This window comes from Paenibacillus sp. 598K (assembly GCF_003851045.1).
Classification (GTDB): Bacteria; Bacillota; Bacilli; order Paenibacillales; family Paenibacillaceae; genus Paenibacillus_D.
Genome location: NZ_BFBX01000088.1, coordinates 63,300 through 120,970, shown reverse-complemented (window position 1 = coordinate 120,970; position 57,671 = coordinate 63,300). Strand labels below are relative to the sequence as shown.

Sequence of the window (57,671 nt, the reverse complement as noted above, 5' to 3'; positions counted from 1 at the left end):
ATGAGTATCGCGAGCGCCAATACGGCGAATTAAATGAATGGATCGAAGCGATGCAGCGGGAGTCGGCAAAGCGGCGGGCGCGTTATTATTCCCCGGATTACACCGATTGCGAGGCCTACGTCGCCAGCACGGAGCGTTATCGGGAAGACTTCGCCGCGATGCTGGGTTTGCCGCTTCCGGTCCCGATTAATGATCCAGAAGCTTACGTCGCCCGGAGAGAGGAAGCTCGGTATGAAAAAATAGCGGAGGACCGGCTAGGCGACATTTATCGAGTGACGGTACCGGTTCATGGGGGCTTGCAGGCCTACGGCTTATTCTTTCGCCCGGTGGGAGACGGTCCTTTCCCCTTGGTTATTTCCCAGCATGGCGGACAGGGGACGCCGGAGATGACGGCCGGTTTTTTTGATTCCACTAACTATAACGACATGACACGCAGAATTTTGAGGCGGGGAGCCGCCGTGTTCGCCCCCCAGCTTCTGTTGTGGGAAGGGGGCCGATTTGGTCCCGTCTTCGATCGCACAATGATCGATGTCAAATTGAAACAGCTTGGAAGCTCGATCACGGCAGTGGAATTGGTCAAAATCCGGCACTGCCTGGACAGCTTGCTGCTGCGTCCCGATATTGACGGCGATCGCATCGGTATGATGGGCTTGTCTTACGGCGGCTTCTACACGCTGTGCGCAGCCGCGCTGGACGCCCGAATCTCCGTCGCCATATCTTCCTGCTACGTCAACGATCGGTTCGCCTACGGATGGTCCGACTGGACCTGGACCGATTCCGCCAATAGGTTCCTTGATGCCGAGATCTGTGGTCTGGTCTGTCCGAGGCCATTGTATCTTGAAGGCGGCTCGCACGACGCAGTCTTCGCGACGGAAGGCTTTATCGCGGAGAGCGAAAGGGCGAAGCGGCACTATGAGCGGTTGGGTATCGCGGAGCGATTCCACAGCGACGTATTCGAAGGCGGCCATGAACTTAATCCGGAAGATGAGCCGCTCGACTTTCTGTTCCGGCATTTGTGATCATACCCAGGGATGAAGCCCGCCCAGGGACAGGGACGTTGCCGTGCTCTAGGGCGTGTCTGCAGACACGCCCTAGAACGGCTTCCACCCGAATACCGGCCGCACCAGCTTGCGCAGATAATAGGCGGCGAGCGTGAGGGGGCCCCATTTGAGCGGATTTTGCAGGTAGGATGTATATTGATCGGTCATGAGATAGGTCCAGGTAGAAGGGGGGCTGTGCAGTCCGAGCGCCTCCCAGCTCGCCGGATCGTCGGAGCCGCCGAGTCTGGCGAGCATGTCCGCCGTCGCTTGCTCGATCTTGGCCGGGATCTGCTCGAACGCCTCGATAATCTGCGCATGATATTCATCGATCGGACTGCGATGGACGAGGCTCGTCAGATGGATCGCTTCGCGTACGTAAGCGGCATAGGCTAGATGGTCCGCCCAGCAAGCGTCGATATAGAATAGTCGCACTCGCTGCTCGGAAGGGCTCATCGGCGTCTCCCCGGTCAAGATGCGCAGCCGCTCCTCGTACAGCATTCGTCTCTGATCCTCGAGCATGTCCGAATAGCTGTTCAACTCCTGGCGCAGCTCGAAGTTCTGCCCCATCAGGATACGCTGGATATGGGCGATCTTGCCGGGGAGCAGCGATTCGTCGAGCGGCTCGTCCTGCCTGAGCTCGCGGATTGCCGGGTCGATGTCGAACTTCAGCAGCAGTTCGTCCTCCAGGCTGATCATAAAGATCGACGATCCCGGGTCGCCCTGGCGGCCGGATCGCCCGCGCAGTTGGTCGTCGATGCGTACGCTCTGGTGCAGATGCGTGCCGATGACGTATAGCCCGCCCAGACTGGCGACCCTCTCCGCTTGCACGGGATCGCCGGCGCCGAGCCGGATGTCGACGCCGCGCCCCGCCATGTTGGTCGACACGGTGACGGCTCCGAGTTCTCCCGCTTTGGCGATAATCTCGGCTTCCTTGGCATCGTTCCTGGCATTGAGGACATGACAAGGTACGCCAGCAGCAGTCAGCGCTTCGGCCAGCGAGTCCGACTCTCCGACGCTCGACGTGCCGATCAGGACAGGGCGACCCTTCGCATGGGCGGCCGAGATTTCTCGCAGCAGCGCCTTCAGCTTGGCTTCCTTATGGGTGTAGACCTGGTGCGGATGGTCGATCCGCAGGTTCGGGCGATTCGGCGGGATCTTCACCACGTCCAGGTTATAGATCGCTTCGAACTCCATCGCCGAAGCTTGAGCGGTAGCGGTCATGCCGCAGAGGCTCGGATAGAGGCTCAGGAAATGCTGCAGGGTGATCGTGCCGAGAATCTTGCCTCCGGCTTTGAAGGGCAGCCCTTCCTTGGCCGCGAGCGCGGCTTGCAGCCCGTCCGGCAGATGGCGGTTGTCCGCCACGCGACCGGTGTACTCGTCGATCAGCTCGATGCTGCCGTCCCGCACAATATAATCGACGTCCCGATGCAGGAGCAGCTCCGCATGGAGCGCGCAGTTCAGAGCCATCAATACATGACTGTGACGGTTTTCGTACAGATTGTCGCATCCGAGCAAGGCCTCCGCCCGGGTTGCGCCAGCTTCGTTCAGATAGACATTGCGCCCAGACTCGTCGAAGTCGTAATGCTCGTCTGCCTGGAGCTGCCTGACAACTGTAGCAAATCGGCTGCCGTCCTCGCCGGAGGCGCCCGGCTCGCTAGCGATGACGAGCGGCACGCGCGCTTCATCGAGCAGCAGCGAGTCGGCTTCGTCGACGATGACATAGTGGAACGGACGGTGCACGACATCGGCTGGGTCGAGTGCGATCGTGTCGCGCAAATAATCGAAGCCCGCCTCCTTGGCGGTCACATACGTAATATCCGAGGCATAGGCTTGTCGTTTGTCAGATAATTTCATGCCTGCTTGCACCGCGCTTGCCGAGAGGCCGAGGAACGTATAGAGCGGTCCCATCCAATGCGCATCGCGATGGGCCAAATAATCGTTAAACGTCAGCACATGGACGCCCTTGCCAGTCAGCGCATGCAGGTAAGCGGGCATGACGGCCGAGAGCGTCTTCCCTTCGCCGGTATGCTGTTCGATCAAGTAGCCCTCGTGCAGCGCAATTGCGGCGATGAGCTGAACATCGTAGGGCGACAGGCCAAGCGTCCGCTTCGCCGCCTCGGAGACGAGCGCATAGGCATCGACGAGCAGCTCGCCCAGCGGGACGCCAGAGCGTGCTTGCTCCTGCAGCCGGAGCGACTCCGCTTGCAGACGTTGATCATCCCAGGCCTGTCTGTCGCGTTGCCGGATGCGCGCTACGGTTGCGCGATAGCGATCGAGACGCTGCCTCGCTTCGCCTTCATTCCAATGCTGCCACAGTTTGACCGCTGCCTTCATCGGTATTACTCCCCCCTAATAGTCTGTGTCGCACTACTCATCCTTCAAGCGACGCTGATACAGCGCCAAAGCTGCAACAGTCAATACAACCGTCCACGCGAATATGAACAACAGGGGCGTGAACAAGTCGGTCCAGGCATAGCCTGTGTGCGGCACATTGAGCAAATGGACGAGCTGGCTGCTCGGCATATAATCAAGCACCCGGAAGATCGGATAATCCTCCGCTACATAGGCGCCCCACGGCGCACCGGAGAAGATAAGCGCGACGGGAAGGATGGTGAGCGACGCATCAAGCAAGGTTTTGGAGTAGAGACCGCATATCGTCCCTGCCGCGATGTATAGGATGATCGATAGCAAATTGGCAACAACAAAGGCCCACCAGCTCGCCGGCTCATAACCAAATATGGCAAGCGAAATCGCCAGCACGACAACGGACATCACCCCAACTAAAGCGCTTTTGCCGATTAAGACGTCGAGCCTCGTAGCGGGTGTCATCATCAAGGAGCGCAACGTGTTGCGTTCCTTCTCCTCCGCGATCAGGCAAGCTTGAACGAAGGAGGTCAGGGTGACAAACGAAATATTAAGCAGAAACCCGATGGCGCCGGGCAACGACGCGCCCGCGGCACGGAAGATAACGGCAAAAACCAAGGGGAAAACCAACAAAATGGAGAGGGCGTAATTCCGTGAAAATTCTTTGTAGTCTTTCACGAAGATCGCCCGCACACGTCTCGCCGAGAGGTTCATAGCAGCTCACTTCCTGTCATCTTAATGAAAATGTCGCCCAGGCTTGGCTCTTTTGTTGCTAGACTGTCAATGCATCCGCGCTTCATCCATTCGGCGATTTGATCGGCCGAGCGTTCATCGATCGGAAGCTCATGCATGTCGCCATTGATGAGGTCGACGCGAATGACTGGATCCCGATGCTGCTTTTTTAGCGCTTTGGGGGTGTCGAGGGCCTGGATCTGTCCTTGATACAGTATGGCTACACGATGGCATAGCAGCTCGGCCTCGGCCATATTATGCGTCGTGAGAAAAATCGTTGTCCCGTTCTCGTTCAAGTAGCGCAAGCCTTTGTAGATATGGGCCGCATTGACCGGATCGAGAGCCGAGGTCGGCTCATCCAGAAACAATAGCTCCGGCTCGTGAATCATCGCGCAGGCTAGCAGGACGCGCTGACGCATCCCTTTCGACAGGAGCTGGACCTTCTTTTTGTGATCTCCATTCAGATTGACGAACTGCAGCGCCCGCTCGATCGTTGACGCAGGCAGATCATAGAGCTGGCGATATAATTCCAGATTCTCACGTATGGTCAGTCTTTCGTACAGACCGCTGTTGTCCGTCAATATCCCGAAGCGCATCTTTTGTTCGGACTGCTGCATCATCGCCGCCGGCTTGCCCAATACGAAGGCTTGCCCGCGGGTCGGATGGAGCTGGGCGGTCAATAGCTTGATCAGCGTTGTTTTGCCTGCGCCGCTCGGCCCGAGGAAGCCGAAGATTTCACCCTTAGGCACCGAAAAGGAGACATCGCTGAGCGCGTCCCTCGCCCCGAAGGTTTTCCGAATCTGTTCGACCTGGATCACGTCCATCACCATCACATCCTTTTGCGTTCATGGCCTCAGTATAGGACGATTCCGGCAGGCGAGCGACAAAAAACGGCTGAAATGTAGCCAATTTCGGCTGAATGGTACCCGCTACAGGCTGAGCAGCGCCTTCAATTCCTGCAGTTTTGAACGGGACAGCGGCACGACAGCCGGTTTGCTGGTACTCAATCGCAGGCTGTAGCTGTTTTTGGTCCACGTAATAATTTCTCTTACTTTTTGCAGATTGACGATATACGAACGATGACATCTGAAAAATCCGAAATTCAAAAGTCGCTGTTCAAGCTCGGTCAGCGTCAGCGCGCATTCGTAGTTTTCGCCATCGACATGGACCAGGATCGAGCCGTCCACGCTTTCGATATAATCGATCTCGGGCGGGTCGAACAAGATGACCTTGCCCTCCTTTTTCGTGTTGATTTTCTGCAAGGTGATGTTGGGCTGTTCTTGCTCCGCGGCTTCCGGCTTCGTATCTTCCGCATCTCGGATATCCAGAGGATGGAAGCCAAGCTTGTCCAAACGATAAATATGGTCGCAGGAGATAAGGGCATCCTCGACATTCGAGGTCAAAATTAAAATACGCTTGCCGATGGCAAGGTCGTCCAATATCCGCTTCAGCTGGCGTCGATCTTGCTCTTCCAGGAAAAAATAAGGCTCCTCCAATACAAGCGTAGGCTGATGGGCAAAATAGACGCGCAGCAGGGTGACATATGTTCGTTTGGAAGGACTGAGTTGCTTGATTTTCACCTTCCGCTCGTCCTGCAAGGCGAAGTAGTCGAGCAGCTGCGCAGCGCGCTCGTCCCGTTCGCTTATATTGATTAAGAAGGTGATCAATTCTTCGACCGTCAATTGCAAATACTCGTTTTGCTGCGCCCGCAGAATGAAAAACTCGGAGCGATCCGCTAGCTGGTCGATCAATAGCTGCGTTCGCTTCAAGTCTGTTATAATGCCGGTCTGGCTGAAGCTCATCTCGAATTCGAGCTTCGGAAGGAATACGTCTCCTTCCTGATACACTGCTTGAAATTGCATGTCATCCTCCTGATTGGCTGATCTATGGGAAGGGCTAGTCTGCTGCGCGCTCGGCGGGCAGGCCGTACCGGCTATTCATCTGTAGCAGCAGCTCGCGCATGTGGTCGAGCAACTCTGGGGGCTCGAGCACCTGGGCTTCAAGGCCTAGTCCGACGAAAAAGGCAGCGAAGTAGGACAGCTCGGATGCCGGCATGAGCTGGCTCAGCCGTCCGCTGCCGTCCTCGCGGAGCTGAATCGCTGGGATCGGATACAGCTCGGTCTCGCAGCGCTGCACGCCTTCGCGGGTCAACTCCGCTACATAGAGCAGCTCGGCATAGTCCGCCTCGGACTCTCGCCAATTGCCGAGATGGACATGAGTCAGGTCGCGCGGCTCCGCCGTCGGCGGATGGTCGGCCAGACGGATCCGGTCGCAGCGGAACAGACGAATGTCGTTGCGAGTGAAGCAATAGGCCGGGCAGTACCATAGCCCGTTGCTGGCGTAGATGCCGATCGGCTGGATATCGCGGCACAGCTTGGCGCTGCGCGACTCGTATTCGATTGCCAGCACCTGCTGGTCGACGGCGGCTTGCAGCAAGGCGCTGAGCTTGGGCTCCCGCATATTGCGCAGCGGCGTGAAAAAGTCGACCCGGTTTTTCATCTGGTCGATCCGATCGCGCACATCCGAGGACATATAGTTGTAGAACTTCGTCAAGGCCGAGGCCGATGCGTCCTCGAAGGGGAGATACCGATAGTGGCGCAAGGCGTGGCTGGCAAAAAACATCGCTGCCGCCTCTTCCTCTGTAAAGGCGATCGGCGGCAGTACCCGCTCGTTCAGCACCTGGTAGCCGCCATGCGGTCCCACCTCGGAGTAGAGAGGCACGCCAAGCGCGCTCAGCTCCTGCAAGTCGCGCAGCATCGTCCGCGGCGATACCTCGAACTGCTCGGCCAGCTCGCGTACCGTGAACTTGCGCATCCGATTCACCGCCATCATCAGCTCGATCAGCCGTCTCGACTTGCTCATCCTTGCGCCCCCTTTTTCCTAATCTGTTGCATGTTCTTCACATTATATAGCATGAAGAGCCATCGTCAAAGCAACTATGACAGGATCTGTCACGATTAACGTGTACACTAAGGATGTAACTGGGCGGGCGACCCGGCCCGTCCATCTATCCCATGAAATGGAGCGTGAGGTTAATGACAACACAGAACCAACAATCGATACAAGGCGGCAATCCCGCGATGGACGGTCAGAGCGGCGTGCAGCGGATGAAGGCGATGCTGTTCGAGGAACTGGAGAATATCGTGCGCACGTCCAGAAAGCTGATGGAGCGCATCCAGGAGGAGGAGTGGAGCTACCGCCCGCAACAGCGGGACAACATGAATACCGTCCAGGAGCTGGTCTGTCATCTGGCCGCCATCCCTTCCACCGATCTGATGATCCTGCAGGAGCATACCGAGGCCGAGGTCGTCCAGCTGGAGGACGAGTTCAGAGCGCTGGGCGCCGATGCAGGCAAGCTGGGCGAGCGGATGAGCGCTGGCCTGGACAGCTTGCGGAGCTACATGGAGGCGTTGCCGGATGAGGAGTTCCTCTCCAGACGGACCACTCCCTTCTACATCGACCATCCGACGGCCCAGGCCAAATGGCTCATCGAGATCACGACCCATCTCCAGCACCACCGGGCCCAGCTCTTCAACTATCTGAAGGAGCTCGGCCATCCGGTTAATATGTTCGATCTTTATTAAAGCGTAACAAGGGAAGCGACTGACACCTCGCTTCCCTTTTGTTGTACGCCCAACATGGGCGTCATCTCTAAGGTGAAGCCCAGAGCGACGCCGGCAAGTCCCAACGAAAAACCAACAAACAGGGATGTCCACCGCGAGGTGAAATCTGAGGGACCTGAAGACACTTACATTGGACTTAGCAAAAGACTTTTGGTAGATGAAGTATTGGCTTTTTTGACGAAATTCAACAAATTACGAAAAAGGAAATTAACTAGGATTGTAGGGATGTGGGTCTTGGGACACTAGTTATATAATGTATTTTATGATAATTTTAGTGTTAATAACATAAGATAGAACCTCCTCTTGGTATGCTATAAGTAATTAGGCAAGTCTATACAAATGACTTTATTTTATATGAAAAGCACCTTTAATCTATGGAGGTGACAAATGATAAAGAAATTTTATTTGTTACTTATGGTATGTATTGTTACATTGTCTACTGCGTGTGATTCAGGGGAGATCCCTTTGCCGCATGGAACCCAAGAGGATAATTCTTTGTGCCCGACTGTAGCTCTTGGAACTGAAGATATTTGTTTTAGAGTCCCCTTGTCTCACTATGAAACGCTTAATTGGTTTCAAAATATTTTGGAGAAGGATGGTTGGTCGATCAATTGGGCAACTGATGACGAACCCATAAAAGTATATCTTAATAAAAAAGGCAAAAAATCAGAGTTGATATTTTATAAACAAAGTAAAGATGATTTAACTGGTTTGTTAAAAAGACCATAGTATTATTGGTTTTATAGTGATGGATTTGTGGATTTGTAATTATTAAATTGTGAGAATTGGAGGTAATTTTATGAAGAAAAGTATAATTGTATTTTCTCCCCTGTTATTGTTAGTTCTTATGGCTTGCATCAGTTCCATAGTTATAGCATCAGAGAGGACTGATTCGTCACACCCTTATTCATTAAATGATCCAAATGAGGAATTGTCGATAGTTTCTGTGGATCAACCCGAAGCTTTTCCCAACACCTTAGATCTAAATAGTTCCTATGAAGATCAACTAAAATGGAAAGAAGAGTTTAAGAATTGGGCAGAAGCAGAGGGTCTTATCCAACATTTGTCCGGAGAATCTACAAAAGGATCTAATATATCAATTCTCGGAAAAATAGTTAGACTGCCTGATCAAGCATTTGTTAAAGCTTATGTAGTGAACGACGATTATTTGGAAATGAAAGAGGAAACAAGAAGTCATTTACCTTATTACGCTATTCAAAATGGAAATTCAACTATTATGATTGCAGAGCACACAGGTGTAGTCGTGAATCTTATTCTTGATGAAATTGATAAAAGGCCATTTGATTTTTTGAATCAATCCATTAAAGGATATTTGGGAGGGGTGCTTAAGTATGAGTAAAAAGTTGTCTTATACCTTAATTGTCTCTATAATCTACCTACTAGTACTAACGCCCGTAGTTTCTGCAAACCATCATATTTGGCTTGTTATGGACTACAACAAACAGTTATCTTTGTTTGCAGGAGATGAATCTAGGGCAAGTTATTGGATGATAAACGGGGCTGTAACCACCTATAGAATTAACTCAACAACAATTAGTACCAACGTAACAAACGCTGTTAATAATTGGAACTCAGAGGTTCCTGAAGTCAGGATTTCTGGTACTGGAAATGATTTAATATTTGATTACTCTGATTCTGTTTGTTCACCCGGTTCAGGTGGTTGTCACTCTATTACCTCAGTTTATAATGATCCGACAAGAAATGCGAATTTCACCTTAAGTTCCAGCATCACCATAACGAGTAACTCTTCTAATAGAACAAGAACAGCGGCTCATGAAATTGGACATTACTTGGGCTTACATGAAAGATATAGGGATGATGGAAGCGCAGGGAGCTTATGTAATTCCGAAAATACAATTATGAATGGTGGTAATTGTGATAGTAATACAGGTCCTACCACGTTAGACGTATCTCGTATGGACAACTTTATGGGCAACGGGTACGCTAGTAATTTCACTTCTTCTGTGAATTCTAGCAGTAGCCAAGTGACTGTCAGTTGGGATGATTATGCGTACGGTGAACTCAATTATCGAGTTAGATATCAAAAGAATGTTTCGGGATCTTGGAATACTGTTTTTACAAGTGAAGTAGTCGCAAATACGGGGCTCGTGAAAAGTGCAGCTTGGAAAACGCCATCTTTACGGCCTCAATCATCTATTTTTTTGGGTAGTTTTGGGAAGGGAACATATAGGGTGGAGGTTACCCCTTATTTTAAAAGCTACGATAAATATGGTGTTGTGACCTACTCGCCTAACTTTATTTACTAATCAATTGCATCCGAGATTCTATAGAACAACGGCAATTGTATTAATCGAAGCGTGCCCACCAACTCGATGGAGCGACCGAAACTGTAATGCTAATACTGGATGGAAGAACGCAATCGAAGTTGAAAAAAGCAAGTGCAGGGTGAGCCCACCGTGCTTGCTTTTTTTGCTATTCTATCCCGCGAGATTTTACGACTATGCGCCATTGGTTGCCGCTGTTATAATGGTTGTGAAAATGTTTACCGTCCAGCTGCTAGCAAATGTGGAGGCGAATTGCATCGTGGGCAAGCCCTGGTTTTATCGACTTTTGTTTTCGTATATTCCGATTTTGTTTGCCTTGTCCTCGGCGCTCATCCTGCTTTCGTATTTTATGCTAAGCGAGATGTCCCGCAAGGAGACGATTCACGCAAACGGCACGTTTGTTCAGCATCTGATTCAGCAGATCGACTATTCCTTGCGGGAAATCGACGCGATGCTGCTGGAGGAGATGGAGACCGACGAGCGCATTCGCCAGTTTTTCCAGCCGCGTCCCGTCGAGCGGGACGGTTCCTATTATCCCGTCTACGAAACGTCCAAAAAGATCAATCAAATGGTATCGTTTAATCCTTTTATCGATTCGGTTTATTTGTATCGCTACGCGGACCATATGGTCATGAGCGCCAACACGCTGATGCCGCTAGAGCAATTCGGCGACCGCACCTTTATTGAGGAGAAAAGGCCGCGAGCTGGCGGAGCTGCGCAATTGTACGAGCTATCAGACAAACGCCATTATCGGGAATTCCGCCATCAAGAGCTGTTTCCTTCGGCTGTCGTATCGATTGTCCGTCAATATCCGATGCTGGAGGGCGGCCAGGGCATGGTCGTCGTCAACATCAGCTTGACGGCGATCGAGCGTATGCTCTCCGAGCTGTCCGAGGGCAGCATCAGCTTTGTTGATGTCCGCGATCGAAGCGATAATCCGATCATCGGCCTGCGCGGGCAGGGCGAGTTGTCTGGCACCGTATTGTCCGAGTACGCCTCGCCTTATACCGGCTGGGTGTACAAGGGCGGCGTACGCGATGTGCAGTTGTTCCGCTTTGCGTCGGTTTTGTCTTACGTCTGGGTGGGCGGCGGCCTGTTGGCTATTTTGGCGGGAGCGATCTGGCTGACCTTTGTCACCAGACGCAACTACCGGCCCATCGAGGCGCTGATACACCGAATCCAGGCTCACTCGCAGCAGAGGCCATATGAGCCGTATTCGCCGACACCGGTGTTGTCGCCAAAGTCTCAGCCTCCGAAAGCCGGAACGGATAACAAGGCAAGCGATAGCGGCGGCCTGCGAAAAATCCGACGGGCGGAGCGGTCCGACACCGATGAGTTCGGATTTATCGGTCAAACGTTCGACAGGCTGCTGGAGCAGTCCAACACCTACAAGCAAATGCAGCGCGAGGATGCTTTGTTTCGCCGCCGACATTTTTTCGCAGAGCTGCTAGAGGGCAGCAAGCCTGTCGACGAGGAAGAGTGGGCCCGCGAGCTGCAACGGTTCGACTTGCCGGAGGGCTTTCAAGAGCTGGGCGTTGTCATCTACGAGCTTGACCATTACAATCGGCTTGCCGCAACCTATTCGTACCGCGACTTTCATCTGCTCAAGTTTGTGCTCAGCAGCGTGATTCAAGAGGTAGCGGAAGGACGGCCGGTCCATATATGGACAGAGTGGATCGAGCAGCATCGACTTGCGGCGTTGGTTCGGACAACCGATGAGGAAGCGGATTGGGAGGAGCAGGCGGCGTTGCAGGCCGAGCAGGTGCGCTCCTGGGTGGAGAGCAATCTCGCCTTCACCGTCACGATAGGCATCGGTCCGGCTGAGCAACGGCTGGCAGGCGTATCCGGCTCGTATGCGAAGGCGCTGGAGGCGCTCGCGTACAAGTCTGGACTCGGTTTGAACCGTGTCATCCGCTACGATGAGCTTGCGTCGGCTGCACCCGGCGTCAGTCGCTCCGATCTCGCCTTCGATCCGTTTACGTTTATCCAACGGCTGGCTATCGCGTTTCGCACCGGCAAGCCGGAATGGCGCGAGCTGTACGAGAGGTTGTTCGACGGGCTTGCGGAGCGGCGATGGACACGGGATGAATACGAGCATCTGCTTACGCTGCTCGTGCAGCATCTGGAGCGCGAATTTACGCTGCTGCCGTCCGAAGTGGCGGAGTTTTGGCAGTCGCAGACGCAACCGGCGTTGCTGGAGGCGAGAGATACGTTCGACCTGATCGGAGACGCCCGCGAGGCGTTTCTCGGCATCTTGACGACGTTCTGGGAACGGCTGGCCGAGCTGCGCAGCGACCATAGCCATCATGCGCTGATCGTCGAGGTCAGGCAGTATATTGCCGAAGAATACGCCAACCCGGACATGTCGCTCAACCATTTATGCGATCGGTTTGGTCTGAACGGCAAATACGTCAGCCGCTTGTTCAAGGAAACCTTCGGCGAAAAGCTGGTCGACTATCTGATGCGTATCCGGATTGAAGCAAGCCAGCGTTTGCTGCTGACGACCGAGCTCTCGATTCAGGACATTGCAGTCTCGGTGGGCTACGCGCATGACATTTCGTTTATCAGGGCGTTCAAAAAGCTGGTCGGGACGACGCCGGGCGATTATCGCAAGCAACATGTACACATCGGTTAAAGCCTTGCGCAGCAAGGCTTTTTCCGTTTGGCTAGCTCGGCGAATTCGGCTAATCGAGGCTGTTTTTCCTTTTGGCTAGACATGCGAATCTTGTACATTGCCACTGCTTCATGTTGCCGGTTATAGTGCAATTAGTTCAGCGGACGATAAGCGCAGAACGATAACATAAGAGGGGGAGTACACACGATGACGAAAACTAAACAGGGGTGGAGACGCCGGCTTGGCGGAGGCGCATTGATCGCCGCAAGCGCGCTTGCGATTGCGCTGACCGGTTGCAGTCAGGGGGAGGAGGCGCCAGCCGGTTCAAATAAAGAAACCAGCGCACCGACGCCGCAAAATGGCAATGCCGGAGCGAACGAGCCCGAAACGCGCGGCAAGCTGACCGCTACCGTGTACGATCGCAACAATATTCCGCCGGAAGAAGGCGACTGGAGCGAAAACCGCTGGACGAAATGGATTAATGAAAACGGTCCGGTCGACGTCGAATATGTACCGGTCCCTCGCTGGGAGTCCTTGCAAAAGCTGAATATGCTCTTCGCCAGCAAAACCGCGCCGGATCTGATCCTCGAATACGATACCAGCTATCGCAATCAGTGGTATGCGCAAAAGCTGCTGCAGCCGATCGACGACATGGTGGAGCAGTACAGCACGACCTACAAGGCACTGATGGAGCAATTCCCGCAGCTGCGCAAGCTCGGCACCAAAGACGACGGCAAGCTGTATGAAATCGGCCGACTGTCGCCGCTTGCTGCCAATCACCAACTGTTTATTCGCCAGGATTGGCTGGACGAACTGAAACTGAGCGCGCCAACGACAGCCGAAGAACTGCTGGAGACGGCCAAGGCGTTTGCGCAGAAGGACCCGGACGGCAACGGCTCGCCCGATACGTTCGGCTTGAATCTGAGCGGCAACGGCTTTTCCATCCTCTCGCATATGTTTGGCTTCGGCGAGGTGATGTGGCGTTTTGAAGGCGATGCGTTTGTTCACGAGTGGGAGCGCATCCATGCGTCCGTCGCCTTCCAGAAGGAGCTGTTCGACGCAGGCGTGGTCGACAAGGATTTTCTGGCGGACAAAAACGGCGAAAAGGCCAAGCAGGACTTTTTGACGGGCAAGCTCGGCATCTATCTGCACCAGCCGCTCAACGCCAACGATTACGACACGTTCAAGCAAAACAATCCGCAAGGCGAGCTGGCGATCCTGCCGCTGCCGTCGTCGTCGTTCGGACAGTTCAGCCCTGTCATCGGAAGCCCGATCCAGATGGTCGCTGCGGTCAACGCTTCGGCCAAGGATACGGCGGCTATTATGAAATATATTGATTTCATGATCGAGCCCGACAATGCCCGCACCATCATGAACGGCTTCGAAAACGAGCATTGGAAGCCCAATGCGCAAGGCTGTCCGGCTCCGATCGACGAAGAAAAACAAAAAATCGAGGTTGGCTATACCGGCGACCTGAACATGCTTTCCTCGCAGCTGCTGCTGGGCAAATGCGCGTTCAACGAAAACAAACCGCAGGATACCGACACATCGAAGGCGCTGCGCGATTTGCTGGTGGCTGCCGATGAAGCCTACGTATCCAGAGAGCGTCCGATTCCGACGCTGAAGCCCGAATACTTGCCCGTCCTGCCGCAAAATCTGTCCGTCATCGTCAAAAATGTCGAGCAGCAAATCAAGGATACTTGGCTAAAGGCGATCGCTGGCGGCGGCACGTATAATGCGGACCAGGCGCTGAAGGATGTCCAAGCGATATGGGAAGGCGCGGGCGGAGCGCCGGTCGATGCCTTTTATGCAGACTGGTATGCGGCCAACGGAGACAGTGCATTTACGTTGGAGGATCTGTACGCATTTGGCGACGAGGCAAGAAAACTGTATGCGGATAAGTAAATAGGCGCGTGGCGGATGGTTGGCCCGGCAGCTGCGCAAGGCGACAGGGGGCTGCTGAGGTCAACCGGCCAAAGGCTGTGTCGCAATTTAGTATAGAGGAGTGAGCGACGATGCTCGGAAGGGGAGTCCGCCTCAGGCGGACGCTGCCACTGTTGGCGATGTTTGCTCCGGTAGCGGTTTTCTTTATCGTATTTCGTTACATCCCGATGCTCGGCAATATCATTGCGTTCAAGCAATACAATTTGTTTGACGGCGTATGGGGGAGCCCCTGGGTCGGATGGGATAATTTTCGGATGATTTTTAATAATCCGCAGACGCTGCAAATTATTCGCAACACGTTTATGCTCAGTCTGTTCAGCATTGTGCTGGGCTTTCCGTTCCCGATCCTGCTGGCGGTTATGCTGAACGAGGTCCGACGCGCCTGGTTCAAAAAAACGATGCAAACGCTTGTGTATTTGCCGCATTTTTTTTCCTGGGTGATCGTCGGAGGTCTTGTCGTGACGTTGTTCGGCACGCAAGCGGGCGTCATCAACAAGTGGATTGCGGCCATGGGAGGCGAGCCTGTCGCCTTCCTCTACACGGTACAAACGTGGCTGCCGATCTTTTTCGGGTCGGCGATCTGGAAGGAAGCCGGATTTTCCGCCATCATTTATTTGGCCGCCATCAGCTCCATCGACCCGCATTTGTACGAATCGGCGAGCATCGACGGAGCGGGCAAGGGCAAGCAGATCTGGCATGTGACGCTGCCGGGCATCTTGCCGGTCATTAGCATCATGTTTATTTTGGCGATGGGCCGGGTGATGGAGGTTGGCTTCGACCAGGTATACAATTTGCAAAATGCGGTCGTCTCCAGCGTCTCCAACGTCATCAGCACGTATATTTTCACCGTCGGCATCCAGGGCGGCTTATACAGCGTGACTGCGGCGATGGGACTTTTCGAAGCGGTGATCGGCTTTGTGCTGGTCGTCGGCGTCAATCGCGTCGCCAAGCGGTTTAATCAGTCTTTATGGTAACTGAAGGAGGGAGACGCTGTGCGGACTACCCGCGGCGAAAAATGGTTTTATCGCATCAACAGCCTGCTGTTGCTAATCGTCGGCCTAAGCTGTCTGCTGCCGCTGGTCAATATAGCGGCGATCTCGCTCAGCGATTACGGAGCGATTGCTTCGGGATTTGTCGGGTTGTGGCCAGTCGGCTTCAACCTCGACTCCTACCGCATGCTGATCGAGGGGACGCCGATCGTCCAAAGCTTCAAAAACAGCGTGGTCATCACGGGATTTGGCACGCTGTTCAGCATGGCGTTTACGATTATGGCGGCGTATCCGCTATCCAAGCGGATATTTCCCGGGCGCACCTTTTTTACGCTGGCGATCGTGTTTACGATGTTGTTTGGCATTCCGACCATACCGGCTTACCTGGTCAATCGCGAGCTGCATATTTTGGATACGTATTGGGCGTTGTGGCTGCCGGGTCTGGTGAGCGCCTATAATATGCTCGTGCTGCGATCGTTTTTTGAGCAGATCCCGGCGGAGATGGAGGAGGCCGCGCAGATCGACGGCTGCGGCGAATGGCGTCTGCTCTTCTCTGTCGTGCTGCCGTTGTCGCTGCCGGTTATCGCCACGTTATCGCTGTTTTACGGCGTAGGCTACTGGAACGGCTTCCAAAGTCTGCTGATCAACATTTCCAGCGCAGACAAATATAATCTGGCGGTGCTGGTGCAGGGAATGATCGCTAACCAGTCGCTGCTGCAAAACATGAACAACTTGCAGCCGCATGAGCTGGAGCAGCTCATTACGCCGGAGTCGATCCGCTCGGCAGGCGTGGTTGTCATGCTGCTGCCGCTGCTGCTTGTGTATCCTTTCGTTCAGAAGTATTTCGTCAAAGGGGTTATGATCGGCGCAATCAAAGGGTAGAAGGGGGACCAGTCGATGTTAACATCAGGCATAATCGGCACGACCCGGGGCGGCGGCATCCGACCGGAGGAGAATACGCGCAGCAGCGGCGCGCGGCAAGGCAAACGCAAAGGCGGAGAGCAAGGCAAGCGGCAAGGCAGGCGACGGCGCCTGGCTTCCGCTGCGCTTGCGGCGCTGCTGACGCTGGCGTTGTTGGCAGGCATGGCTCCGGCGTATCCGGCAAACGCCGCCGAAGTCGAACCGAACGGCCCGGCAAACGCCGACCAAGCCCCGCTGTCAGGTGTTGTGAAAGCGCTATCTATTCCTGTAGCTCCGCTTGGCCTGCGATCCGCATGGCGCACCGCCGACACGGCTACGTTGGTGTGGAACGAGCAGGCCGACCGCTCGAATCTGGCCGGTTATCGCATATATCGGAACGGCGTGTCCATCGGGGAGTCGGACGGGCCGCCGTTTTTTGTCGCGACGGGCCTGTCGCCGGGCACCGCCTATCAGTTTACTGTACGCGCTTATGACGACCAGGGCTCGGAATCTGCGGACAGCGTTGCCCTGCGGATCGATACGGCGGAGCTGGAGCGTTCGCTATGGACCGCAAGCGCGTCGCACGGCTCCGGTACTGCAAGCGCGGCCATCGACGCGTCAGCTACCACTCGCTGGACGAGCGGCGCCGCACAGACGGCGGGCATGTGGTTCCAGCTCGATCTTGGAGCGGTGCCGCTCGTATACGATACGTTGGTGGTCGATGCCAGCGGCTCGTCCGGCGACTATATGCGCAGCTATGAGGTTGTCGTCTCCGACGATGGTGTGGCGTGGAGCTCGCCGATCGCATCGGGGAGCGGCTCGGCGCTGAAGACGATTGCGCTCGGCGAGCCCCGGACCGAGCGTTATGTGCGGCTGCGCCTGGCCTCCGGGGTCGGCAGCTTTTGGTCGATCCATGACGTGCGGTTGCTCGGGTCGCTTGAGGCCGACCTGACGCCGCCGACCGCGCCGACTGCGCTCGCGTCATCCCGTGTCTCTGATTCGGAGATCGGCTTGACGTGGACGGCAAGTCAGGATGATCGCGCATTGCTCGGCTATGCGGTGTACCAGGACGGGGACTACAGCGGATATACCGCCGAGCCGTCCTATGTCGCCAGAGGACTGCTGCCGGATACGGCGTACAGCTATACGGTGGTTGCGGTTGACCGGTCGGGCAAGCTGTCGACGCCTTCGGCAGCGCTGCCAACGTCCACGGCTTACCGGTTGAATCGGACGCTCTGGCAAGCTTCGGCTTCGGCTGGCGACGCGAGCGGTGCGATTGACGGCAACGACGCGACGCGCTGGGCGAGCGGGGCCGCGCAGACGCCGGGAGCCTGGTTCCAGATCGATACCGGTCCTGGCGACAAGGTATACAGCAAGCTGACGATGGATGCGACGGGCTCTGCCGGCGACTACCCGCGCCGTTACGAGCTGCGCGTATCCGACGACGGCGCGAGCTGGAGCGAGCCGATTGCAACGGCGACGGGCAACGGGGCGATCACCGAGCTGTCGTTTCCCGAGCAATCCGCCCGTTTCATCCGAATCGTGTTGGTGCAAGCCTCCGGCAGCTGGTGGTCGATTCACGAGCTTCACCTCTCGGGCAGGCTTGCGCCTGACGATGTGCCGCCCAGCACGCCGGCCAATGTGACCGCCTCGGCTGTGCGGGATACGGAGCTGACGCTATCGTGGGATGCCGCCACCGATAATGTGGCGGTCGTCGGCTACCGGATCTATGTAGATGGCGTGTACAACAGCTCGGTCAAGGGACTCAGCGCCGCAGTAAGCGGCTTGTCGCCGGACAGCGACGCCGTGTTGACGGTACGGGCAGAGGACTTGTCCGGCAATTTGTCGTCGCCGAGCATTCCCTTGCTTGTGCGCACGCTGCCCTTGATCCGCCTGCCGCTGATTGCCGGCTACGACATGGAGCCGGACGCCAGCGATCCGCTCAAGCTGACGGATACGAGCGGACTGGGGAACTCCGGTCGGCTGACGGCCCCTGGCTCGCTCGGACCGGGCCGCAGCGGCGCAGGCTCGGCGTTGCATCTGACAGGACCCGATCAGGCGCGGATCGATCAGCCGGGTCTGTTGAACAAGGTGTCGTCCACGGTTACGGTAACCGCCTGGATCAAGCCCGATCACCTAAGCGGATATTTACCGATTGTCTCCAAGCGCGACGCCAACTGGAAGGGGACGACGTTTTACGTCGGTCTGGACAACGGGCGGCTATATTTCGGCAGCGACTATGGCGAGAACTGGATGAGATGGTGGTACCCGTCGAGTCGCATACGCGCAGGCGAATGGTTCCATATCGCCACGGTATTCGACAAGGACAGCGGCGTTCGTTTTTATGTGGACGGGACATTGATCGGCGAAGCGCCCGCTTCGAGCATCCCGGCTGATATGCTGCCCAACGACCTGCCGCTGCTCCTCGGCACGGAATGGCATTGGGATACGACGACCCGAACGATGAAGCTATACGGCTTCCAGGGCGCAATCGACGATCTCCGCGTCTATGCAGCGCCGCTGACTGCGGGGCAGGTTGCGCTGGACCGCGATGGCGCGCTGGCGACCAGACCGGCCGAGGAGACTGACTTTACCGCCCCGACGAAGCTCTCGACGTTCCGGCTGGTACGGTTCGATACGCCGGTCGGACTTGCGACGAAGGGCAATGCCAGCATTCATCGCCGTGCGGAACGGAAGGGGGGGCCGGATGCGGTCGATTGGCCGGACATTACGCTGACGGTCCCGCAGCCCGACGGTACGACGCAGGAGCTGCTGCCGTTTGCCGACGGCTCGGAGTTCAAGACCGAGCTGTGGCTGCGGGAGCAGCCGGACAATATGAATCTGTTGCAGCGGCAGGACGACAATGTGTTCGAGCCCGGCGGACATTGGGTGCGCGGCGTCAAATGGCGCTGGGGCCAGACTTTCCTGTATACGACCTCGCGAACGGCGCGTTCCTGGGCATGGGACTATGAGCTGTGGACGTTCCCGGTCCGCATCGAAGGGAGCGCTGTCGGCGATGTAAGCGACGTGAGCTTGCGTTACGATGGCCGGGAAATTTACAACAGCGGCAGCGAGAGCTATCGCTCGCTAACGCTGCTGCTTCCGCAAAATGAGCCGGGCAAGCCTTACGAGCTGCGGGTGAACGGCAGAGGTCCGGTCCAATTCGACGCAGGGCTGGAGCCGGTCATCGCCGGAAGTCCGCGAGATGAGCCGATCGTTTTTGAGCAGACGTTGCCGGGGGCGGGTCCTGCCGTGACCATTCGCAGCGTCGACGCGCCGGACGAATTCCCGCATTCGCAGCAATGGGGCGAGGATGTGCAGGCCTTGTCGGACGAGATCCCGGATGCGCCCGTATACGAGGAAGCCGAGGACAGCATCGCCGATTACGTGGGCCTCGACGTGCCGAGGTCGCCGCTTGGCATTAATTTTGTCTACCTGCCGCATGGCATGAGCGCTGGCGGGTACATGCATTCGGAGCATCGCGGGACCGCTGCGCCTTATCGGGATATCGGCACTGCCGCCGATTATGCCGCCTATGTGGCGGATACTGGCTACGATCGGGTCTTTGAATATGGATTGTACGGCCCGGAGGGCGCGCCGCCGGAGCTGCAAGCGGTCGCGTCGGAGCTGGCCAAGCGAGGCGTCTCGCTGGGGCTCGTGCCGATGACCGACTGGGATATCATCAACGCCGCCAGTCCCAATCTGGCCTTCTACAGCACGTATTTGTCCGATTTCCATGCTCCGTTGTACCGCGAGGTGCAGCTCGGACTGCAGCGGCTCGGCGCTTATCCGAATCTGGCGGGTATTAGTCTAGGCGCCGACAATGCAGGATATGTGCCGTATTGGGATTGGGCGCCGCCGCATCCGAATCGGCCGTGGGGAGCGGCTTATGAAGCGTTCCAGCGACTGGCCGGCCAGCCGCTTGCCACGCCGCTTGCGCCGAGCCTGCAAGGCAGCTATACGCCCAAGGCGCACGAATATTTTGCAGCTGATGATGCCTCATTCCTGGATTATGTCCAGCGGTATAACCGTACGTACGACAGCTACGGTTACTTCGCCAGAGCTGCGGGCGAGCTCAATCCCGCTTATATGGCGACGACGGGGTCGTATGGCAGCCAGCCAGGCGTCGGCGGGAGGGGCGGATGGCCATGGGCGACGATTCCCGGCAAGGAGATGCACGAGCGCTTGCCTGTGCAGACGGCTTATGACTGGAACGAGCTGGCCTCCTCCAAGCCGTTGCACCTGGTGTCGCTCATCGATCGGCTGCGGAGCTACGACCCGCTCAAGCCGACCTGGGCGCTGCAGGATGATTTCGGGCTGTTTTTTGGCAAGGCGGATCGCGAAAAAGCCTATGCGCTCACGTTGACGCGCGGCGTGCAAAGCATCGGCACCAATACCTTGCCTAATGACAAGGGAGCGCTGGCGCAGCCGGGCATCATTGCGGAGCAGCGGGAGCTGTACGACTGGATTCATCGCTACGGCGGCGTATATGCCATGACCGAGCCGCAGCCGAGCATCGGCGTCATGTATGTCAATGAGCAGGCGTTGCTGTCCGGCGTTGCGGGCGGCGAAACGGCAAGCGAGCAATCGCTGCTTGAAGGCTCGCATGAAGGAAAAGCGACGGAGGCGCTGTTTGCCGCCCATGCCGCAGGCTGGCCTGCCAAAATGATTACGCCGGAGGAATTGAAGCGCGGCTTGCCGTCTTCGATGAAGGCGATCGTGCTGACAGGCCTCGATGAGGCCGAGGGCTGGGTGTGGTATGAGGGGATCGAGCAGGAGCTGGAGCGCTTTACGTTGCATGGCGGGATCATTATCGCGGACGCTGAGTCGGCGGCGCCTCCCTCCGTTGACGTCACATCGACGAGCATGGCATTTCGAGCCTATGTGACGCAGAGCAATACCGATCAGACGAGGCTGTTGCTTGACCGCAACGCTGCCAATATCGCTGCGCTGCGCAGTGTCATGTCCACGGTCGAGAAGCCTGTAGCAAGCTCCGCCGACGAAACGGTATGGGCGGTGCCGACGATGGCAGGAGATACCCAGTATGTGACCGTGGTCAATCAGCAGCATAATCAGACGCCGGGCGCAACGCAGAGGCTGCTCGGCCAGACGGGAGAGCTGGCGTGGGATACGGACCGTCCGATCTACGATGTCCGCCTGGGCAGGAAGCTGACCGCGGCAGAGGCGGAGCAAGTCGATCTGACAGCGCATGGCTTCCAATGGTACGCGCTGCCTCCTGCGGAGATGACGTTGCCCGAAGCCGCCCTCGGTATAGATGAGGAAGGCTACTACGAAGCGACGGCAACGGTGCGCAATCCGATGCCAATGGCTGGCGTGCCGCTGGAATACAGCATTGTCCATACCGGAGCCTCGGACAACGCGGTCGTGTATTCGGCTACCGGCCTAACCGCTCGACTGCCGCTGCGGTCCGACAGTCCTGCCGGTAATTACGAGGTCACGGTTAAGGAGTTGCTAAGCGGGCTGGAGCGCGTATACACGGTTGAAATCGCCGCCGCGCCGCCGGCAGGGCAGGAGCAGGCCGACGACGCAACGCTTTATGATGCGGATGCGATCGGCTCGTTCGCCGAACGGGTCGACGCACCCTTAATTATGGCGCTGACGGAGGCGCAGCAAAACGATCCGGCCGTCTATGCTCAGGCCGTACGGCTGGCTAACCATTACAGCTCGGCAGGGCGGGACGTCGAATGGGACATCGCAGGTCCGAATGGGGTTGTGAGCAGCCTCCAAACCTACCGCTCGCAAGGGCGATATCCGCAATGGCGGACGAAGGATGCCGATCTGGTATTGTTTGGAACGGCATCGGATAATGTATTGCTGCTGGATCAGGCGCGCGGTTATTTGCTGCGGGAGCATGGGGCCGGGCTCGCTGCCGGCGAGGGAGCGGTACAAGTAACCTATTCGCCGTTTGCCGGAGAGTTCGCCGTGCTTAACGTCATCGCCGCCGATGCTGCGGGTATGGCTGCCGCTGTCGATAGCATTGTGACGCTTCCGCCAGCCAAGCCGGGCCAGGCGGCCGGACTCCGTCTACTGCAGATTACGCCGTCGACGGCCAAGCTTGGCTGGGAAGCGGTCTCCGGCGCGGACGGTTACCTCCTCGAACGCCGCGCAAGCGGCGACGCAACCTGGCAGGTCGTCGCCGAGTTGGCCGCTGACGCGGAGCAATTTACCGATACGGGGCTGCAATCCGCAACCTTCTATAGCTATCGGCTGAGCGCGACCCGAAGCAGCGCAGTAGGCATGTCCATCGAAGCGCGCCTGACGACGCCAGGCCAGCTCGCGCCGTATAAGCTTGACCGCAGCGACTGGACCGCCTCCGCCTCGCACCGGTCGGGACAGGCGCAGCGCGCGTTGGACGGGAACCCGGCGACGCGCTGGGATACCGGAGCAGCCCAGAGCCCAGGACAATATTTCGAGGTGGATATGGGCGCGCTGTACACGGTGCACCGGATCATGCTGGACACGTCCGCCAGTCCGTATGACTTCCCCAAGCGTTATGAGCTGTACCTGTCGGAGGATGGCGTAGAATGGGGCGATCCCGTCGCTTCGGGCCTTGGGAAAACGACGACAACGATTGTCGTGGCGCAGCCGCGAGCGGCACGTTATCTGAAGCTGGTGCAGACGGATGTGTACGGCTCTTATTGGTCGATTTACGAACTGACCGTGGAAGGAACAGCGTCATAGAGGCTGCGATACCCGCGAGGGACTCGCCATGCGCAGCCAGCGTGACATAGGACAGTTGCAACGGCGCACCTGCCCCGACAGCAACCGATTAGCAGGGTTGACCTTCTTTTTGCCGCCTCCCGAGCATAAGCTGATACAAAGCGGGACGAGAATGCGGGGCTAGCGCTGCGACAGGAGGGGATGCGGATGGCGAGATGGGGCAGACCGCGATGGCGGGTCGGTATTGGCGGATTCGGGGGCGGACAGGGGCGGCCCAGGCCGTCGCGCTTCAAGTCCTCCGCCGCCAAGCCGCCGCGCGGCAAGCGACGACGGAGATGGCTATGGATCATTCTGATCGCGATCATGCTGCTCTCCTTCCAGTTCTTCATCTTCATGGAGCGCAATCTGCGGCCGCCGCTCATGAATATCGCCGAGCTGCGGGTGAAGCAGGTGGCCACGCAAGCGATCAACAAGGCGATCAGCGAGCAAGTGGCCGGACGCGAGGGGCTGGAGGATCTGATCGATTGGAAGATGAGCGAGAGCGGCAAGGTGTCGGGCTTCGCGATCAATTATACGGAGCATATGCGCATCACCTCGGAGACGATCAACACGGTGCAGACGACGCTGCAGGATGTGAAGAATGTCCCCGAGCGCATCCCGATCGGCCGGGCGCTTGGCAGCGCGATCCTCTCCTCCTTTGGTCCGCGCGTGCCGGTGCGCTTCGAGCCGGTGGGCGCGGTCAAAGCCGATCTGCACACCCGTCAGGAGGATGTGGGCATCAACAATGTGCTCGTCGAGGTGTATATCCGGGTGACGACCGAGGTGGCGATCATCATCCCGTTCGATACGAAGCCGCAGATCGTCGAGGCGGAGATCCCGATCTCTTATCTGCTCGTCGTCGGCGACGTGCCGATGTATTATTACGACAACAAGGGCAATCCGGTCGGCAGCAGCGCCGGCGGCGCGCCCAATATCGCGGTCCCGATGGAGCGGCTCGAGGAGCGCCGCAGCGGCATCATCGAGGGCACGCAACCGCAGCAGCCCCAGCCATAATCGTGTGCGCCCAGAGGTCCTCTCTCCGGAGAGTTGGCCTCTGGGCGCTTTGAATTGTAGGTATAGCAAAAATAAAGAAGGGGAGCGGCGCGCTAGCCGCTTCCCTTCTTTTTGGCTGGAGATAATAGAAGTTAAAGGCTGCGCTCATCTAGATGATTGACCCCGACTAGGATTATCGTTAGAAGATACAACTAGGATACAACTTTTCGTTACAATAGAAGATGAGACAGGTCTGCGATCGAAGGGGGATTCGAATGATTCGCATATTGATTGTAGAGGATGAGCAGCCGATATCCGATTTAATCCGTTTGAATCTGTCGGATGCCGGTTACTTTTGCGATTGTGCGTTTGATGGAGGCGAGGCTATTCGTTTGCTTGAGCAGCGCCCGTATCATTTGGTTTTGCTGGATGTGATGCTTCCCGCATTCGACGGCTATGACATTATGGAGTATGTGAAGCCATTGCTTATCCCGGTCATTTTCGTCACAGCCAAATCCCAGGTGGAGGATCGGGTAAAGGGCTTGAGACTGGGCGCGGATGATTATTTGACCAAGCCTTTTGAAATCATCGAGCTGCTGGCGCGCGTAGAGGCGGTGCTGCGCCGATATAACCTGGGCCAATGGATTTTTACAATCGGTGACGTCACGTTGGATCTGCAAGCAAGAACGGTCCAAAAGAACGAGGAGAACGTTGCTTTGACGAAAAAGGAATTTGAGCTGCTAACGCTTTTTGTGCAGAATAAAAATATTGCGTTAGTCCGAGATAAAATTTATGAAAAGGTGTGGGGGGAGGAAGAACGGGGAGATAGCCGCACGGTTGACCTTCATGTTCAGCGATTAAGAAAAAAACTGGGCTGGGAGCACCGCATAGCTGCAGTATATAAGGTGGGTTATCGACTGGAGCTGGAGTCGTGAAGCTAACCTGGAAAATGTTCTTCACAACGCTCGTCATGACCATGATGACCTTTAGCATTGGCGGCTATTTCCTCATTGCCGTTGTGTTTCAGTCGGCTTTTGACAAGGAACGAAACTTGGCGTTGAAGGAAAATGAAATGCTTCGCAGCTACGTTGCAACTGCGCTTCCCTATAGCTCGTCTGATGGATTGGATTCATCAAGGCGACTCCACCTCCTCCAATCTGTGATTGCTCATTTTTCGACTCCCTTTTTGTCGATACGAATCTCTGATGCTGAGGACAAGGCTTTGGCAATGCAAGGCGATTTGAATTTTGAACGAAACTATCGAGGACCAATTCCGGACAATACGATAGTGTATAATACCTGGCATAGTCACGGGAAGGCCTACATCCAGGTCATTTCGTCCGTGGAGCAGAGCGACGGCAACAAGCTGTATATCGAGACTGTGCGAGATGTGAGCTCCGTTTTTTCAGATCGGCACGATGTCTTTTCGCTATATCGCCGTTTGGTGGTGGCGATAGTGCTTATTAACGGCATCATCCTGTTTTTTATCACGACTTGGACGCTGTTGCCGCTAAAGAAGCTCGCGAAGACTGCTCAGGAAATAACGAAAGGGAATTATGAAGAGCGAGCAGCCGTCACAACAAACGATGAAGTCGGGATGCTGGCGACGGATTTCAATAGAATGGCGGGGCGTCTGGAGTCCAAAATACGCGAGCTGGAGTATACAACGCTGCGGCAGCGCGACTTTATCGGCAGCGTCGCGCATGAATTAAAGACGCCGCTCACTTCTATTATCGGGTATGCCGATATGCTGCGATCAAAAAAATTGACAGAAGAAACAAAAATGCTCGCTGCGAATTATATCATTACGGAAGGGAAAAGGATGGAGACCCTCTCATCCAAGCTGCTGGAGCTGTTCGTCGTGCAAAATCGCAGCTTCGACATTCAGCCAGTAAGCATTCAAAAGCTGCTGTATAGCCTGCAACAGACGATGGGGCTGATCCTTCAACGGGAAGGGGTTGCTTTTGTAGTGTACGCAGAGGCTGCGATCCTGCATGTCGAACCCAATCTCATGACTTCGCTGCTCGTGAACTTGATCGACAATGCCAGAAAAGCGGCTCTTCCGGAACCGCATAATCATCAGATTACGGTATCGGGTCAGATGACGGCTGAAGGGAAGTATACGATCGTCGTTGAAGATAATGGCAAAGGTATTCCAGAGCAGGAGGTGTCTCGCGTGACAGAGGTTTTCTATACGGTGAACAAGGCGAGAGGCGGCGGCTCGGGCTTCGGCATCGGTCTCGCTTTATGTAGCGAGATTGTCGCATTGTTCCAAGGAATCATGAGAATTGATTCTCGTCTGGGGCAAGGCACCCGTGTGTTTATCGAGTTTGCAGGAGGTGCTGAGGAATGAAGGGGAGCGTCAAGCTTTTCATGGCCATTTCTTTATCATTGCTGGCGCTTCTGACCAGCCTGTTCCTGCCGGAATGGATTACTTCTGTTTCAGATCGAGATACGAGCGGCATCGTCCAGCTGAGGCCTTTGCAGCCTCTTGTTCAAGAGAGCGAACCTTCCCTGTGGAACAGCTTGCAGCTCCTGTCGGAGGAATCGACGGATATAGAAAAGGTCAGTCTTGAGTCAGGTATCCGGTTCGATGAACAAACGGCCAGGGGGAGGTTTATGGAGGAGGCGCATAAGCTGTCCAAGCTGGAAATCCTCCAGGCTTTTGAAGACGAGCGATTCTTCTTGTATGATATGAATGTTGCCTTGTATACAAAGCGAGACGATCCTGGCATTCAGGCTGTATTATGGACGGTTTACTTTCAACACAATGGTGATAAGGGCGAGCTTTATTTGGATGATGCGACGGGGAAGGTTCTGTTGTATACAGGGTTATCTGAGAAGCCGATTGAAATGGACGGCAAAAAGCTGATCGAATCCTGGAGCTCTTATCTTGGTCTTGAAGTCGTGGAAAATAAAAACAGAGTACTGATAGATTATTATATGGAAAAGGATGGGAAATTTCTGGATATTAGTAGAAGTTACGAGGCTTATAATTACAGACTTGTCTCGTCGCAGCATACAATTTTGATTACAGTATATATCTTTTCACACGGCTATTTAATGAGGTATCTCAAGGCATGAATGATGCCAATTTTCAACCTCTACTATAAAGGTAACTCCAAGCGATCGTTTTATCGTTTGGAGTTTTTTTGTTTTCACCTTGAGGAAATTTGGAGATGATTCTTCCTCGATACAAGCCAGATGCAACTATGATTCAAACGGAGTCTATAATGCGGAGCATCAAGCAGAAAGCGAGGATCTCGATGAATGAAAAGGAGTTGTAAAAGGGTAAGGTTATCCTCTCTCTATATGGAAGTCTTGGCGGTGGCTTTGCTTTTGTCCGCATGCGATTCATCCGACCTTGTGCTTAAAGATAGTCCTGAAGCAGTCGAACTAGCGGAGAGCTGGCTAATCGTGGAACAGGGAACAACGAGCGGAGTGCAGGAGAGCGATGCCGATGTCGATGTGGAAGCTTTAACTGCGTTGATCAACAAGCAGAATCCCCTTCCGGAAGGGTATACTCCTGACGATCTTGTATATCCCGAAGTCCGATTTATATTTGACGACAAGATCGAAAAACGGATGATGCGAAAGGAAGCGGCGCAAGCCCTCGAAACACTGTTCGCTGCAGCGAGCGAGGGGGGACTTCCGTTAGCCGGCGTATCCGCTTATCGATCGCATGCGCGTCAAAAGCAACTGTTCGAAGGTTATGTCAAAAGGCATGGCTTGGAGAAAGCACAGACCTATAGCGCTTATCCCGGAACAAGCGAGCATGAAACAGGACTGGCAATCGATGTGACTGGCGCAGACGGCAGTTGCGCGGCAACAGACTGCTTTGCAGACAGGCCGGAGGCAGAGTGGCTGGACAAGAATGCGTATCGCTTTGGTTTTATTATCCGATATCCGAAGGGAAAAGAGCATATCACGGGATATAAGTATGAGCCTTGGCATCTGAGATATGTGGGTGAGGCTTTGGCGTCTGAGCTTCATCAACAACAGCTGACGATGGAGGAATACGAAGGGGTATTTCCTGTAAATTCATAGCGTCTGTACTGGGGAGAAGGTAAGGGAGGGGAAGCGGCGCGCTAGCCGCTTCCCTTCTTCTTTTTGCGGTCGCTCTGCTCCCACGCGCGCAGCGACGGGTACGGGTCGAAGGCCCACTCGACGAGCCCGCGGTCGCGGTACAAGCCGTAGTGCAGATGCGGCGGAAATTTGCCCTGGGTGCCCGGCTTGCCGTAGCCCGAGCTGCCGACCCAGCCCAGCACCTGACCGGGAGTGACGACATCGCCGACCTTGATTGTCTTGTCGTAGCCGGACAGATGCGCATAGTAATGGTAGACATTGTCCAGATCGCGGATGCCGATGCGCCAGCCGCCGTAAGGGTTCCAGCCCTTGATCTCGACGATGCCATAGCAGGTGCTGCGTACCGGCAGCCCGTAATCGGCGAAGATGTCGGTGCCCTCGTGGATGCGATAGCCGCCCCAGCTCCGCCCTGTGCCCCAGGTGCTGCGGTAGGAGTAGCGGGTGCCGACGGGGACAGGGAAGGCGTGCTCGAACAGATCGAGCTTGCCGAAGGTCTGGTACACCTTGGCGAACTGGGTGATGCGCTGGACGGCGCGAGTGTTATGATAGTAGTCCCACAAGCCGATGCCGAAGTCCTCCTCGTTCGTCCCCGACTTCAAGACGTAGCTGGCGATCGTGTAGAGCAGGTCGTCATCGTCGTCCCGGCTCGCCTTGCCGTCGCCGTTGCCGTCGCGGCCGATGCCGCCGAACATGGCGATGCCTGCGAGCGCTTCGTCGTCGGGATGGGGATTGAGCGCTCCGGCCCATTCCTCCGGCGGGATGTAGATGGCCAGGAGCTGGCCGCTGGCTGTCCGTTTCTTCGGGAGCGCTTTGTTAAGCGTGCGCTCGTACTGATCGATCGCGGCGAAGTAATACCACGGAATCGTCGTCACCGCGCTCATTCGCTCGAATAAGCTGCGACGTTGAGCGAATAACTGGCTTCGGTCCTGGTTGACCGCAGGCGTTTCTTTGGCAGAAGGTGCCGTCTGCGTTTCGTTATTACTCGTGAGCGCAGTTTCCGCCATCCCCCTCGAATATTGCTCTATCGTGGCGGAGAGAGCAGCTGCGGCTGCAAACGGGAAAGCCATGGTTGCGGTCGGGACTGCGATGAGTGCGGACAACTGATCCCGCTCGTCCGGGGCAGCTGCCCAGGCTCCATTTGCCGAGCATATCGTCAGCAGGGAGAGGGTTAGCGCCGCAGCGGCGATTCGGCGGCCGGACGTATTCCATTGCCTCAAGGATAAGCACCTCCTGATCGGGATTGTCCCGCAAGCATGCGGGATTTCGTCTACATGTTATGATCTTCAAATCATTGGTTTTTATCCGATTCATGTTATAATAGACGAGATGTGACGATTGGAATACCCCACAAACGGACGCCATGCGGCGTCGTCGAATACAAATAAGGCAGGTAATGCTCCCATGCGCACGAAACAACGTGAAAAGCTGCCCAAGCCAGAATGGCTGCGGATCAAGCTGACGACCGACGGCAATTATAAGGAAATCAAGGACATGATGCGCTCCAAAACGTTGCACACCGTGTGCGAGGAAGCGCGTTGTCCGAATATTTACGAATGCTGGGCGAACCGTACGGCCACCTTTATGATCCTGGGCGACATCTGCACGCGGGCTTGCCGCTTCTGCGCGGTTAATACCGGGATGCCGACCGAGCTCGATCTGCAGGAGCCGGAGCGCGTCGCCGATGCTGCTGTGCAGATGGGCTTGAAGCACTGCGTCGTGACCTCGGTCGCGCGCGACGATCTGGCTGACGGCGGGGCGATGATCTTCGCCGAGACGATCAAGGCGATCCGTCGCAAGCTGCCGTTCTGCAGCGTCGAGGTGTTGATTCCCGACTTCATGGGGAACAAGGATGCGCTGCAGGTCGTGATGGATGCGAAGCCGGACATCCTCAATCATAATATCGAGACGGTCGAGCGGCTCTCCGATCGCGTGCGCGCCAAGGCGAAGTATCATCGTTCGCTGGAGCTAATCCGCCGCGCCAAGGAGATGCAGCCGAAGATCCCGACCAAGTCGAGCATCATGCTTGGCGTCGGCGAGGAATATGACGAGATCCTGCAGGCGATGGACGATCTGCGCGCCGTGGACTGCAACATCCTGACGCTGGGCCAATACTTGCAGCCGACGCCGAACCATCTGGCGATCGAGCGTTATGTGCATCCCGACGAGTTTGCCAAGCTGAAGGAGGAAGGACTGGCCCGCGGCTTCAGCCACGTCGAGTCCGGACCGATGGTACGCAGCTCCTATCATGCCCATGAGCAAGTGAAATCGGCGGAGCAGGCGCAGTCGACAGCCAGAGCATGAAGCCGCTCCGCATGGCCGGATGGATTCGTAGAAGGAGTGTGGATAGGCTTTGATTCATATCGGAGGACGTACATTCGAGCTGGTGCATGAGTACAAGACCGCCTGGAATGCGGAAGCGTTCCGCAACCGATACAGCGATGTGTTGGAGCGCTACGATTATATTATCGGGGACTGGGGCTATGGACAGCTGCGGCTCAAAGGTTTTTACCGCGATAGTCATCCCAAGGCGACCAAGGACACGAGCTTCACGTTTATGTCCGACTATATAAGCGAATATTGCAACTTCGGCTGCCCGTACTTCGTGCTGCTAAAGACGGGGACTGCCAAAAAGAACGACCCGGGCAAGGAGGGCGGCGACTCGGACGAAAGCGAGCTGATCGAGTTGTCCGAGCCGGGACTGTCCGAGCGTCACGCTCCGCCGGCTGCGGTTATCGCGGCAGTATCGGAGCCTGTCGCGGCGACGGGCGGCCAAGGCGCGCCGCAAGGTCAAGGCGGCTCCGGGCCACGGCAGCGTCCCTATAAGTCGCGCAACCGCGGCTCGCGCTCGAGCGGCAAGCCGCGTAACGCCGAAGGCAAGGGGCATGAAGGCAGAGCCTCCGAGTCCAGAGGCCACGAAGGTGGCCGAGCGCATGAAGCGAAGGGCCAGGAAGCGAAGGGCCAGGAAGGCCGACCGGCTGACGGCAAACGCCAGGAAGGTCGAACGCAAGAAGGAAGAGGCCAGGAAGGTCGGTCTCAGGAAGGGCGTGCCCAAGAGGGCAAGCCTGCGTCTGCTCATCCCGCCGGTGCCAGACAGGGCGAAGGCAGATCAGGCGGCCAAGGCGGCGGCCACCAGGGCGGAGCGCGCAACCAGGACCATAAATCGGGCGGCGCGATGACCGCTGGTTCCGCTCGCAGCGAAGGCCGTTCCGGTCACGAGGGTCGTCCAGGTCAGCAATCGCAGCAGAGCGGCGGCAAGCCTCAGGAGCCTAAGCCTCGCGAAGCGAGAGGCGGCGCGGACAAGCCGCAGGAAGACAAGAAAAGAGACGGACAAGCACAAGAAGCGCGGACGGGACAAAGCAGAACCTAAGCGTAGGCAAAACAAAAATGGTGATCCAGAGGGCAGCCTCGGGATTACCTTTTTTTTGTTGATTGGGAAATTATGCAACATCCTAAATTGTGGATAAAATGGCCGACTAAATAGGAGGGGATGGAGAGAGGTGAACCATTGAAGAAGCGAGGTTTAGTCAAACAAATTTTAAAGGATCACTTTCAAGGTTCTGGGATCTCCATGCAAATCAGTTCCCCGAAGAATTGCAGCTCGCCATCCCGGAGGCGGTAAAGAAAGAGACCCGTTGCGGCACGAAAGATATGGGATATGCCAGATACGAGTGCAAGGGTAGTGGAAAATTGGTGAGAAAGGAAAAGCCGGCGACAGAGTAGTCGCGGCTAGTAAGCTAAGTCACCGTCAGGTGATTTAGTTCCTCGTATGAAATAAATGTCTGCTTTATGGCCGCTCTATGGCCGATATCGTCCATAAATCCGTGTTATTATGATATTGTCAGGCAGGAAGGCGATCAGCCATCCCGCCGAATGTAGAACTGATATTGGCTTGAAACATAGTACATCTCGGTGATCCGGACAGTGTACTTGCTGTGACGATCGAGTGGGCCACCGTAGTCTTCCAGGCGGTCGCCGTCCCAAACCTTCCCTTTAGTCGGCGGAGGAACTCTGATAAAAGAAGGAGATAGTAGCCGATGGACTTCATGCATACATTGGTGATCATTGCCACAGTAATAATATTGTTGTTGGTTTGTATCAGAATAGTAAGACAGCTTGACTCGAAACAACAAAAAAATAGAGTAGAGAATGTGGCAATGATTATTGCGGCGGGGCTATGTGCATACGTAGTCAGAATACAAAACGAGCTGCTATCAAACATCCTTCTTGCTCTTTGTGTCGTTGTTCTAGGATATTATCTTGTTACTCTCTGGAAGAAAAAATAAAAGCTTGCTTACGTGATGATGACCTTATTCATTACGTGAGCAATTTTATTGGCATGATAAGCAAGGATGAGATATCTGTCCATAAGATAGCCTGTTCCTAGTGGTGGTAAGCGCATAAGCTCATACGACGGGCGTCACTCATTTTTCTGGGTGGAGCTCTTTTTGTTGGCTTCGCATTATCTGGCTTCACGAAAAAAGAAGGGGAAACATGGGGAGGGCTGGGAGTATGACGCTGCCTAACGGATGGCCGTAGACGAAAAAGAGCCCAGCTTTCGCCGGGCGATATAAATCATGTTCAGTTTGTTCTGTTCGGAAACTCGAGCTTCTCTTTTAAAGCAGATTGAAGTGTCTGCGAGAAGTTGAGGCCAGCAGCTTCAGCTTCATCAATTGAGCCATTGAGGGATCGTCAGTGTCTTCTTCACGGTCCGATTTTGCAGCTCATCGCGGATCGGAGCAGTTTTAGCCGTGGCCACGTTCACGAACGCGCCTTTCTCGGCGTCGTAATGGTATCAGGTTCGTGAACGGGCTTGATGGACTTGGAATGGACATCGCTGTCTCGCTCCACTCCGTAAAGGTGAAGCGCCAGGGCTTCCTGGGCCATGCTGAGTGCCTCCTCCAGGTTGTCGCCTTCAAGTGCACTTTTGTTCCTCTGCCGTAAGGCGATACTGGTCATGGGAGCTCATATGGAGCAGCGGTCAACTCCCCCGGTCGCCCCCTCCGGTCAGCCCCCTCAGTCAGCGCCCACGGTTAGCTCATCTAGCCAGCTCCCTGAGTCCCTCTCGGTCAACTCCCACGACCCACCTCTCTGCCAGACCTCGCGGCTCAACTCCCGTCCCCCCCCGTCTATAGATGCTGCACATTATACAGCCTCGCGTAGGCTCCGTCCCGCCGCATCAGCTCGTCGTGCTTGCCCTGCTCGACGATGGCGCCGTGCTCCATGACGATGATCTGGTCGGCATGGGTGATCGTCGAGAGGCGATGCGCGACGATGATCGTCGTCCGGTACGCAGCGAGCTCCTTGAGCGCTATCTGGATCAACTGCTCGGACTCGAGGTCGAGCGCCGATGTAGCCTCGTCGAGGATAAGGATGGCCGGGTCCTTGAGGAAGACGCGGGCGATCGCGATCCGCTGCTTCTGGCCGCCCGAGAGCTTGACGCCGCGCTCGCCGATCTCGGTGTCGTAGCCCTCCGGCAGCGCCGTGATGAACGCTTCGGCGTTGGCGCGCCGCGCCGCCTCGCGCATCTGCACCTCAGTGGCGCCGGGGTTGCCGAGCAGGATATTCTCCCGCACGCTGCCGCTGAACAGGATGTTGTCCTGCAGCACCATGCCGATCTGCGCGCGCAGACTGCGGATCGTCAGCTGGCGAAGCTCGTGGCCGTCGATGCGGATCTCGCCCTCCTGCACGTCGTAGAAGCGCGGCAGCAGGCTGATCAACGTCGATTTGCCGCCGCCGCTCATCCCGACCAGCGCCACGGTCTCGCCTGGGGCCATGCGCAGGCTGACGTCGCGGAGCACCCAGTCATTGTCTTCGCGATAGCGGAACGACACATTCGTCAGCTCGACCGCTCCCCGGACCTCGGTCAGCTCGCGGGCATCGGGAGCATCGATGACATCGGCCGGCTCGGCGAGCAGCTCCATGACGCGTTCGAGCGAGGCCGAGGCCTGGGTAAGCGTCGTCGAGGCGGTGACGAGTCGCCGCAGCGGTGTATACAGCCGGTCCAGGTAGCCGTAAAAGGCGACGAACTCCCCAAGCGACAGGTCCTTCGTGATGACGAGGTAGCCTCCGTACGCGAGCACCAGCAGCGGCGACAGCTCGGTCAGCGTATTGATGATGCCCGTCGTCAAGGCGTTCCACTTGGTGAGGGCGATCGCCCGGCTCAGGAAGTGGCCGTTTTTCTGGCCGAACTGCTCCTGCTCGTAGCTCTCCAGCGTGAAGCTCTTGACGACCGGGATGCCATTCACATGCTCATTCAGATAACCTTGCATATCGGCCAACGCCGCCGAGCGATTGCGCGAGTAGTCGCGCAGCCGCTTGTAGAGCTTCTTGACGGCATAGCCGTAGAACGGCAGCACGAGGATGGCGACCAGCGTCAGCGGCACATTCATGGTCGCCATGATGACGATCGCAATCGTCAGCGTGAAGATGTCCAGCCACACATTCATCAGCCCCGTCTCGACGATCGCCTTGGTCTGCTCGGCGTCGTTGACCATACGGGAGATGATCTCGCCGCTCTTGCGACTCTGATAGAAGCGCAGCGACAGCTTTTGCAAGTGCGCGTACAGCTTGTTGCGAAGATCGAACAGGATCTTGCTCGTCGTTAGCTGGGCATAGTATTGACGGTAATATTCAATCGGATAACGGACGATGATGAACAGCACAAAAGCAAGCCCGATCACCGTCAGCAGTTGGCTGATCTGATCGGCGGCGGGCTTGTCGGCCATCAGGATATCGTCGATGACATATTTCAGGAACAAGGGCAGCAGGAGCGGGATTGCGAATTTGATCATCCCGATCGCGAGCGTGAGCGCGACAAGCCCCTTGTAGGGCTTGACGAACTTCAGATACATGCGCAGTTCTTTCATCTATCGTACATCGTAGCCAAGGAATGCCTCGCGCACCCGGTTCCAGAACGGGAACGGACGATAACGGGCGAATCGGATCCGCTGATCGGAGACGCTGCAGCGGATGGCGTGGATGTCCTCCCTCTCTATATTAATATGATCGATCGCGAGCAGCAGACGCTGCTCCTTCTTGGAGATGATGTCGACATGATGATGCTCCGGCAGCACGATCGAGGAGCCAAGCGTCCGGTAGACGCGGTTATTAATCGAAGCGATCTCGGCGATCTGCAGCGACGGGATCGATGGATGCAGGACAGCGCCGCCGACGCTTTTGTTGTACGCGGTGCTGCCGGTCGGCGTCGAGATGACGATGCCGTCGCCGCGGAACATCTCGAACAGCTCGTCGTTGACATTGATCTGTGCGACCAGGGTCGCATTGACGCCCTTGAGGGTGAATTCGTTCAGCGCCAGATACTCGGTCTTGCCCTCCGTCGTCTCCAGCTCGATCTTGGCAAGCGGATAGCGTACCAGGAATGGCTCGGCTGTGGCCATTCGTTCGACCAGGTCCTCGAGCTCATGGGCTTGCCAGTCTGCGTAGAAGCCAAGATGGCCGGTATGTACGCCGATGAAGGATACATGTTGAAGCTTGTGCAAAAAGCTGTGGAACGCTTGAAGCAATGTGCCGTCCCCGCCGATCGAGATAACGATCTCGGGCTCGTCCTGATCGTGTGTAAATCCTTTGTCCGCCGCCAGTCGGTGTAGTTTATCCGCGAGACCTTGGGAGAGCGAGTCCCCTCGGTCCAGTACAGCATATCTCAACAATAACGGCCCCTTCCTCGTCTTGATCTACCCTGAATGATAGCCGAAATTGCCCGGAAACACAATGTCACACGGGCCCCAGCCAACCCCACAGCACATAGACCAAGAGGACCGCAAGGATGCTGTGCAACAGACGCGCGGCGAGAAACGGCCCATACCTCATCCCGGTGCGGCTGATCAGACTGGCGATCTGGGCATGGACCGATAATCCTCCCCACGACAATACCCAGGCGGCGATCGCCAACTGATGCAGCAGCGCGCCGCCAGCCATCCCGGCCTCGCGCGCGCCCAGCGTCACCTCGAAGAGGCCGCTGACGATCGCCCCCGAGAGGACGGAGGGGAGGCCGCATAGCTGCATGAGCGCTTCGATCGAAGCGGCGAGCCGGGGGATCGCCCCGGCCTGACTGAGCACCTCCATCATGACCGAGAAGAAAACGACAAGGCCGCCGACGACGAACATGAGCCGCAGGCTCGACTGGATCGCATCCTGCAGCAGCGTGCCGAACGTTCGCCCGTCTGCCAATCGCGCCTTGTGCATCGCGATCAGCGAAGCTTGCAGCCGACGAGTCTCGGTCTGGCGGAGGTCCGGTTGATCTGCAGGCGCAGGCGTAGCGGGGACGTGGCGATCGTGGAAGCGCATGAGGATGCCGACCAGCATCGCCGAGCCGTAGTGGGCAGCCGCCAGCAGCGGCGCGACCGCGACATTATGGAAGAAGCCGACCGAGACGGCGCCGACGAGGAAGATCGGATCGGACGAGGTGGTGAAGGCAACCAGCCGCTCGCCCTCGCTACGATTGACCAGCCCCTGCTCGCGCAGCTGCGAGGTGAGACGCGCGCCGACCGGGTAGCCGGCGACGAAGCCCATCGTCATAACAAAGCCGCCGATGCCGGGGATACGGAATACCGGGCGCATGAGCGGATCGAGCAGCGTCCCGAAAAAATGGACGACGCCAAAGCCGAGCAAAATCTCGGAGAGCACAAAAAACGTAAACAGCGATGGGAACAACACCTCCCACCAAATGGCGATCCCGCGGATCGAGGCGGACAGCGCAGCCTCGGGGTAGAGGGCCAGCAGCAGCGTCAGCGAGCAGGCCAGCATGGCCGACCATAGGGCGGGATGGATCAATCGTCGCAGCACAGCATATCCCTCCCTTGCGGCTATTGATGACCTATCCGGACAACCTGATTAGCTTAGATATATGCCAAGCCTTGGACAAACATCACCTCCAAAAGCAACAATTGGCATGCGAAAAATAGAAAACGCTTGCAAAAAAAGACTGATTTTTAAAAAAGGGTATGCTACAATAGAACTATCACGAACAGATGGAGGGATGCAGATGGCTTTTGTCGTCGGCTTGCTGGCTTGCCTGTTTGCTTTTGTGATCCGCCAGTCGCAGCCCGCCTCGGGAGAAGAGGAATGGAGCAGCTACTAGGGCGGTTGTCGTCCGGGCTTTAAGTTCATATCGTAAGTTCACACACAGCGTCACTTCTATTGATGATGCAGGCTGTGTGTTTTTGGCGTGCGACAATCTGTGTCTTCGGTATCTTGGCATCGGACGGTATGGTATAATAGTCTCACTCGCGGACGCCGGAAGGTGGCGGCTGTAATGAATAGCATTGGGGATCTGACACGAAATGAACATCAAACAAACGATATACGAAGCGGTTGGAGAAGAGACGGGCATCCGGGCAATTGTCGAGGCCTTTTATCCAAAGGTGCAGGCGCATCCGCTCCTCGGACCGCTGTTCCCGGAGGATATCACGCCGGTGATGGATAAGCAGACGTTGTTCCTGACGCAGTTTTTTGGCGGACCGATGCGGTATTCGGACGAGTACGGCCATCCGATGATGCGGGCGCGCCATATGCCGTTCCCGATTAATCGCGAGCGCGCGCTGGCGTGGCTGGACTGCATGCGACGGGCGCTCGAGGAGGTCGGGATCGAGGCCGAGCTGCGCGAGATCGTGTTGGAGCGTCTATCGGGACCTGCCTTTCACTTCATTAATACCGAAGAGGAGGACGATTAGGTGCTGGAGCCGCTGTACACCATCAAGACTGAGTGCATCTGCTGCGAGCGGACGTTCGAGACGTCGCGGGTGCGTCAGAGCTTCAAGAAGGCGCTCCGCACGGACAGTGATTTTTGCGCTTACTACAAGGAAGGGCATAATCCGGATTACTACGTCGTCCGGGTCTGTCCTGGCTGCGGCTTCGCCTCCACGGAGAATTCGATCGCTGTGCTGAACGACGCGCAGAAGCGTCTCTATCGGGAGAAGCTCGGCAGCGGCTGGACCTCCCGCGACTATGGCGGCGAGCGGAGCTGGGAGCAGGCGCTGGAGAGCTACAAGCTGGCACTGTTGTGCGCGCAGACGGTCCGCGACAAGGAGCGCATCATCGCCGGGCTGCTCCATCATCTCGCCTGGCTGTACCGCTACCGCGAGCAGACCGAGCAGGAGCTGCGCTTCCTTCGCTTCGCGTTGGAATCTTATGTGCGGGTGTACGAGGTAGAGGGCGTGTCGGTGAACAACGCCAGGCTGATGTATCTGATCGGCGAGCTGTATCGTCGGTTGGACGAGCCATATGAGTCGGTCAAGTGGTTCTCGCGCGTCATCCATAATAAAAAGATCGTCGATGCCGCGATGATCCGGGCGTCGCGCGAGCAGTGGCAGCTGCTGAGGGAGGACATGCTGGCCAAGAAGCTGGAGATGCCGGAGGAGATGCAGCAATCGCAGTGACGGGCGGGAGCGTGAGGCGAAGCGGCATCGCCAAGACAGGCGGTAGCCGTGGGTGACGCGGCCATCGCGAAGACACGTGGTAGCGGTGGGTGACGCGGTCATCGCGGAGACGGGCGGAAGCCCGAAGGCTCAGCCGCCTGTCCGGCGAATGACGGTATCCGTCAGCAGGTAGTCGTTGTCCGCATCGAGCAGCGTCACTTTGTTGCGACAGCAGGGGAAGACGAGCAGTCGCTTGCGACCGTCGCGGATCTCCGGCAGCTCGAGCGGCTTCATCGGCAGCAGCACCTGCTCCTCGCCGCAGAAGGGGCACTCCGGCAGGAATAGATCGCCCATCGCCTGGTCATAGGGTAGACAACGTTCAAATGGGATCATGTTTCAGATGAGTCCTTCGTTTCGGCTTCGGCGCTTTCCTTGGCGGCCAGCTCGGCCATCTTCTGCAGCAGGATGTGGCGCGGCATATGCATGAGATGCTCGATCGGCACGCCGAGCTGCTTGGACAGCTTGACGGCGGTGTCGGCCGAGATTTGGAGCGGTCGGGACATAGATACATACCTCCTGATAGGGGCTCGGTTCGCAGACGAACCGGCAGGACATAGTTTAGTTATACACCGGTTGCCGCAGATGCGCAAATCGACCGGACAACGATATGTCGGTAGCAAGGGACGAAAGGGAGGAGAATGAGGATGGAGAAGCAACTGCCGATGAAATGGAACTTGGATGTGTTTTTTGCAGGAGGCTCGGAATCGGCTGCGTTCGCTGCCGAGCTGGACGCGTTGACGTTCGAGATCGGGGCGCTGGCGTCGGCGGTAGCGGATGGGTCACAGTCGGCCACAGAGACGCAATTGTCTGGCTGGACGGCCAAGGTGCAGTCGATCCTTGAGCGGATCCGAGAGGCCGAGTCTTATGTCTCTTGCCTGATGGCCGAGCAGATGGCAGATACGAAAGCGTCCCGGCTGCAGCACCGGGTACAGTCGCTGGCAGCCGAGTTGGGAAGTGCGTTGACCAGCTTCGACGAGGCGCTGCTCTCGCTCTCCGACGAGCGATGGTCGGCCTGGGTCGGGCAACCGGAGCTGGACGGGGCGACCTTCTATCTGACGGAGCGTCGCGAGCTGGCGCGGCTGAAGCTGCCGCCGGCTCAGGAGGCGCTCGTCAGCAGCCTGGCGGTCGACGGCTATCACGGCTGGGGCGAGCTGTACAACACGATCGTCGCCGGCGCCCGCTTCGCCTCGCCGCCCGAGGCGGGCGAACCGCAGCTGCTGTCAGCCGGACAGATGCATAATCTGCTCTCCCATACGGATCGCGCTGTGCGGACGGCCGCATTCGAGGAGTGGGAGCGTGTATGGGGCGAGCAGTCGACGCTGTGTGCGGAGGCGCTCAACCGTCTGGCGGGCTTCCGTCTGCAGCTGTACCGTCGTCGCGGCTGGGAGTCGGTGCTGCAGGAGCCGCTGCACATGAACCGGATGAGCGAAGCGGCGCTGTCAGCAATGTGGGCGGCGATCGAGGAGAGTCGGCCGGTGCTGCTGCGCTATCTGCAGCGCAAGGCGGAGCTGCTCGGGCTCGAGCGGCTCGACTGGCATGATGTCGAGGCGCCGATCGGCGAGGCGAGCCGGACGATCTCGTACGACGAGGCTGCGCAATTTATTGTCGATCGCTTTCGCGGCTTCGATCCGGGGCTGGCCGAGTTCTCGGAGATGGCCTTCCGCGAGGGCTGGATCGAGGCAGAGGATCGTCCAGGCAAGCGGCCGGGCGGCTTTTGCACCTCGTTTCCGAAGACGGGACAGACGCGGATCTTCATGACCTACTCCGGCACCGCCTCCAACGTGGCGACCTTGGCGCATGAGCTCGGGCATGCCTACCACCAGCATGTGATGGAGGGCTTGCCGCCGATGGCCCAGGAGTACGCGATGAATGTGGCCGAGACGGCGTCGACCTTTGCCGAGCTGATCGTTGCCGATTCGTCTATGCAGCTGGCGGAGGACCCGCAGGAGAAGCTGGCGCTCCTCGACGACAAGATCCAGCGGACGGTGGCCTACTTTATGAACATCTACGCCCGTTTCCGGTTCGAGCAAGCGTTTTATGCCCGTCGGAGCGAGGGTACGCTGTCGGCGGAGGAGCTCAATGAGCTGATGCACGAGGCGCAGCAGGAGGCGTTTGGCGGGGTGCTCGGGACCGTGCAACCGACGTTTTGGGCGTCCAAGCTGCATTTCTACCTGACCGATGTGCCATTCTACAACTTCCCCTACACCTTCGGTTACCTGTTCAGCACCGGCATCTATGCGCGGGCGCTCGAGGAGGGGCAGGCGTTCGCGGAGCGTTATGCGCTGCTGCTGCGGGATACTGGCGTGATGACGGTGGAGGAGCTGGCTCGCAAGCATCTGGGCGTCTCCCTGGAGGAGCCGGATTTCTGGCGAAGCGCTGTTGGGCTGGCTATACGGGATATTGATACGTTTATCGAGATGACCAGTGAACCGATGAACTGACGATTGTTTGGAGCCTTGGAGGGATTGCCTCGACAGGGCTCTTTTCTTATGTCTGTCTCCGGACACTTGCAGCAGCCCAAGTGACCAACGTCACAGCAGGGAATACGTGGAAGGTGTAGGATAATAACAACGTAATACGAATGAGCAGGATATATATTGTACATTATTTATATATGTGATACATTAATCATGCCAATACGATCAGGAATCCATGATTTAAACAGGGTATCCACGTAAAAGTGTGTAGGATATAGGAGGGATGGGACATCGAGCTGTCAGCGCGTCAGTTGGAGATAATGGATATCGTCAAGCAACACGCGCCGATTACTGGCGAGCAGTTGGCCGAGCTGCTGGGCGTCAGCAGACCGACCTTGCGTTCTGACCTGTCGCTCCTGGTCATGCTCGGACTGCTGGACGCCAAGCCCAAGGTCGGCTACTTCCTGGGCAATGCTTACCGGCAGGACAATGTTGCCCTTCAAGGCCTCAAGTCGATGAAGGTGCGCGAGGTCCAGGGGATACCGGTCAGTATCGGCGAAGGCTTGTCCGTCCATGATGCGGTTGTGGCGTTGTTTACGGAGAATGCCAACACGCTGCTCATTGTTGGCGAGCAGAAACAATTTATGGGCATCGTTACGCCAAAGGACTTGCTGAAGGTTACGCTGGGCAATGCCAGTGCGGCGACAATCCCGGTCAGCATGGTCATGACCCGCTATCCGAATATTGTCACCGTTCATCCCGACGATCCGGTCACCGAAGCGATCCGCAAAATGATCGCCCATCAATTGGACTGTCTGCCGGTTCTGGAGCAGGCGGAGGGTGGCGCGGAGGCTGTAGGCTGGGTAACGAAGACGAATGTCGTTCACCTTCTGAAGGATTTGGTAACAGCGACGGAATAGGAGGCAAGGCAGTGACCAAGCAGCAGCGATACATTTATGTCTGTTCAGATGCGGTCGGCGAGACGGCAGAGGCCGTCGCGCGGGCGACGATGCGCCAGTTCGCGGCGGGAGAGGTGCAGCTGCGACGGTATAGCCAGATCCGGACGGAGGAGGAGATTGTCTCGATCGTTCAGGAGGCGGCAGATGCCGGCGGCTTCATTGCCTTCACGCTGGTACAGCCGGAGCTGCGCGAGATGATGAAGGAGGAGGCGAAGCAGCGCGGCGTGCGGATCGTCGATGTGATGGGACCGATGATGCAGGCGTACATCGATACCTTCAACGGCTATCCGAGGCGCGAGCCGGGGCTGCTGCATACGCTCGACGATGCGTATTACCAGCGGATCGATGCGGTGGAGTTCGCGGTCAACTTTGACGATGGCAAGGATGCGCGCGGGCTGCTGCAGGCCGAGGTGGTGCTGATCGGAGTCTCTCGCACCTCCAAGACGCCGCTGAGCATCTATCTGGCGCACAAGGGGATCAAGGTCGCCAACCTGCCGCTCATGCCGGAGGTCAAGCCGCCTGCGGAGCTGATGCCTTCGCCGGAGCGGCTGATCGTCGGCCTCACGATGGAGCTGCGACAGATGCATAAGATCCGTACCGAGCGGCTGCGTACGATGGGCCTGCCAGCCGTCTCCCGTTACGCCTCGGAGGCGCGCATCCGCGAGGAGTTGGAATATGCCGAAGCGGTCATGAAGCGGCTCGGCTGTCCGGTCATCGATGTGACGGACCGGGCGATCGAGGAGACGGCAGGGATCATCACGAGCTGGATGCACGAGCGCGAGCGCTCGCTGCAATCCGGACGATAGGGGGGAGCAGGATGGAGAGAGAACTGGCACTTGAGCTCGTCCGGGTGACGGAGCTGGCTGCCCTGGCAGCAGCCCCCTGGATGGGCAGGGGCGACAAGAACAGCGCCGACGGCGCGGCGACCGAAGCGATGCGGCGGATGTTTGATTCCATTACGATTCAGGGAACAGTGGTCATAGGCGAAGGCGAGATGGACGAGGCGCCGATGCTCTACATCGGCGAGCAGGTGGGCAATCTCCAGGGACCGGCGGTTGATGTCGCAGTCGATCCGCTCGAGGGCACGGAGATCGTCGCGATGGGCCTCAATAATGCGATGTCGGTGCTGGCGATCGCGCCGCAAGGACAACTGCTGCATGCGCCGGACATGTATATGGAGAAGCTGGCGGTAGGTCCGGCGCTCGCAGGCAAGCTCAGCATCCGCGATCCGATCCGCACGACCGTGGAGAAGGCGGCGCTCGCGCTGAGCAAGCCGCTCTCCGATCTGACCGTCATGCTGCTGGATCGGCCTCGACACGCGGAGCTGGTGCGGGATCTGCGCGATGCGGGCGTCCGTATCAAGTTCCTCTCCGCTGGCGATGTGGCGGGGGCGATGGCGCCGGCGTTTCCCGAGACCGGCATCGATCTGTATGTCGGATCGGGCGGCGCGCCGGAGGGCGTGCTGGCGGCTGCCGCGCTCAAGTGTCTGGGCGGCGAGATCCAGGGCCGTCTCATGCCGGAGGACCAGGAGCAGTACGACCGTTGCGTGGCGATGGGGATCACGGAGCCGCGACGTGTGCTGCGGATGGATGATATGGTCGGCACCGGCGATGTTATCTTTACGGCGACGGGAGTGACGCCGGGCGAGTTTCTCGGCGGCGTGCGCTACTTGCCCGATCAGCGGGCGGAGACGCACTCGGTCGTCATGCGCGTGAAGACGCAGACGATCCGTTACATTCGTTCGCTGCACTATCTGCCGAACAAAGCCTTGCTCAGAAATGCCAACTAATCAAGGTAAAGGGGAGTTTACGATGGAAAGAACATTTGTGATGGTGAAGCCGGATGGCGTACAGCGCGGATTGATGGGCGAGATCGTCGGTCGCTTTGAGAGGAAGGGGCTGGTGCTAAAGGATATCAAGCTCATGACGATCCCGACAGCGATGGCCGAGGAGCATTACCGCGAGCATAAGGAAAAGAAGTTTTTCCGCGAGCTGATTGATTTCATCACCTCCGGCCCGGTGCTGGCGATGATCTGGGAGGGCGACAAGGCGGTCGCCAATGCGCGTTCGCTGATGGGCAAGACCAATCCGGCAGAAGCGGCGCCGGGAACAATCCGCGGCGACTTTGGCCTCATCGTCGACAGCAATGTGATCCATGGCGCAGACTCCCCAGAGAGCGCAGAGCGCGAGATCGGCCTGTTTTTTGGCGGGAATTACTAGATATTAAGCTGGCAGCTGCTGCAGCTTACAGCACAGTCTTAGCATCATCATACAAGCGGTCAGTTCTGCGTGTACAAACGCGGCGCTGGCCGCTTTTTTTCGTGCGTGCGCCATCGACGGCTAATGGTGAGGTTTATTCTTTCCTTTTGTGTGATCATTTTCACAATGTTTTCGGCGCACATCCTTTAGAATGAAGGTATAAACGCAGCAAAGGAGAGATCAGCTATGAGAAAAAGGGAGATGAACGGAAAACCGATCGAGCTGCTGGCCCCGGCGGGCACGCTGGATATTTTCAAAACAATCGTACAGGCGCCTTGCGACGCCGTCTACTTGGGTGGCTCGATGTTCAACATGCGGATGATCCGCAAAGGGTATAATCTGTCTCGCGAACAGCTGAAGGAGGCTGTCGAGCTGGCGCATAGCCTCGATAAAAAAGTGTATGTGACGGTGAACAACCTGATCGGTCCGCAGGAGCTGGAGCAGCTCGGCGACTATCTCGGCTATCTGGATCGGATCGGCGTCGACGCGATCATCGTCCAGGACTTCGCTGTCGTCTCGTTCGTTCGCGAGCTCGGTCTGAGGCTGCCTATTCATGCTTCGGTCATGATGAATGCCCACAATACCGACATGGTGCTGGCGCTGCAGGAGCTCGGGGTCACCCGGACCGTCGTATCCCGGGAGATGGATCTGAAGACGGCGCAGCTGTTGCATCTGAAGACCGGGATGGAGCTGGAATACTTCGTCCACGGGGATATGTGCTCGGTGCATGGCGCCAACTGTCTGGCCAGCTCGTTCCTGTACGGCATGAGCAGCAACCGCGGCCGCTGCATGAAGCCTTGCCGCTGGGCGTACCGCATCAAAAAGGACGGCGAGGTCTATCCGACCGAATATCCGCTCGCAGCCAAAGACATGTATATGTATGAGCATATCCCGGAGCTGATCGAGGCGAACGTTACGTCGTTCAAGCTGGAGGGACGGATGCGCGACGTCGAGGCGGTCCGAATGATCGTCGAGGCGTACGGCGACGCGATCGATCGCTACCTCGCCGATCCGGTCGGCTTCAACCGCGTGCATGACGCCGACAAGCTCTATGAGAACCGGAAGCGGGATTACTCGACGGCTTATGCCTTCGGCAAACCGGGGCTGGACAATATTAACCGGCGCTACGAAGGGACCGGGGTGTTCTACAGCACGGGCAAGGTGTTCAGCACGCCGACAGCGGAGCGGGAGCTGACGCCAGCCAAGGTAGCCGAGGTCGCCGATGTGCTGCAGACGGTCGAACGGCCGGCAGAGGGACGGCCGCGTCTGACCGTACGGGTGAACAACAAGGCGCAAGCGTCGATGGCAATCGCTGAAGGCGTCGACGTCGTCTATCTCTCGGGCGAGGTGTTCCTCCCCGATCAACCGTTCACGAAGGCGGATATCGAGCAATTGGCCGCCGAGAAGGGCGATACGCAGCTCGTGCTCGGGATGCCGCGGATGATGACCGATCTGCACATGGAGCAATACGGTCATTTGCTGGAGAACGGCGAGCTGGCGCTGGACGGGTTGCTCGTGACGCATATCGGCGCAGCGCGCACTTTTGCCCCATTCGGCTATCCGATGGTCGGCGACTTCAACCTCAATCTATACAACCAACGGGCCGAGCAGGTATATGCCGAGTATGGCGTGGAGCGTCTGACGGCATCGCTCGAGCTCCATCGCGACAAGCTAGCGGAGCTGCTGAAGCATACGGAGCGGACGACGGAGATGATCGTGCACGGCTCGCCGGTCGTCATGTACATGGAACATGATCTGTACGAGAATACGCAGGTGCTCCAGCCGATCGCCGAGGAGTCCAATCGCTATGTCGATGATTCGGTCCTCGTGCTGATGACAGACAAAGGCGAGAGCCCAGTCTACCGCGATCACCATGGACGCAACCATCTGACGATCGCCAAGGAGCTGTGCTATCTGCCGCTTGTGCCGCAGCTGCTGGAGGCGGGAGTGACGCATTACCGGATCGAAGGCTGCACGTATGACGTCGAGCAACTGCGGACGATTATTCGCGCTTATCGCCAGGTGCTGGCCGATCCGACTACGGCGGGCGATGTCATGGCGACGATGAAGCCGGTCTATGCCGGGTATACGCTCGGTACGCTTGATTTTGCTATAGAAGGGGGCGTGTCCGCTCATGAAGAGCCCGCTATGGCTGCACGTGGAGGCGCAGCAGACGCTTGAGCTGCGCAAGAGCTACTTTTACCCCTGTACACAGCATTTCTACCGTCGGCCGCCGCTGCTCGTAAGGGGGCGGGGTCAGTATGTCTATGATTCGGAAGGCAAGACGTACACCGATTTTTTTGCCGGCGTGTCGGTCATGTCGTGCGGCCATAGCAATGAGGAGATCGTCGAGGCGACGATCTCCCAACTGAGGGAGCTGCAGCATACATGCACGATCTATCTGACCGAGGCCAATGCCCGGCTGGCCGAACGGCTCGCGCAGGTGATGCCCGGCGATCTGAATCGCAGCTTCTTTTGCAGCAGCGGCTCGGAGGCCAATGAAGGCGCGCTGCTGCTAGCCCGGATCCATACGGGACGGCGGGGCTTCATCTCGCTGGAGCATTCGCTGCACGGCCGCACGTATCTGACGATGAGCGTGACCGGCCTGCGGATGTGGCGCGCCGACGATTATCTGGGCGGCGAGGATGTGACCTTCATCCCGCGTCCCTATGACGAGTCGCTGTCCGCAGAGGAGGCGGCGCAGCGTTCGCTTGCGGCGCTAAGGGGCGTGCTGGAGGAGAGGGGCGAAGAGATCGCCGCGATGATCGTCGAGCCGATCCAGGGCAATGGCGGCATCATCGTCCCGCCGTCGTGGTACTTCCGCGAGGTCAAGGCGCTGCTGGAGCGTTACGGCGTGCTCCTCATCTGCGACGAGATCCAGACCGGCTTCGGACGGACTGGCAGGATGTTCGCAATCGAGCACTACGGCGTCGTCCCCGATATTATGACGATGGCCAAGGCGCTTGGCAACGGCACGCCGATCTCGGCGTTTGCCACGACCGATGCGATCGCCGCTTCCTTGAATCGCCCCTCGGCCTCGACCTTCGGAGGCAATCCGGTGTCAGCGGCGACCGCGCTGGCCGTGCTCGACTTCATCGAGTCGCAGCGTCTGGCCGAGCGGGCGCAAGCGTTGGGCGGACTGCTCAAGGCAGGGCTGCTGAAGCTGCAGACGGTCCATCCAGGCATCGCCCATGTACGCGGCATGGGACTGATGATCGGCATGGAGTTGGATTACGGCGATGCTGGCGTCAGCGCGGCCAAGGTTGATGAGCTGCTGGAGCGGATGAAGGACCGTGGCTTCCTGATCGGCAAAAACGGCGTCCATCGCAACGTCGTCGCCTTCCAGCCGCCGCTTGTCATTACCGAGCAGGACATCCATGACATGACAGAAGCGCTGGAGCGGACGCTGCACGAGATAGGAGAGTGATGTCCGATGTTCGCAGTCGCGCAGGTATGGAAAAAAACGAAGCATTACGGCGAGCTGGTCATGTTCTCGCATACGCTGTTTTCGTTGCCGTTTGCCCTGATCTCGCTCGTCTGGGCAGCCGAGGGACTGCCCGAGCCGCGCATCTGGCTATGGTCGCTGCTGGCGATCGTCGCGGCCCGCAACGGGGCCAACGCCTTTAATCGGCTCGTCGATGCGAAGTACGACGGCCTCAATCCGCGCACGGCGCATCGACATCTGCCCCGGCATCTGCTGCGGCATCGGGAGGTCTGGTGGTTCGTCATCGTCAACTACGGCATCTTCATCGCCGCCGCTGCGATGCTCAACCCGCTCTGCCTGATCCTCTCGCCGGTGGCGATCGTGCTGATCTCTTCTTACTCGTACACCAAGCGCTTCACCTGGCTGAGCCATCTGTATCTCGGCTTTGTGATCGCCTCTGCGCCGATCGGCGCCTGGTTCGCCGTCACCGGACAATTTGCGTTCACGCCCTTTATCCTCGGGACGGTGGTGATGCTGTGGATCGCCGGCTTCGATATTATCTACGCCACGCAGGATGTCGAGTTCGACCGCAAGCAAGGTCTCTGGTCGATCCCGAGCGTCTTCGGCGTCGATCTGGCGCTGCTGTTCTCCCGGCTGCTGCACGGCGTCATGCTGCTGCTGCTCGTCTCGCTCGCGGTGATCCGCGGGAGCGGCTGGATTTACGCGGTTGGTCTGGCCCTGACGCTGCTGCTCCTGCTGCTCGAGCACAATCTGGTGAAGCCCGCCAATCCCCGGCTGATGAAGCTGGCTTCCTACAATCTTAATCAGGTAATCAGCGTCATTATTTTGTCCTCGGCGCTGCTGGACTACTTCTTATTGGTATGAGGTGCATGGATGGGATAGATGAAAAAGCGAACGCTGCAGCCTCTAGGCTGTGGCGTTCGCTTGTTTGCTTTTACTGGAGAGAGGCGAGTGCGCGGACGGTGGCGTCCCATGCTTCGTCAGAGCTGTGGAGCAGGCTGCCGTGTCTGGCTGTGAGCGACAAGGAGTTGTCCCGGTAGGATTTCATGAAGACGATATAGGTCTCTCCTACGGTAATGTTGGTTGGCAGATTGACGAGCTTGAGCTCATCCATTGAGCCTTTGAAGGAGCGCAACGCATCAAATGTAAAGCTGGATACTTTCGGGCCAACCACCTCCCATCTTGTAGGTATCAGCTCGAAAATTGCATCCGAGGCGGATATTAGCTCATCCAGCATGTCAACCGAGTCCAGTACTGTTACGGGCTGGCTAGGTGACTTCAGATGGGTGGACTGCTGGATATACGCAAGCAATTGATCCGTGGTCGATATATCCTCCATGAGTTGGAATCCGGCTATCGGCGTATCGCCTTCAAGCCTTACCATGCTATCCTCTGTTACGGGTGTATAAAATGGCTCGGGGAAGGATCTGCTATCGTAAAGATCGAGAAACAACAGTACCTGCTGCCCTTTTTGCAGCACATCGCTGTTCTCATGAATGGAGATAGAGCTCCCGGCCGCAAGCTTGCCCTTGTAGTCGTGTGCGACGTCGACCGTCGCTTTTTGCGTCGATTCATCGAACACTTCCGTCATCGCCACCTCTCCGACGACGATGTGATCCGACCACTCGATGAGCGCATCCAGAGTTTGCTCATACTGGCTGCCTTCTGCGATGGGTACGCCTTTGCCGATCAGTGCAGACTCGGACGGCGACGAATCGGGAATACGCTGCGTGGCCAGGCAGGCGGAGAGCAGCAGGGGGAGTATAATAAATAATATCAACAGCTTGTTCACGACAATCACCTCTACCTTATAGAGTATGACGAGCAAAGCGTAATGCCATGTCAGAACAGGTTGTCGGCGTGTCTTGACTGTTCCCTTGGGGGCCGGTCTATGATAAGAGCAGAGGTGAGGCCGATGCATATGCGCCAACTGTGCCAAAAACTTGGCATCACGAAAAAAGCGATCAACTATTATATTGAACAGCAACTGCTCGATCCGCAAGTATCAGCGAATGGATACCGCGAGTTCAGCGAAGCCGATGAGACTCAATTGCGTAAAATCTCCATCCTGCGTAAGCTTGGGCTGTCCATACAAGAGATTCGCCAGCAGTTGGCCGATGGGTCAGGAGCGCTGCTGGACGAGCTCGCCCGGCGGCGTGAGCTCGAGCGCTCCAGGGAAGAAGCCAGACTGACGATCCTGCGTCGTCTGGGCGAGAGCGGCGATTGGTCGGAGGCGGAAGTCGAGCTCCAGGCCCTGGATCGGCAAGCTACGCTGCAGGACAAGCTGCGGCAGGCGTTCCCTGGCGCGTTCGGCGACTATGTGACGATGCATTTCGCCCGCTACCTGCCCGTTACTCTGGAGACGGAGGAGCAGCGGGAGGCCTATGCGGACATCCTCCGTTTCCTCGACGAAGCCGAGGGGCTCGAGTTGACTGATGATGATAACAGCAGCTCCATGCCTGCCGCCGTCTCTTCGGATGCGAAGGGAGCTGGCGATTATGACGAGGCCGGTAAGCCTGCTCTGTCTTACGATCAATGGAGAGAGCTATCCGAGGAGATGGAGCGTGCGGTCGCCCGCGCTGCCGAGGCCCCCGCCGCGTTCTGGCAAGAGCAGAAGGAGCGGCTTGCTGCCCTTGAAGCCTACAGGCAATCCCCCGCTTACCTTCACTCCGACGCGTATCGGATGCAGCGATTTGTGGCGGTACTGGAGCAAGCAGGAGGGTATCGTGAGCGGTTCATCCCGGCGATGAAGCGTCTTAGTCCAGCGTACCAAGCATATGCCCAGCATCTGGAGGCTCTCAATAAGGCGAGACCGACAACGCTTGATTAAAGGGGCAGGCTACCAGATAACAAAAGCAAGAGAAACATGACCAGTGCAATAATACCGCCAATTCGACTCATGACGAGGTAAGCTTCGCTTGGCTCCGACTCGCCCTTGACCATCCATCCGTATCGCAGGTACCAGCCAAAGGCCGGGTAGATAATATTGAGCACAGCGAGCGCGATGAAAAGAAAAATAAACAAGATCATAGCCATCCACTCCTTATATTTGCTTATACGAAAAAAGCGCAGGTAATGTTTCAGTTGAGGTAGTTTCTTTCATCTTAAGTCCACTATGCTATAATTAAATTAAATGCACTTCTAAGCGAGGTGAAGCCTATGAAATGGGAAGAGATTACCGATTTGCATCCAAGTCGATTTGTGTTAGTAGAAGCAATCAAAGCAAGCTCTAGCAACCGTATACGGAAAATAGAGGAAATGGCAGTCATTCAAGATTATGATAATCCTAACGAGGCTTGGAGCGGCTATAAAGAGCTGCATAAGCTTCATCCTCATCGTGAATTGTATATATTCCATACAAGTAGAAAAGATGTAGAAGTTGTGGAAGAGTTTTTCAAGGTCCTATAACAACATTGACGGCCCTGGAAGAACTATGCTATATTAGGACAAAATAGTTGAGGAATACGTGACGGAAGCACCGCACATTACGCATAACTGCGTAGTTTGCGGTGCTTTTTTTGTTGCTATGCATCGGCAGCGTATTCCCGGAAGGAGCGAACCGAAGTGAAGCAAGGCCATCTCATCATCGCCGCCAGGGAGCAGGACTATATCCAGCGGCTATCCTCGTATATGCGGGATGTGGAGTTCGGGACGATCTGGCAGGTGACGGCCTTTACGCATCCGCCAGCGCTGAAGCAATATCTCAAAAACGGCTACCCGGCGGATCTGGTGCTGGCTCAGCCTGTATTCCTGGAGGAAGCGGGCGAGCTGCTGCCGCCGTCAGCGGTGGTCGCCGAGCTGGTGCGGCAGCGCGTCGATGAGGGACGACAGCAGCTGCTGCAATTCCAGCCGCTGCCGGAGTTGTTGCGCCAGCTCACGCAGCTTCATCGCGAGGCGGCGGGCGGGGCGACGCTGTCGGCAGCGCCAAGCGGCGGACCGCAGATTGTTGCCGTCTACTCCGCCGCGGCCGGGATCGGCAAGACGACGCTGGCGCTCCATCTGGCCCGAGCGGCGGCGTTGAGACGCAAGAAGGTGTTTTATCTCAATCTGGAGCAATGGCCGGGGACGGCCGGACTGTTCGGCGATCCGCCCGACGACAGCTTCTCGCGGATGCTGTATGCGCTGCAAGCACAACCGGATCAGGCAGCAGAGCGGCTGCGCGAGCATCGCAAGTCCCATCCGACCTTGCACTGCGATGTCTTCGCGCCGCCTCAGAGCGCTGGGGAGCGCCGCGCCTTGAGCGGCGCGGTCGCGGCCGCATTGCTGGAGACGATCGCAAGCAGCGGCGAGTATGAGCTAATCATCGTCGACTTGGACAGCTGGATGGACGAGGTGTACGACGCGGTGGTCGGAGCGAGCGGACGGCTGCTTTGGCTCTATGCCGAGGATGCGGTCGTGCGCGGCAAGACGCAGTATGGACTGGATGAGGCAAGGAAGCGTGGCGGTAGCGAGCTGTTGCAACGACTGCGGCTGCTTAGGATCGGCGAGTCGGAGCTTGCTGTGCCTGGCCAGACGCCTCTGGAGACGTATGGCATCCTGCCGGTCGTCCCACAATGGCATGGGCCGCAGAGCACGCCGGTGCCGTTCGCTTCGCCCCAGTATCGCCAAGCGGTGGAGCGCTTGCTGGACGAGCTGATCTGGCCGCAGGGCGAAGCCATCGAGGAGCGTCTCGGCAGACATGACGAAGCCAGGATGGAGACGGCCTACTCGCGGGTGCATTAAGTTGTGCGTCAGACGGTCACGACATCTGCGGAGCGCAGACGATGGATCGACCAGACCGCGAACAGCGCGATGAACAGCGAATTCATGAACAGGAAGATCAGGTTATCGCCTGGCGAGAGCCCTTGCTGACTGAGCACGCCCATGCCGATCGTCAGCAGCGAGTAGGGAAACAGCATGCCCAGATGCAGCACATAGAGTCCGAGGCCCGCAAAGACGAGGCACAGGCTGATGCCGATCGGCGTCGCGAAGCTGCGGATGCGGATGGACAGGCCAAGCTGCAGGGCAGCGATCGAGAGCGAGGCGATCCAGCCGCGCAAGCTCCACCCGATCGTCTCCAGTGGGAAGGGCTCCGTGATACCCAGGGCGATGCCCGCAGCTCCGTACATCAGCATAAAAAACGTCTGCGCGCCTAAGATAAGCACGCCAACGACAAGCAGCTTGGCCATAAACAGGCTTGTGATCGACAAAGGGACCGTTAAGGTCATGTTCCAGTTGCGATTATTGTGCTCGAGCCGGCAGACGAAGGCGCAGCAGATCGCGATCAGGATCGGCAGGAAAAACTCGCCGTAAAACAGGCTGACCTGAGTCCATAGACTGTACCAGCCGTTATCAAGCGCCGCTTGATTGACATAAAAGTTAAAGCATCCGATCAGCAGACTGAGCGTCGGCAGCGCCGCCAGCACCGGCAGCATGCGGGAACGGCGCAGCTTGAGCCATTCGGCAGAAAAGCTTCGTAGCATAGGTGTCGACCTCCTTAGATCTCTTGTCGCGAGAGATGATAATTGCCTGCCATGTAGAGTGCTGCCGCTGCCAGGAGCGCGACGGCGAGCAAGCCGAGCGGCAGTCCGCCGGACACGTAGGCGCCCGCCGAGGCGTCGTATACGTAAGTGACCGGGCTCAGATCGAGATAATAGGACCAGATGAACAGGTGACGGATGCTGGCGGGGAACAGGCCGGATGTGGTGCCCAGGAAGCCGCCCAGCATGCCGAGACAGAGCGCAAACGCCTGGTTGCGAACAGCGAGCGAGATCCACTGCTGCAGCGCCGTGATCGCCAACGTCGTCAGCAGCGCGCCGCAGATGAACTGGAGGAGCAGCCCCGCAGGCGGCGTTCCTTCGATGCCTTTGTAGTATCCGAAGCCGATCATAAAGGCTGCTTGGGCGGCAATGCCGCACAGCATCAGGCTGTTGGCGCACACATACTTGGCGCCGTAGACGTGATGGCGTCCGACAGAGGTCGTCATGAGCAGCTTCCAGGTGCTCCCCTTATGCTCCATATCGCAGATGCGGGAGACGACGATGGCCGACAGGATCGGCAGGAATAGCCCGTTCATCGAGGCGATGCTGAAGATGATCGCTTCCCAGCTGGCATTCGCTGCGCTGCGCGAGATCGAGATGCTGATCGACATCGCAGCCCAGAGCGCTTCGGCAGCGAGGAACATCGCCAGCATGAGCCCGATTTTTTTGCGGCGAATCTTATAGTATTCGAGCGCCAGAGCCTTCATCAGAGACTTCGCTCCTTCCCGGTAAGCTCGAGGAACAACTCCTCGAGGCTGCGCGTGCGCTCTTCGATGCGGGTGACGGGGATGCCCTGCTCGACGAGCGCCCGGTTGATGCGCGACACTTCCTCGTCCGATAGTGCCTCCAGGACGAGACGACGTTCTGCCCGTCTCGGCATGAAGCCGAGCGTCAGCAACACTTGCTCTGCTCGTGACGGCTCGCCTGTCGCGAAGTGCATCGTCGCCTGGTTGCTGGCTTGGAGCTGCTGCATCGTCCCTTGATAGAGCAGCTTGCCGTCGCTGATGATGCCGACCGAGGTGGCGATCTGCTCGATCTCGGACAGCAGATGGCTGGAGATCATTACTGTGATGCCATATTCGCCGGGCAACGACTTGATGAGCTCGCGGATCTCGCCGATCCCGGACGGATCGAGCCCGTTGGTGGGCTCGTCGAGGATGAGCAGCTTCGGGAAGGCGAGCAGCGCCATCGCGATGCCAAGCCGCTGCTTCATACCCAGCGAGTACTGGTCGGCCCGCTTGTGCTTTTGATTTTCGAGCCGGACGATATGCAGCGCTTTGTCGATGTTCTGAGCAGGGACATTGCGCAGCCGCTGCATGAGGCGCATGTTTTCTAGCCCGGTCAGATGGCCGTAGTAGGAGGGGGACTCGATGAGCGAGCCGGTGTCGTTCAGGATAGCCTGACGATTGCGGCCGAGCTCCTTGCCGAACATCCGGATGTTGCCCTCCGTCGGCTTGATTAGGCCAAGCAGCATTTTCAGCGTTGTCGTCTTGCCTGCGCCATTGGGTCCGAGGAAGCCGTAGATCTGACCCGTCTCGACCGTCAGATTCACCTTGTGGACGCGATGCGAGCTGCCATACGTTTTCGTTAGTTCGCGCGTTTCCACGATCGGGGATGCGTTCATATCCGTTACCACTCCAATTCGCTTTGTCATGTATCGATAGTCTCACTATAACGAGGGGAGCTTGCCGTCCGCTGACGCTGACCTTACGGCAGCCTTAAATAGGGCGCTGGCGCTTAGCTAATCGCTGTCATCGTGTATAATGGACATGGTGATGATGTGATGGATAGGATAAAAAATAAAAAAATATTGATCGTCGATGACGAGCCTGAAATACAGGCGATGATCGAGCGCTTCCTCCGCAAGGAAGGCTTCTTCCGCATCTATACGGCTGCGAGCTGTGCGGAGGCGCTGGCCTGCTGTCGATCCGAAAAGCCGGATGCGGCGATCCTGGACGTGATGCTGCCCGATGGCGACGGCTTCTCGCTGCTGCCTGCGATCCGCGCCTTCTCCACGATGCCCGTCCTGTTCCTGTCCGCCCGTGGCGAGGATGAGGACCGCTTGCTGGGCTTGGGACTCGGGGCGGATGATTATATGGTCAAGCCCTTCCTGCCAAGGGAGCTGATCCTGCGTCTGATGGCGATATTGAAGCGCGTATACGCGACTCCTGTCGTCGAACGGTTGCCTGTGTTCCGGCTCGGCGACCTATGGGTCGATCTGGAGAGCGCCGTGGTCCGTCAAGCAGAGGGCGAGCAGCAGCTGACGGCCAAGGAGCATGCGATCCTGCTCAAGCTCTATGAGCATCGGGGACGGATCGTCACGAGCGACGCGCTCTGTCAGGCGGTCTGGGGAGACGACAGCTACGGCTATGAGAATACGCTGATGGTGCATGTGCGACGCATCCGCGAGAAGATCGAGCCAGATCCGTCGAAGCCAATCTATCTGATGACCGTTCGCGGCCTTGGCTACAAGCTGCTGCCGTCTGCGGAGAGTCGCTGATGAATGGCGCAGTTCGCATCCTGCGGCGCTTCGTCGGCTCGACGATGCTCGTATCCGTGCTCCTCTTGCTCTTCAATCTCGTCCTGCTAGGCGTGATCGTCTTCAAGGAGGTGCAGGAGGGCCCCTCGCCATCTGCCGTCGTGCGCCAGGTGTCGGCCGGTCTGACTGCGGAGGGGGCGGGAGAGTACCGACTGGATGTCGAGGCGCAGCGTCTGCTGGAGCGGCATCAGGCGTGGGTCATGCTGCTGGATGAGCAGGGACAGGTCAACTGGAGCATGAGCCTGCCCCCGGAGATTCCAAGATCGTATAACGTCATCGATGTGGCCAAGTTCGCCCGGTATTACCTGATGGAATACCCGGTCTATGTGTGGGAGCGCAGCGAGGGACTGCTCGTCATGGGCTACCCCAAGCATACGTATGGCAAATATCAGCTCGACTTGCTCGCGGACTGGCTCAGATCGCTGCCGCTCCGCATCCTGCTGCTGCTCCTCTGCAACATCGCGCTGGCGCTTGTCGTCTCGGTGCTGATCGGTACGCGGCTTATCCGCAGCATCCGTCCGCTCATCGAGGGCATGCATACGCTCGCTCGCGGACAGCCAGTGCAGCTCGTGAGCGGGGGCATCCTGCAGGATCTGTCCACCAGCATCAACTCGACGTCCCGCATGCTGCAGGACAAGGACGAGGCGCTCAAGGCGAGAGACGAGGCGCGCTCGAACTGGATCGCGGGTATCTCCCACGACATCCGCACGCCGCTGTCGATGATCCTCGGCTATGCGAGCGAGCTGGAGGAGCGGGCGGAGCTGACCGCAGATGCTCGACAGCAGGCGGCGATCATCCGTCGCCAGGGAGAGCGGCTGCGCTCGCTCGTCAGCGACCTCAATCTGGTGTCTATGCTCGAATACGACATGCAGCCGCTCCAGCTCAAGCCGATCCGGCCCTCCGTGCTGGCCCGTCAGGTCGTCTCCGACTTCCTGAACGACGGTCTCGACGAACGGTATGCGATCTCGCTGCAGGTCGAGGAGGAGAGTGTAGCGACGATGGGGGACGAGCGACTGCTGTATCGGGCGCTGACCAATCTGATCCACAACAGTCTGCGTCATAATCCCGAGGGCTGCGCCATCGAGGTGCGGACAGGTCGTACGCCGGGCGGCGAGGAGTGTTATATTGAGGTGTCGGATGACGGGCGCGGCATCGCTCGAGCCGATCTGGCGGATGTCGTCCTGCTGCCGTATGCTGCGGGCCGCAAGCGGCACGCTGGGCAGGGACATGGGCTCGGTCTGCCGATGGTGGCGAGGATTGCGCGGGCGCATCGCGGAGAGCTGCTGCTGGGCAGCGACGAGGGGCAGGGACTGCGCGCCGTCATGAAGCTGCCTGTGAATTAAGCTTTCCTGGCGGCCGTGCTGCCCGGTTGCTCGACTTGAGATGGAATGTAAAGTCGGTTGTTGACGATTTTGGAAGATCTGTGCTATATTAGGTCAAAATAGTGGGACGACGTGACGGAAGCACCGCACATTACGCATGAATTATGCGTGATTTGCGGTGCTTTTTGATGTTTCACGGCGTAGTCCACGGAAGGAGGGATGCTCATCATGAGGACAGGGCATCGGACAGGAGACGGGCGATGAAGGCGATGACAGCAGAGGAGGTGGTGCTGGGGCTGAGGCGCCATATACGCGAGCGCATCGACCTGAGCGGCGCGGTGACCGACGAGGAGCTGACGGCGATCATCGAGGAGGCCGTGTTCCGGTGGGAGGGCTCGGCGACGATGACGTCCACCGAGAAGCTGCAGCTGGTGCGGCGGCTCTTCCACTCCTTCCGCGGTCTCGATG

Annotated in this window: 48 protein-coding genes and 1 pseudogene (1 of these 49 only partly in view); 33 read left to right on the top strand and 16 right to left on the bottom strand. The window is 57.5% G+C overall.

The window, feature by feature from the left end; all coding sequences use genetic code 11:
* Positions 1–1,019, top strand: the 3' portion of a protein-coding gene (locus tag PA598K_RS24200) for an alpha/beta hydrolase family protein (RefSeq protein WP_128659423.1). The gene continues 49 nt to the left of window position 1, outside the view; the window shows 1,019 of its 1,068 coding nt (coding positions 50–1,068); its start codon lies off the left edge, out of view; the stop codon is at positions 1,017–1,019.
* Positions 1,020–1,091: 72 nt separating this feature from the next.
* On the opposite strand, the gene PA598K_RS24195 is transcribed toward PA598K_RS24200, so the two are convergent.
* The 5 genes from PA598K_RS24195 to PA598K_RS24175 form a co-directional block, all read right to left on the bottom strand.
* Complete coding sequence (locus PA598K_RS24195; protein WP_128659422.1) at positions 1,092–3,374, bottom strand: preprotein translocase subunit SecA; 2,283 nt, start codon at positions 3,372–3,374, stop codon at positions 1,092–1,094.
* Between the two features lie 33 nt (positions 3,375–3,407).
* Entirely contained in the window at positions 3,408–4,118 is a 711-nt protein-coding gene (locus tag PA598K_RS24190; protein WP_128659421.1) for an ABC transporter permease, read from the bottom strand.
* The gene (locus PA598K_RS24185) at positions 4,115–4,960 is read right to left on the bottom strand and encodes an ABC transporter ATP-binding protein (protein WP_128659420.1); all 846 of its coding nucleotides are present in this window, start codon (positions 4,958–4,960) and stop codon (positions 4,115–4,117) included. The genes PA598K_RS24190 and PA598K_RS24185 overlap by 4 nt, the downstream gene beginning before the upstream one ends.
* Before the next feature lie 105 nt (positions 4,961–5,065).
* Entirely contained in the window at positions 5,066–5,998 is a 933-nt protein-coding gene (locus PA598K_RS24180) for a LytTR family transcriptional regulator DNA-binding domain-containing protein (RefSeq protein ID WP_128659419.1), read from the bottom strand.
* Between the two features lie 34 nt (positions 5,999–6,032).
* Positions 6,033–6,998, bottom strand: a complete 966-nt coding sequence (locus PA598K_RS24175) for a helix-turn-helix transcriptional regulator (protein WP_128659418.1) — start codon at positions 6,996–6,998, stop codon at positions 6,033–6,035.
* Positions 6,999–7,171: 173 nt separating this feature from the next.
* Between PA598K_RS24175 and PA598K_RS24170 the strand changes: the two genes are divergently transcribed.
* The 14 genes from PA598K_RS24170 (at position 7,172) to PA598K_RS24105 (ending at position 28,272) form a co-directional block, all read left to right on the top strand.
* Positions 7,172–7,720: a DinB family protein gene (locus PA598K_RS24170; RefSeq protein WP_260405577.1), complete on the top strand. Its 549-nt coding sequence runs from the start codon at positions 7,172–7,174 to the stop codon at positions 7,718–7,720.
* Positions 7,721–8,146: 426 nt separating this feature from the next.
* Positions 8,147–8,488, top strand: a complete 342-nt coding sequence (locus PA598K_RS24165; protein WP_128659417.1) for a hypothetical protein — start codon at positions 8,147–8,149, stop codon at positions 8,486–8,488.
* 70 nt (positions 8,489–8,558) lie between these two features.
* Positions 8,559–9,119: a hypothetical protein gene (locus tag PA598K_RS24160; protein WP_128659416.1), complete on the top strand. Its 561-nt coding sequence runs from the start codon at positions 8,559–8,561 to the stop codon at positions 9,117–9,119.
* Complete coding sequence (locus PA598K_RS24155; protein WP_128659415.1) at positions 9,112–10,047, top strand: hypothetical protein; 936 nt, start codon at positions 9,112–9,114, stop codon at positions 10,045–10,047. The genes PA598K_RS24160 and PA598K_RS24155 overlap by 8 nt, the downstream gene beginning before the upstream one ends.
* 277 nt (positions 10,048–10,324) lie before the next feature.
* Positions 10,325–12,700: a helix-turn-helix domain-containing protein gene (locus tag PA598K_RS24150; protein WP_185602197.1), complete on the top strand. Its 2,376-nt coding sequence runs from the start codon at positions 10,325–10,327 to the stop codon at positions 12,698–12,700.
* Between the two features lie 186 nt (positions 12,701–12,886).
* A complete protein-coding gene (locus PA598K_RS24145) occupies positions 12,887–14,584 on the top strand; it encodes an extracellular solute-binding protein (RefSeq protein ID WP_128659413.1) in 1,698 nt (565 codons plus the stop codon).
* Between the two features lie 110 nt (positions 14,585–14,694).
* Positions 14,695–15,597: an ABC transporter permease gene (locus PA598K_RS24140; protein WP_128659412.1), complete on the top strand. Its 903-nt coding sequence runs from the start codon at positions 14,695–14,697 to the stop codon at positions 15,595–15,597.
* A gap of 18 nt (positions 15,598–15,615) precedes the next feature.
* Complete coding sequence (locus PA598K_RS24135; protein ID WP_128659411.1) at positions 15,616–16,494, top strand: carbohydrate ABC transporter permease; 879 nt, start codon at positions 15,616–15,618, stop codon at positions 16,492–16,494.
* A 15-nt stretch (positions 16,495–16,509) separates the two neighbouring features.
* The gene (locus PA598K_RS24130; protein WP_128659410.1) at positions 16,510–23,214 is read left to right on the top strand and encodes a discoidin domain-containing protein; all 6,705 of its coding nucleotides are present in this window, start codon (positions 16,510–16,512) and stop codon (positions 23,212–23,214) included.
* Between the two features lie 186 nt (positions 23,215–23,400).
* Positions 23,401–24,246, top strand: coding sequence for a sporulation protein YunB (gene yunB / locus PA598K_RS24125; RefSeq protein WP_128659409.1), 846 nt, complete (start codon positions 23,401–23,403; stop codon positions 24,244–24,246).
* A 254-nt stretch (positions 24,247–24,500) separates the two neighbouring features.
* Positions 24,501–25,160: a response regulator transcription factor gene (locus PA598K_RS24120; protein WP_128659408.1), complete on the top strand. Its 660-nt coding sequence runs from the start codon at positions 24,501–24,503 to the stop codon at positions 25,158–25,160.
* A complete protein-coding gene (locus PA598K_RS24115; protein ID WP_128659407.1) occupies positions 25,157–26,578 on the top strand; it encodes a sensor histidine kinase in 1,422 nt (473 codons plus the stop codon). Before PA598K_RS24120 ends, PA598K_RS24115 begins: the two co-directional genes overlap by 4 nt.
* On the top strand, positions 26,575–27,309 hold the full coding sequence (locus PA598K_RS24110) for a hypothetical protein (protein ID WP_128659406.1): 735 nt from the start codon (positions 26,575–26,577) through the stop codon (positions 27,307–27,309). Before PA598K_RS24115 ends, PA598K_RS24110 begins: the two co-directional genes overlap by 4 nt.
* A 243-nt stretch (positions 27,310–27,552) precedes the next feature.
* Entirely contained in the window at positions 27,553–28,272 is a 720-nt protein-coding gene (locus PA598K_RS24105) for a M15 family metallopeptidase (RefSeq protein ID WP_307719894.1), read from the top strand.
* Between the two features lie 41 nt (positions 28,273–28,313).
* Here the strand turns inward: PA598K_RS24105 and PA598K_RS24100 are convergent, their stop codons facing one another.
* Complete coding sequence (locus PA598K_RS24100) at positions 28,314–29,315, bottom strand: M23 family metallopeptidase (RefSeq protein WP_376739069.1); 1,002 nt, start codon at positions 29,313–29,315, stop codon at positions 28,314–28,316.
* Between the two features lie 331 nt (positions 29,316–29,646).
* Here PA598K_RS24100 and lipA point away from each other — a divergent pair, with 331 nt between their 5' ends.
* Both lipA and PA598K_RS24090 read left to right on the top strand, forming a co-directional pair.
* Complete coding sequence (gene lipA / locus PA598K_RS24095) at positions 29,647–30,612, top strand: lipoyl synthase (RefSeq protein WP_376739068.1); 966 nt, start codon at positions 29,647–29,649, stop codon at positions 30,610–30,612.
* Positions 30,613–30,661: 49 nt separating this feature from the next.
* On the top strand, positions 30,662–31,678 hold the full coding sequence (locus PA598K_RS24090) for a YutD-like domain-containing protein (protein ID WP_128659403.1): 1,017 nt from the start codon (positions 30,662–30,664) through the stop codon (positions 31,676–31,678).
* A 1,759-nt stretch (positions 31,679–33,437) separates the two neighbouring features.
* Here the strand turns inward: PA598K_RS24090 and PA598K_RS24080 are convergent.
* The 3 genes from PA598K_RS24080 to ylbJ form a co-directional block, all read right to left on the bottom strand.
* Positions 33,438–35,177 (bottom strand): ABC transporter ATP-binding protein, encoded by a 1,740-nt coding sequence (locus PA598K_RS24080; protein WP_128659401.1) that lies wholly within the window; start codon positions 35,175–35,177, stop codon positions 33,438–33,440.
* A complete protein-coding gene (locus PA598K_RS24075) occupies positions 35,178–35,975 on the bottom strand; it encodes an NAD kinase (protein ID WP_128659400.1) in 798 nt (265 codons plus the stop codon). It abuts the gene before it with no gap.
* A gap of 67 nt (positions 35,976–36,042) precedes the next feature.
* Complete coding sequence (gene ylbJ, locus PA598K_RS24070) at positions 36,043–37,113, bottom strand: sporulation integral membrane protein YlbJ (RefSeq protein WP_260405574.1); 1,071 nt, start codon at positions 37,111–37,113, stop codon at positions 36,043–36,045.
* 497 nt (positions 37,114–37,610) lie between these two features.
* On the opposite strand from ylbJ, the gene PA598K_RS24065 reads away from it, so the two are divergent.
* Positions 37,611–38,000: a globin domain-containing protein gene (locus PA598K_RS24065; RefSeq protein ID WP_128659399.1), complete on the top strand. Its 390-nt coding sequence runs from the start codon at positions 37,611–37,613 to the stop codon at positions 37,998–38,000.
* The gene (locus PA598K_RS24060) at positions 38,001–38,705 is read left to right on the top strand and encodes a DUF2225 domain-containing protein (protein ID WP_128659398.1); all 705 of its coding nucleotides are present in this window, start codon (positions 38,001–38,003) and stop codon (positions 38,703–38,705) included.
* 129 nt (positions 38,706–38,834) lie between these two features.
* On the opposite strand, the gene PA598K_RS24055 is transcribed toward PA598K_RS24060, so the two are convergent.
* Complete coding sequence (locus PA598K_RS24055; RefSeq protein ID WP_128659397.1) at positions 38,835–39,077, bottom strand: hypothetical protein; 243 nt, start codon at positions 39,075–39,077, stop codon at positions 38,835–38,837.
* A complete protein-coding gene (locus PA598K_RS24050) occupies positions 39,074–39,247 on the bottom strand; it encodes a YycC family protein (protein WP_128659396.1) in 174 nt (57 codons plus the stop codon). Before PA598K_RS24050 ends, PA598K_RS24055 begins: the two co-directional genes overlap by 4 nt.
* 141 nt (positions 39,248–39,388) lie before the next feature.
* Between PA598K_RS24050 and PA598K_RS24045 the strand changes: the two genes are divergently transcribed.
* The 8 genes from PA598K_RS24045 (at position 39,389) to PA598K_RS24010 (ending at position 48,687) form a co-directional block, all read left to right on the top strand.
* On the top strand, positions 39,389–41,185 hold the full coding sequence (locus tag PA598K_RS24045; RefSeq protein ID WP_128659395.1) for a M3 family oligoendopeptidase: 1,797 nt from the start codon (positions 39,389–39,391) through the stop codon (positions 41,183–41,185).
* A 287-nt stretch (positions 41,186–41,472) separates the two neighbouring features.
* On the top strand, positions 41,473–42,081 hold the full coding sequence (locus tag PA598K_RS24040; protein ID WP_376739067.1) for a CBS domain-containing protein: 609 nt from the start codon (positions 41,473–41,475) through the stop codon (positions 42,079–42,081).
* 11 nt (positions 42,082–42,092) lie between these two features.
* Positions 42,093–42,926 carry a pyruvate, water dikinase regulatory protein gene (locus tag PA598K_RS24035; protein WP_128659393.1) on the top strand — a complete coding sequence of 278 codons (834 nt, stop codon included), beginning with the start codon at positions 42,093–42,095 and terminating at the stop codon, positions 42,924–42,926.
* A gap of 11 nt (positions 42,927–42,937) precedes the next feature.
* Positions 42,938–43,909 (top strand): class II fructose-bisphosphatase, encoded by a 972-nt coding sequence (gene glpX / locus PA598K_RS24030; protein WP_128659392.1) that lies wholly within the window; start codon positions 42,938–42,940, stop codon positions 43,907–43,909.
* A gap of 22 nt (positions 43,910–43,931) precedes the next feature.
* Entirely contained in the window at positions 43,932–44,339 is a 408-nt protein-coding gene (gene ndk, locus PA598K_RS24025) for a nucleoside-diphosphate kinase (RefSeq protein ID WP_128659391.1), read from the top strand.
* Between the two features lie 225 nt (positions 44,340–44,564).
* Positions 44,565–46,559, top strand: a complete 1,995-nt coding sequence (locus tag PA598K_RS24020; protein WP_260405573.1) for a peptidase U32 family protein — start codon at positions 44,565–44,567, stop codon at positions 46,557–46,559.
* On the top strand, positions 46,513–47,805 hold the full coding sequence (locus PA598K_RS24015; RefSeq protein WP_128659390.1) for an aspartate aminotransferase family protein: 1,293 nt from the start codon (positions 46,513–46,515) through the stop codon (positions 47,803–47,805). Before PA598K_RS24020 ends, PA598K_RS24015 begins: the two co-directional genes overlap by 47 nt.
* 6 nt (positions 47,806–47,811) lie before the next feature.
* Entirely contained in the window at positions 47,812–48,687 is an 876-nt protein-coding gene (locus PA598K_RS24010; RefSeq protein WP_128659389.1) for a UbiA-like polyprenyltransferase, read from the top strand.
* A gap of 70 nt (positions 48,688–48,757) precedes the next feature.
* On the opposite strand, the gene PA598K_RS24005 is transcribed toward PA598K_RS24010, so the two are convergent.
* On the bottom strand, positions 48,758–49,615 hold the full coding sequence (locus PA598K_RS24005) for a hypothetical protein (protein WP_128659388.1): 858 nt from the start codon (positions 49,613–49,615) through the stop codon (positions 48,758–48,760).
* Between the two features lie 99 nt (positions 49,616–49,714).
* Between PA598K_RS24005 and PA598K_RS24000 the strand changes: the two genes are divergently transcribed.
* Positions 49,715–50,653, top strand: a complete 939-nt coding sequence (locus PA598K_RS24000; protein ID WP_185602196.1) for a MerR family transcriptional regulator — start codon at positions 49,715–49,717, stop codon at positions 50,651–50,653.
* On the opposite strand, the gene PA598K_RS23995 is transcribed toward PA598K_RS24000, so the two are convergent.
* Positions 50,650–50,853, bottom strand: a complete 204-nt coding sequence (locus PA598K_RS23995) for a DUF6199 family natural product biosynthesis protein (RefSeq protein WP_128659386.1) — start codon at positions 50,851–50,853, stop codon at positions 50,650–50,652. The genes PA598K_RS24000 and PA598K_RS23995 overlap by 4 nt on opposite strands.
* Positions 50,854–50,982: 129 nt before the next feature.
* On the opposite strand from PA598K_RS23995, the gene PA598K_RS23990 reads away from it, so the two are divergent.
* Entirely contained in the window at positions 50,983–51,231 is a 249-nt protein-coding gene (locus PA598K_RS23990) for a hypothetical protein (RefSeq protein WP_128659385.1), read from the top strand.
* A gap of 156 nt (positions 51,232–51,387) precedes the next feature.
* Positions 51,388–52,545, top strand: a complete 1,158-nt coding sequence (locus PA598K_RS23985; protein WP_128659384.1) for a hypothetical protein — start codon at positions 51,388–51,390, stop codon at positions 52,543–52,545.
* An 8-nt stretch (positions 52,546–52,553) separates the two neighbouring features.
* Here PA598K_RS23985 and PA598K_RS23980 read toward each other — a convergent pair whose 3' ends face one another.
* From PA598K_RS23980 to PA598K_RS23970, 3 genes are read right to left on the bottom strand one after another with little or no spacing between them, the layout of a single operon-like run.
* Complete coding sequence (locus PA598K_RS23980) at positions 52,554–53,285, bottom strand: ABC transporter permease (protein ID WP_128659383.1); 732 nt, start codon at positions 53,283–53,285, stop codon at positions 52,554–52,556.
* A 14-nt stretch (positions 53,286–53,299) separates the two neighbouring features.
* Positions 53,300–54,052 carry an ABC transporter permease gene (locus PA598K_RS23975; protein WP_128659463.1) on the bottom strand — a complete coding sequence of 251 codons (753 nt, stop codon included), beginning with the start codon at positions 54,050–54,052 and terminating at the stop codon, positions 53,300–53,302.
* Positions 54,049–54,966 (bottom strand): ABC transporter ATP-binding protein, encoded by a 918-nt coding sequence (locus PA598K_RS23970; RefSeq protein WP_128659382.1) that lies wholly within the window; start codon positions 54,964–54,966, stop codon positions 54,049–54,051. Before PA598K_RS23970 ends, PA598K_RS23975 begins: the two co-directional genes overlap by 4 nt.
* A 159-nt stretch (positions 54,967–55,125) precedes the next feature.
* Here PA598K_RS23970 and PA598K_RS23965 point away from each other — a divergent pair, with 159 nt between their 5' ends.
* From PA598K_RS23965 to PA598K_RS23955, 3 genes and pseudogenes are all read left to right on the top strand, one after another.
* The gene (locus PA598K_RS23965) at positions 55,126–55,842 is read left to right on the top strand and encodes a response regulator transcription factor (protein WP_128659381.1); all 717 of its coding nucleotides are present in this window, start codon (positions 55,126–55,128) and stop codon (positions 55,840–55,842) included.
* A complete protein-coding gene (locus PA598K_RS23960) occupies positions 55,842–57,224 on the top strand; it encodes a sensor histidine kinase (protein WP_128659380.1) in 1,383 nt (460 codons plus the stop codon). The genes PA598K_RS23965 and PA598K_RS23960 overlap by 1 nt, the downstream gene beginning before the upstream one ends.
* Before the next feature lie 239 nt (positions 57,225–57,463).
* Positions 57,464–57,671 (top strand): annotated as a pseudogene (locus PA598K_RS23955) (CpaF family protein); the annotation flags it as partial.

What these genes read in the sequence shown, in the direction of transcription:
- PA598K_RS24010 (WP_128659389.1), top strand. Translation starts at nt 47,812, where the DNA reads ATGTTCGCAGTCGCGCAGGTATGGAAAAAAACGAAGCATTACGGCGAG.
- PA598K_RS23980 (WP_128659383.1), bottom strand. Translation starts at nt 53,285, where the DNA reads ATGCTACGAAGCTTTTCTGCCGAATGGCTCAAGCTGCGCCGTTCCCGC.
- PA598K_RS24110 (WP_128659406.1), top strand. Translation starts at nt 26,575, where the DNA reads ATGAAGGGGAGCGTCAAGCTTTTCATGGCCATTTCTTTATCATTGCTG.
- PA598K_RS24045 (WP_128659395.1), top strand. Translation starts at nt 39,389, where the DNA reads ATGGAGAAGCAACTGCCGATGAAATGGAACTTGGATGTGTTTTTTGCA.
- PA598K_RS24155 (WP_128659415.1), top strand. Translation starts at nt 9,112, where the DNA reads ATGAGTAAAAAGTTGTCTTATACCTTAATTGTCTCTATAATCTACCTA.
- PA598K_RS23990 (WP_128659385.1), top strand. Translation starts at nt 50,983, where the DNA reads ATGAAATGGGAAGAGATTACCGATTTGCATCCAAGTCGATTTGTGTTA.
- PA598K_RS24190 (WP_128659421.1), bottom strand. Translation starts at nt 4,118, where the DNA reads ATGAACCTCTCGGCGAGACGTGTGCGGGCGATCTTCGTGAAAGACTAC.
- PA598K_RS24120 (WP_128659408.1), top strand. Translation starts at nt 24,501, where the DNA reads ATGATTCGCATATTGATTGTAGAGGATGAGCAGCCGATATCCGATTTA.
- PA598K_RS23960 (WP_128659380.1), top strand. Translation starts at nt 55,842, where the DNA reads ATGAATGGCGCAGTTCGCATCCTGCGGCGCTTCGTCGGCTCGACGATG.
- PA598K_RS24020 (WP_260405573.1), top strand. Translation starts at nt 44,565, where the DNA reads ATGAGAAAAAGGGAGATGAACGGAAAACCGATCGAGCTGCTGGCCCCG.
- PA598K_RS24050 (WP_128659396.1), bottom strand. Translation starts at nt 39,247, where the DNA reads ATGTCCCGACCGCTCCAAATCTCGGCCGACACCGCCGTCAAGCTGTCC.
- PA598K_RS24170 (WP_260405577.1), top strand. Translation starts at nt 7,172, where the DNA reads ATGACAACACAGAACCAACAATCGATACAAGGCGGCAATCCCGCGATG.
- PA598K_RS24185 (WP_128659420.1), bottom strand. Translation starts at nt 4,960, where the DNA reads ATGGACGTGATCCAGGTCGAACAGATTCGGAAAACCTTCGGGGCGAGG.
- PA598K_RS24015 (WP_128659390.1), top strand. Translation starts at nt 46,513, where the DNA reads ATGAAGAGCCCGCTATGGCTGCACGTGGAGGCGCAGCAGACGCTTGAG.
- PA598K_RS24065 (WP_128659399.1), top strand. Translation starts at nt 37,611, where the DNA reads ATGAACATCAAACAAACGATATACGAAGCGGTTGGAGAAGAGACGGGC.
- PA598K_RS24130 (WP_128659410.1), top strand. Translation starts at nt 16,510, where the DNA reads ATGTTAACATCAGGCATAATCGGCACGACCCGGGGCGGCGGCATCCGA.
- PA598K_RS24175 (WP_128659418.1), bottom strand. Translation starts at nt 6,998, where the DNA reads ATGAGCAAGTCGAGACGGCTGATCGAGCTGATGATGGCGGTGAATCGG.
- PA598K_RS24000 (WP_185602196.1), top strand. Translation starts at nt 49,715, where the DNA reads ATGATAAGAGCAGAGGTGAGGCCGATGCATATGCGCCAACTGTGCCAA.
- glpX (WP_128659392.1), top strand. Translation starts at nt 42,938, where the DNA reads ATGGAGAGAGAACTGGCACTTGAGCTCGTCCGGGTGACGGAGCTGGCT.
- PA598K_RS24055 (WP_128659397.1), bottom strand. Translation starts at nt 39,077, where the DNA reads ATGATCCCATTTGAACGTTGTCTACCCTATGACCAGGCGATGGGCGAT.
- PA598K_RS24145 (WP_128659413.1), top strand. Translation starts at nt 12,887, where the DNA reads ATGACGAAAACTAAACAGGGGTGGAGACGCCGGCTTGGCGGAGGCGCA.
- PA598K_RS23965 (WP_128659381.1), top strand. Translation starts at nt 55,126, where the DNA reads ATGGATAGGATAAAAAATAAAAAAATATTGATCGTCGATGACGAGCCT.
- PA598K_RS23995 (WP_128659386.1), bottom strand. Translation starts at nt 50,853, where the DNA reads ATGATCTTGTTTATTTTTCTTTTCATCGCGCTCGCTGTGCTCAATATT.
- PA598K_RS23970 (WP_128659382.1), bottom strand. Translation starts at nt 54,966, where the DNA reads ATGAACGCATCCCCGATCGTGGAAACGCGCGAACTAACGAAAACGTAT.
- PA598K_RS24180 (WP_128659419.1), bottom strand. Translation starts at nt 5,998, where the DNA reads ATGCAATTTCAAGCAGTGTATCAGGAAGGAGACGTATTCCTTCCGAAG.
- PA598K_RS24080 (WP_128659401.1), bottom strand. Translation starts at nt 35,177, where the DNA reads ATGAAAGAACTGCGCATGTATCTGAAGTTCGTCAAGCCCTACAAGGGG.
- PA598K_RS24100 (WP_376739069.1), bottom strand. Translation starts at nt 29,315, where the DNA reads ATGGCGGAAACTGCGCTCACGAGTAATAACGAAACGCAGACGGCACCT.
- PA598K_RS24165 (WP_128659417.1), top strand. Translation starts at nt 8,147, where the DNA reads ATGATAAAGAAATTTTATTTGTTACTTATGGTATGTATTGTTACATTG.
- PA598K_RS24140 (WP_128659412.1), top strand. Translation starts at nt 14,695, where the DNA reads ATGCTCGGAAGGGGAGTCCGCCTCAGGCGGACGCTGCCACTGTTGGCG.
- yunB (WP_128659409.1), top strand. Translation starts at nt 23,401, where the DNA reads ATGGCGAGATGGGGCAGACCGCGATGGCGGGTCGGTATTGGCGGATTC.
- PA598K_RS24195 (WP_128659422.1), bottom strand. Translation starts at nt 3,374, where the DNA reads ATGAAGGCAGCGGTCAAACTGTGGCAGCATTGGAATGAAGGCGAAGCG.
- ndk (WP_128659391.1), top strand. Translation starts at nt 43,932, where the DNA reads ATGGAAAGAACATTTGTGATGGTGAAGCCGGATGGCGTACAGCGCGGA.
- PA598K_RS24160 (WP_128659416.1), top strand. Translation starts at nt 8,559, where the DNA reads ATGAAGAAAAGTATAATTGTATTTTCTCCCCTGTTATTGTTAGTTCTT.